Annotated in this window: 40 protein-coding genes; 28 read left to right on the top strand and 12 right to left on the bottom strand. The window is 63.7% G+C overall.

Annotation, left to right across the window (positions count from 1 at the left end; genetic code table 11):
• Positions 1 to 445 precede the first annotated feature (445 nt).
• A complete protein-coding gene (gene ispG, locus BGO16_RS02330) occupies positions 446 to 1,738 on the top strand; it encodes a flavodoxin-dependent (E)-4-hydroxy-3-methylbut-2-enyl-diphosphate synthase (RefSeq protein WP_292616934.1) in 1,293 nt (430 codons plus the stop codon).
• 30 nt (positions 1,739 to 1,768) lie between these two features.
• On the opposite strand, the gene BGO16_RS02325 is transcribed toward ispG, so the two are convergent.
• Positions 1,769 to 3,376, bottom strand: coding sequence for a Na+/H+ antiporter (locus BGO16_RS02325; protein WP_292616932.1), 1,608 nt, complete (start codon positions 3,374 to 3,376; stop codon positions 1,769 to 1,771).
• Between the two features lie 310 nt (positions 3,377 to 3,686).
• Between BGO16_RS02325 and BGO16_RS02320 the strand changes: the two genes are divergently transcribed.
• Positions 3,687 to 5,594, top strand: coding sequence for a caspase family protein (locus tag BGO16_RS02320; RefSeq protein ID WP_292616927.1), 1,908 nt, complete (start codon positions 3,687 to 3,689; stop codon positions 5,592 to 5,594).
• 15 nt (positions 5,595 to 5,609) lie between these two features.
• On the opposite strand, the gene BGO16_RS02315 is transcribed toward BGO16_RS02320, so the two are convergent.
• Entirely contained in the window at positions 5,610 to 6,302 is a 693-nt protein-coding gene (locus BGO16_RS02315; RefSeq protein ID WP_292616925.1) for a DUF1345 domain-containing protein, read from the bottom strand.
• 8 nt (positions 6,303 to 6,310) lie between these two features.
• A complete protein-coding gene (locus BGO16_RS02310) occupies positions 6,311 to 7,237 on the bottom strand; it encodes a polyprenyl synthetase family protein (RefSeq protein WP_292616922.1) in 927 nt (308 codons plus the stop codon).
• Positions 7,238 to 7,636: 399 nt separating this feature from the next.
• Between BGO16_RS02310 and mtgA the strand changes: the two genes are divergently transcribed.
• The 3 genes from mtgA to BGO16_RS02295 all read left to right on the top strand — a co-directional run bounded on the left by mtgA (position 7,637) and on the right by BGO16_RS02295 (position 9,428).
• Positions 7,637 to 8,308 (top strand): monofunctional biosynthetic peptidoglycan transglycosylase, encoded by a 672-nt coding sequence (mtgA, locus tag BGO16_RS02305; protein ID WP_292616919.1) that lies wholly within the window; start codon positions 7,637 to 7,639, stop codon positions 8,306 to 8,308.
• A 124-nt stretch (positions 8,309 to 8,432) separates the two neighbouring features.
• The gene (gene rpmF, locus BGO16_RS02300; RefSeq protein WP_292616917.1) at positions 8,433 to 8,618 is read left to right on the top strand and encodes a 50S ribosomal protein L32; all 186 of its coding nucleotides are present in this window, start codon (positions 8,433 to 8,435) and stop codon (positions 8,616 to 8,618) included.
• Between the two features lie 138 nt (positions 8,619 to 8,756).
• The gene (locus BGO16_RS02295) at positions 8,757 to 9,428 is read left to right on the top strand and encodes a hypothetical protein (RefSeq protein ID WP_292616915.1); all 672 of its coding nucleotides are present in this window, start codon (positions 8,757 to 8,759) and stop codon (positions 9,426 to 9,428) included.
• 64 nt (positions 9,429 to 9,492) lie between these two features.
• Here BGO16_RS02295 and BGO16_RS02290 read toward each other — a convergent pair whose 3' ends face one another.
• A complete protein-coding gene (locus BGO16_RS02290; RefSeq protein ID WP_292616912.1) occupies positions 9,493 to 9,819 on the bottom strand; it encodes a hypothetical protein in 327 nt (108 codons plus the stop codon).
• 272 nt (positions 9,820 to 10,091) lie between these two features.
• Between BGO16_RS02290 and BGO16_RS02285 the strand changes: the two genes are divergently transcribed.
• Positions 10,092 to 11,789, top strand: a complete 1,698-nt coding sequence (locus tag BGO16_RS02285; RefSeq protein WP_292616946.1) for a bifunctional diguanylate cyclase/phosphodiesterase — start codon at positions 10,092 to 10,094, stop codon at positions 11,787 to 11,789.
• A 59-nt stretch (positions 11,790 to 11,848) separates the two neighbouring features.
• Here BGO16_RS02285 and BGO16_RS02280 read toward each other — a convergent pair whose 3' ends face one another.
• Positions 11,849 to 12,907 (bottom strand): polysaccharide deacetylase family protein, encoded by a 1,059-nt coding sequence (locus BGO16_RS02280; protein ID WP_292616910.1) that lies wholly within the window; start codon positions 12,905 to 12,907, stop codon positions 11,849 to 11,851.
• Between the two features lie 270 nt (positions 12,908 to 13,177).
• Here BGO16_RS02280 and BGO16_RS02275 point away from each other — a divergent pair, with 270 nt between their 5' ends.
• The 10 genes from BGO16_RS02275 (at position 13,178) to phoB (ending at position 23,009) form a co-directional block, all read left to right on the top strand.
• Positions 13,178 to 14,569: an OmpA family protein gene (locus BGO16_RS02275; protein WP_292616908.1), complete on the top strand. Its 1,392-nt coding sequence runs from the start codon at positions 13,178 to 13,180 to the stop codon at positions 14,567 to 14,569.
• A gap of 4 nt (positions 14,570 to 14,573) precedes the next feature.
• Positions 14,574 to 14,888 (top strand): hypothetical protein, encoded by a 315-nt coding sequence (locus BGO16_RS02270; RefSeq protein WP_292616906.1) that lies wholly within the window; start codon positions 14,574 to 14,576, stop codon positions 14,886 to 14,888.
• A 253-nt stretch (positions 14,889 to 15,141) separates the two neighbouring features.
• Positions 15,142 to 16,197: a UPF0104 family protein gene (locus BGO16_RS02265; protein ID WP_292616904.1), complete on the top strand. Its 1,056-nt coding sequence runs from the start codon at positions 15,142 to 15,144 to the stop codon at positions 16,195 to 16,197.
• A gap of 37 nt (positions 16,198 to 16,234) precedes the next feature.
• Complete coding sequence (locus BGO16_RS02260) at positions 16,235 to 17,524, top strand: ATP-binding protein (protein WP_292616902.1); 1,290 nt, start codon at positions 16,235 to 16,237, stop codon at positions 17,522 to 17,524.
• A 130-nt stretch (positions 17,525 to 17,654) separates the two neighbouring features.
• Complete coding sequence (pstS, locus tag BGO16_RS02255) at positions 17,655 to 18,680, top strand: phosphate ABC transporter substrate-binding protein PstS (RefSeq protein WP_292616900.1); 1,026 nt, start codon at positions 17,655 to 17,657, stop codon at positions 18,678 to 18,680.
• Between the two features lie 121 nt (positions 18,681 to 18,801).
• Complete coding sequence (gene pstC / locus BGO16_RS02250; RefSeq protein WP_292616943.1) at positions 18,802 to 19,797, top strand: phosphate ABC transporter permease subunit PstC; 996 nt, start codon at positions 18,802 to 18,804, stop codon at positions 19,795 to 19,797.
• Positions 19,798 to 19,873: 76 nt separating this feature from the next.
• The gene (pstA, locus tag BGO16_RS02245; RefSeq protein WP_292616897.1) at positions 19,874 to 20,719 is read left to right on the top strand and encodes a phosphate ABC transporter permease PstA; all 846 of its coding nucleotides are present in this window, start codon (positions 19,874 to 19,876) and stop codon (positions 20,717 to 20,719) included.
• A complete protein-coding gene (gene pstB / locus BGO16_RS02240) occupies positions 20,716 to 21,537 on the top strand; it encodes a phosphate ABC transporter ATP-binding protein PstB (RefSeq protein ID WP_292616894.1) in 822 nt (273 codons plus the stop codon). Before pstA ends, pstB begins: the two co-directional genes overlap by 4 nt.
• Positions 21,538 to 21,568: 31 nt before the next feature.
• Complete coding sequence (phoU, locus tag BGO16_RS02235) at positions 21,569 to 22,282, top strand: phosphate signaling complex protein PhoU (protein ID WP_292616891.1); 714 nt, start codon at positions 21,569 to 21,571, stop codon at positions 22,280 to 22,282.
• A gap of 22 nt (positions 22,283 to 22,304) precedes the next feature.
• Positions 22,305 to 23,009, top strand: a complete 705-nt coding sequence (gene phoB / locus BGO16_RS02230) for a phosphate regulon transcriptional regulator PhoB (RefSeq protein ID WP_292616888.1) — start codon at positions 22,305 to 22,307, stop codon at positions 23,007 to 23,009.
• A 195-nt stretch (positions 23,010 to 23,204) separates the two neighbouring features.
• Here phoB and BGO16_RS02225 read toward each other — a convergent pair whose 3' ends face one another.
• Positions 23,205 to 23,711, bottom strand: a complete 507-nt coding sequence (locus BGO16_RS02225; protein WP_292616885.1) for a GcrA family cell cycle regulator — start codon at positions 23,709 to 23,711, stop codon at positions 23,205 to 23,207.
• A 452-nt stretch (positions 23,712 to 24,163) separates the two neighbouring features.
• Here BGO16_RS02225 and BGO16_RS02220 point away from each other — a divergent pair, with 452 nt between their 5' ends.
• Entirely contained in the window at positions 24,164 to 25,375 is a 1,212-nt protein-coding gene (locus BGO16_RS02220) for an aspartate aminotransferase family protein (RefSeq protein WP_292616883.1), read from the top strand.
• Positions 25,372 to 26,295 carry an ornithine carbamoyltransferase gene (gene argF, locus BGO16_RS02215; RefSeq protein ID WP_292616880.1) on the top strand — a complete coding sequence of 308 codons (924 nt, stop codon included), beginning with the start codon at positions 25,372 to 25,374 and terminating at the stop codon, positions 26,293 to 26,295. Before BGO16_RS02220 ends, argF begins: the two co-directional genes overlap by 4 nt.
• Positions 26,296 to 26,521: 226 nt before the next feature.
• On the opposite strand, the gene typA is transcribed toward argF, so the two are convergent.
• Both typA and BGO16_RS02205 read right to left on the bottom strand, forming a co-directional pair.
• On the bottom strand, positions 26,522 to 28,348 hold the full coding sequence (gene typA / locus BGO16_RS02210; protein ID WP_292616877.1) for a translational GTPase TypA: 1,827 nt from the start codon (positions 28,346 to 28,348) through the stop codon (positions 26,522 to 26,524).
• Between the two features lie 282 nt (positions 28,349 to 28,630).
• Complete coding sequence (locus BGO16_RS02205; RefSeq protein ID WP_292616876.1) at positions 28,631 to 29,413, bottom strand: helix-turn-helix domain-containing protein; 783 nt, start codon at positions 29,411 to 29,413, stop codon at positions 28,631 to 28,633.
• 164 nt (positions 29,414 to 29,577) lie between these two features.
• Here BGO16_RS02205 and BGO16_RS02200 point away from each other — a divergent pair, with 164 nt between their 5' ends.
• Positions 29,578 to 29,994, top strand: a complete 417-nt coding sequence (locus BGO16_RS02200; RefSeq protein ID WP_292616873.1) for a response regulator — start codon at positions 29,578 to 29,580, stop codon at positions 29,992 to 29,994.
• A gap of 207 nt (positions 29,995 to 30,201) precedes the next feature.
• A complete protein-coding gene (locus tag BGO16_RS02195; protein WP_292616868.1) occupies positions 30,202 to 31,419 on the top strand; it encodes an NnrS family protein in 1,218 nt (405 codons plus the stop codon).
• A 22-nt stretch (positions 31,420 to 31,441) separates the two neighbouring features.
• Here BGO16_RS02195 and BGO16_RS02190 read toward each other — a convergent pair whose 3' ends face one another.
• Together BGO16_RS02190 and BGO16_RS02185 are read right to left on the bottom strand one after the other, a co-directional pair.
• A complete protein-coding gene (locus BGO16_RS02190) occupies positions 31,442 to 31,696 on the bottom strand; it encodes a PepSY domain-containing protein (protein WP_292616866.1) in 255 nt (84 codons plus the stop codon).
• A gap of 243 nt (positions 31,697 to 31,939) precedes the next feature.
• Positions 31,940 to 32,911: a sensor histidine kinase gene (locus tag BGO16_RS02185; protein WP_292616864.1), complete on the bottom strand. Its 972-nt coding sequence runs from the start codon at positions 32,909 to 32,911 to the stop codon at positions 31,940 to 31,942.
• A gap of 362 nt (positions 32,912 to 33,273) precedes the next feature.
• On the opposite strand from BGO16_RS02185, the gene BGO16_RS02180 reads away from it, so the two are divergent.
• The 5 genes from BGO16_RS02180 (at position 33,274) to BGO16_RS02160 (ending at position 37,161) form a co-directional block, all read left to right on the top strand.
• A complete protein-coding gene (locus tag BGO16_RS02180) occupies positions 33,274 to 34,197 on the top strand; it encodes a cytochrome c oxidase assembly protein (protein ID WP_292616862.1) in 924 nt (307 codons plus the stop codon).
• Positions 34,198 to 34,402: 205 nt separating this feature from the next.
• Positions 34,403 to 35,077 carry a cyclic nucleotide-binding domain-containing protein gene (locus BGO16_RS02175; protein WP_292616860.1) on the top strand — a complete coding sequence of 225 codons (675 nt, stop codon included), beginning with the start codon at positions 34,403 to 34,405 and terminating at the stop codon, positions 35,075 to 35,077.
• Entirely contained in the window at positions 35,074 to 35,958 is an 885-nt protein-coding gene (locus tag BGO16_RS02170) for a DUF6537 domain-containing protein (protein ID WP_292616857.1), read from the top strand. Before BGO16_RS02175 ends, BGO16_RS02170 begins: the two co-directional genes overlap by 4 nt.
• A 304-nt stretch (positions 35,959 to 36,262) precedes the next feature.
• Positions 36,263 to 36,619: a DUF3307 domain-containing protein gene (locus BGO16_RS02165; protein WP_292616940.1), complete on the top strand. Its 357-nt coding sequence runs from the start codon at positions 36,263 to 36,265 to the stop codon at positions 36,617 to 36,619.
• Between the two features lie 140 nt (positions 36,620 to 36,759).
• The gene (locus BGO16_RS02160; protein ID WP_292616855.1) at positions 36,760 to 37,161 is read left to right on the top strand and encodes a hypothetical protein; all 402 of its coding nucleotides are present in this window, start codon (positions 36,760 to 36,762) and stop codon (positions 37,159 to 37,161) included.
• 61 nt (positions 37,162 to 37,222) lie between these two features.
• On the opposite strand, the gene BGO16_RS02155 is transcribed toward BGO16_RS02160, so the two are convergent.
• On the bottom strand, positions 37,223 to 37,966 hold the full coding sequence (locus tag BGO16_RS02155) for a hypothetical protein (protein WP_292616852.1): 744 nt from the start codon (positions 37,964 to 37,966) through the stop codon (positions 37,223 to 37,225).
• A 67-nt stretch (positions 37,967 to 38,033) separates the two neighbouring features.
• On the opposite strand from BGO16_RS02155, the gene BGO16_RS02150 reads away from it, so the two are divergent.
• Positions 38,034 to 38,621, top strand: coding sequence for a MarR family transcriptional regulator (locus BGO16_RS02150; RefSeq protein WP_292616850.1), 588 nt, complete (start codon positions 38,034 to 38,036; stop codon positions 38,619 to 38,621).
• Between the two features lie 59 nt (positions 38,622 to 38,680).
• Here BGO16_RS02150 and BGO16_RS02145 read toward each other — a convergent pair whose 3' ends face one another.
• On the bottom strand, positions 38,681 to 39,967 hold the full coding sequence (locus BGO16_RS02145) for a DUF4147 domain-containing protein (protein WP_292616847.1): 1,287 nt from the start codon (positions 39,965 to 39,967) through the stop codon (positions 38,681 to 38,683).
• 321 nt (positions 39,968 to 40,288) lie between these two features.
• Between BGO16_RS02145 and BGO16_RS02140 the strand changes: the two genes are divergently transcribed.
• Both BGO16_RS02140 and BGO16_RS02135 read left to right on the top strand, forming a co-directional pair.
• Positions 40,289 to 41,236, top strand: a complete 948-nt coding sequence (locus tag BGO16_RS02140) for a TAXI family TRAP transporter solute-binding subunit (protein ID WP_292616845.1) — start codon at positions 40,289 to 40,291, stop codon at positions 41,234 to 41,236.
• Positions 41,237 to 41,385: 149 nt separating this feature from the next.
• Positions 41,386 to 42,313: TRAP transporter fused permease subunit (locus BGO16_RS02135; protein WP_292616937.1), on the top strand; the 928-nt coding region annotated here is incomplete at its 3' end.

The raw sequence follows: 42,313 nt of genomic DNA, 5'->3' as shown, positions 1-42,313 counted from the left end.
CTTGTCAGGCGAATGTCACATTCAAAACTCCACTAGAAACCTGATAGTTGCTAGTGGTCCTTTGGTTCTAACATTTGCAGGAACTCCCTGCCGCAACGGGATGCAAATGTTAGAATCGGACCACTAGCCTTTTGATTTGACGCGTTTTCTTCACGCGAACCGGATTCCACTTCGCTCGAAAACGCTTTGAGTGGCGTCTGCCATCCGGGTGGAATTTTGATATGGTTTCAATGGTTAAGACGTGTTCCGCCGGCAAATTGCCGGCTTTTACCTCCATGCCCCCTTTGTTTGACGTCGCGGCGGGCTATCTCATCATGAATGACCCGCTGACGCCGGCTTTGACTTGCGTCACCGGTGGTGGTCGCCGGCCTTTGATTTCGATCGGTCTTCCCCGCTCGCCATTGATCCGTTACTGAATGTCACGAAAACCTGATATTTGAGACCCATGAACAAGCTCGAAAATCCGTCGCAAATCGACGTCGCAGGCCCCAGTCCGCGGCACAGAACCACGCAGGTCATGGTCGGCAACGTCGCCGTCGGCGGCGGTGCGCCGATCGTGGTGCAGTCGATGACCAATACCGACACCGCCGATATCGAGGGCACCATCGCGCAAGTCGCCGCCCTGTCGCGCGCCGGCTCGGAAATGGTCCGCATCACGGTGGATCGCGACGAGGCCGCCGCAGCCGTGCCGCGTATCCGTGACGGCCTGCGCAAGCGCGGCATCACCACGCCGCTGATCGGCGATTTCCATTACATCGGCCACAAACTGCTGGCCGATCATCCGGCCTGCGCCGAGGCGCTCGACAAGTACCGCATCAATCCGGGCAATGTCGGTTTCAAGGACAAGCGCGATAAGCAGTTCACCGATATCGTCGAGACCGCGATCAAATACGGCAAGGCGGTACGGATCGGCGCCAACTGGGGCTCGCTCGATCAGGAATTGCTGACGCATCTGATGGAAGAGAACGCCAAATCGGCTGCGCCGCTCGATGCCCGCGCGGTGACGCGCGAGGCGATGGTGCAGTCGGCGCTATTGTCGGCGAAGCGCGCCGAGGAGATCGGCCTGCCGAAAAACAAGATGATCCTGTCGGCGAAGGTCTCGGCGGTGCAGGATCTGATCGCCGTCTACCAGACGCTGACGGAACGCTCCGACTATGCGATCCACCTCGGCCTCACCGAGGCCGGCATGGGATCGAAGGGCATCGTCGCCTCAAGCGCCGCGCTCGGAATCCTGTTGCAGCAGGGCATCGGCGACACCATCCGCATTTCGCTGACGCCTGAGCCCGGCGGCGACCGCACGCTGGAGGTACAGGTCGCGCAGGAACTGCTGCAGACCATGGGCTTCCGCACCTTCGTGCCGTTGGTCGCGGCATGTCCCGGCTGCGGGCGCACCACCTCGACCACGTTTCAGGAACTGGCGCGGTCGATTCAGGACTTCATCCGCGACGAGATGCCGAACTGGAAGGCGCAGTATCCCGGCGTCGAGCAGCTCAACGTCGCGGTCATGGGCTGCATCGTCAACGGCCCCGGCGAATCCAAGCACGCCGATATCGGCATCTCGCTGCCCGGCACCGGCGAGGCCCCGGCGGCGCCGGTCTTCGTCGACGGCAAGAAGTTCAAGACGCTGCGCGGACCGGCGATCGCGCAGGACTTCAAGGCGCTGGTGATCGATTACATCGAGCAGCGTTATGGCTCTGGCGCCAGGGCGCGGGCCGAAGCGGCGACCGCGGCGGAGTAAGATCGAAGCAGCGGGTAGGCGCTTCCCTTCTTACAGCGGCGTGTGCTTTTCCCGGTTGTCAACCACCGCTTCCTCCAGGTCAAGATCGCGCTCGATCCGGCGGCGGGTTTCGTCGGTGATCTTGCCATCGCGCAAGAGCTGGTGGAGATGCGCGCGCTCGATGCCGATGATCTCGCGCACCATGGATGCTCCCTTCGTCGCCGGTGAATGTTCGTCGCCGTTCCGCGGCGGATCTGGCAACGCCCGCATCCGCGTTTCATGTCGCGCTTCGAGAAACTTGGCGAGGCCCTCGGGCAGCTTGCGTTCGGTGATGATGGTGGTGAGCGCGCCGCGCGCAGCCTCGATGATGGTTCGCCGCGCCGCGATCTCGGCCTCACGCTCCTTCAGCGCCTCGCGGCGGCCCTGCTTCGAGACGCCGAGCAGGTCGACGACGAACGGCAGCGTCAGGCCGATGCCGAACAACGTCACGAAGATGACGCCGAAGCTCGTCAACTGGATGAGGTCGCGATAGGGAAACGCCTCGCCGCCCGGCAGCGTCAGCGGCAGCGCCAGTGCCACCGCGAGCGATACCACGCCGCGAATGCCGGTGAAGCCGATCACCACGATATATCGCCATGGCGGTGTCGGATCGCGCCGCCGGACCCGCGCGCTCAGGATACGGGTCAGGTAGCTGCCGGGGAACACCCAGATGAAACGCGCGGCGATCACGATGGCCGACGTCAACGCGATCGCGACCAGCACCTCGCCGATCGGGACCGCTTTGGCCTTCTCCATCAGCACCCGGACCTCGAATCCCATCAGCAGGAACAGCACGCCCTCGATCAGCCAGATCGCGAGATCCCAGAAGAAGATGCCTTGAAGCCGCGTCGCCGCCGGGATCAGCAGCGGTCCGTTCCAGCTCACATAAAGTCCGGCGGCGACGGTCGCGATCACGCCGGAGCCGCCGAGATGTTCGGGCACCCAATAGGCCAGATAGGGCGTGAGCAGCGACAGCAGGATTTCCACCCGCGCATCCTGGGCCCACTGGCGCAGCCGCAGGCTGAGCCAGCCGACAGCGGCGCCGAACGCCATCTCGCCGAACAGGATGAGCATGAACGATCCGGCCGCGGTCGGCAGCGAAAAGGTGCCGGTCGAGACCGCAAGCACCGCGAATCGATAGAGGATCAGCGCGGTGGCATCGTTGGCGAGGCCTTCGCCCTCGAGGATGACTAGAATCCGGTGCGGCAGATGCAGACGCTTGGCGATGGCAAGCGGCGCCACCACGTCGGGCGGCGAGACGATCGCGCCGAGCACGAAGCCGACGCCCCAGGGCAGGCCGAGCAGCCAGTGCGTCGCAGCCGCGACCGCACAGGTCGTGAAGATGACGCAGCCGATGGCGAGCAGGGCGATCGGCCGCAGGTTGGATTTGAATTCGCGCCAGCTCATGGAGACGCCGGCGGAATAGATCAGCGGCGGCAGCACCATCAGCAGCACGCTTTCGGGCGCCATTTCAACGGGAGGAAAGCCCGGCACGAAAGCCAGCACGATGCCGACCACCAGAAACACGATGGCGGGCGCCGTCACCAGTCGCCGGGCCAATGCTGCCGAAGCGGCAAGAACGGTGAGAACAAGCAGGGATGTCAGGAAGGTTTCGGTCATGGCAAGCAGAGGCCGCGCCTCGGGTGGCGTGGAACAACGGTAGGGGTCACGGGCGCTGCGGCGGAGCGATGGCCGCGCCGAGGCAGCTGGTGGGAGCGTATTGGGCGGGCGGATCGATCGCAACGGGGCGCTGCGGCCGGCCCGGCCGGTTGAACGTTTTGCGGGTTGCCGGCGTCTTATTCCGGTGTGGAACGATCCGACATGGAGGAATGTACCCGTTCTGCCGATTGTGAGCTGATTCGCAAAGCCGGGCCTTGATTTCAGGCCAGCCCGCAATCGTGATATAAATGAACGATCAGGACCTGCCGCCATGAGCTTGCGACGATATTTCGGTTTGTTGGGATTTTTGTTTGTCGCGGTCCCGGTGCTGGCCTGGCAGCCGGCCTCGGCGGCAAGCCGCGTGGCGCTGGTGATCGGCAACTCGGAATACCGCAACGTTCCGCAACTCGCCAATCCCGACAACGACGCGGCCGCTTTCGCCCGGATCATGAAACAGGCGGGCTTCGATGTGGTCGAGGCTCGCCATGACCTGACCGGGGCCGATATGCGGCGGGCGCTGCGCGACTTCGGCGACAAGGCGCGCAACGCCGACATGGCCGTGATCTACTATGCCGGCCACGGCATCGAGGTGGAGGGCACCAACTATCTGATTCCGGTCGATGCGGCGCTCCAGCGCGACACCGACGTCTACGACGAGGCGGTGTCGCTCGATCGCGTGCTGGTCGCCGTGGAATCGGCCAAGCAGTTGCGGCTGGTGATTCTCGACGCGTGCCGGGACAATCCGTTCAGCAAGACCATGAAGAAGGTCGGCATGCGCTCGGTCGGCCGCGGCCTCGCCAAGGTGGAGCCGACGTCGCCGAATACGCTGATCGCCTATGCGGCCAAGGCCGGCTCGACCGCCGCCGACGGTGACAGCAAGAATAGCCCGTTCACCGACGCGCTGGTGCGCCATATCGCGACACCCGGTCTCGACGTGCGCAAGGCGTTCGGCTTTGTGCGCGACGACGTGCTCAAGCTCACCAACAACCGGCAGGAGCCCTACGTCTACGGCTCGCTCGGCGGCGAGGACGTGCCGCTGGTGCCGCTCAAGGCCGCGCCGGCAGCTCCCGTTGCCGATGCGCGCGCCGACGTTCGCCGCGATTACGAACTGTCGCTGCAACTGGGGACGCGCGCGGCGTGGGATACGTTCCTGAAGAGCTATCCGACCGGCTTCTATGCCGACCTCGCCAAGGGGCAGCTCGACAAGATCGCCGCGGAAGATGCGCGTCTTGCCGCGACTGCGAAAGCGCGCGAGACCGCGGAGGAAAAAACGCGCCTTGCGGCCGAAGGCGCGAAACAGGGCGAAATGGCCAAGGCGGCCGCCGCCGCCAAGGGTGCGGAAGACGCCAGGATCGCCGCCGAACAGGCGAAGCGGATCAAGCAGGCGAAAGTCGATGCGGCGGAGCAGGCGCGCGAGGCGGCGGAGCGGGCCGCCGGCGCACCCGATTCCAAAGCGACGGCAGACCTGGCCATGCAGGCTCGCAGCCCGGGCCGGGCCGATGCACCTTCATCGGCCTCCGTGCCGACCTCTCCCCGGACGCCTGCGCAGCAGCAGACGGCTTCGCTGTCCCCGGCCGAGCCCGTGGCGCAGCCGGCTTTGTCAGCCATTGCGATCAACAAATCGGTGCAGATCGAATTGCGGCGTGTCGGCTGCTTCAACGGATCGGCCGACGGCGAGTGGGGCAAGGCATCCCGGCTCGCGCTCGAAAATTTCAATCGCCATGCCGATGCGAAGCTGGACGTGAAGGTCGCCAGCCTTGATGCGCTCGGCATCATCAAGGGCAAGACTGCGCGCGTCTGCCCGCTGATCTGCCGTCATGGCTACAAGGCCGATGGCGATGCTTGCGCGAAGATCACCTGTGGCGAGGGCAAGGTGCTCAATGACGACAACGAATGCGTCGCGCGGAAGGAACGCAAGGCGCCTTCCGCATCGCGCGAGCGCGATGATCGCCGCCCCCGCCGCGCCGGCCGCGGCAGGTTCGACGATGAGCTGGCTGCGCCGACGGCCGCTGCGCCCAGTCTTCGGAGTCGCACAAGCGCGAGGCCCGAGCAAGGCGGCATCGTTTGCGACGATCGCACCTGCCGTCAGATCAAGCGCGGCTGCCGGATTGAGTTCCGCACCACCGCGCAGGGCGGCGGCATCCTCGGTGGCGGCAGCAATGTGGAGATCTGCAACTGACGGGCGCGTGTCAGGTCAGAGCGCACTTGCCGCGATGTTGACCATCAGCGCCAGCAGCGCCGTGTTGTAGACGAACGAGATCACGCCATGCGCGGCTGCGGTGCGGCGGATGATCTTGTCGGTGATGCCGACATCGGAGACCTGCGCGGTCATGCCGATCACGAAGGAGAAGTAGACGAAATCCCAGTAGTCCGGGTCTTCGGGCGTATCATCCTTGCCGCTGGGAAAGGCAAGGCCACCGGGTTTGGCCGCGCGATAGTATTCGTACGCGTAGTGCAGTGCGAAGGTGGTGTGGACCGCCGCCCATGACAGCGCGATGGTGAGCGTCGCCAGCGCCAGCTCCGGCGCGCTGTGGTCGTGGTTGCCAAGCTCGAATACGATCGCGGCAATGCTGGCGAATGCGCCGGTCGCGGTCACCAGCAGGATCACGAAGCGGCCGTCGTCCTGAATGCGGGCGTTGCGGCGGATGTGGGCGAGACCGCTGCCGAACGCCACGGTGAAGACCAGGATGAGATAGAGCGCGGCGAAAACGTCCCAGCCGATCAGCAGTCGCGTCCCCGGCCGCAGCGAATGCGGCAGCAGAAAGTACGCGCCGACGCCGACGGCGATGGCGATGAAGGTGCGCAGCCGGGCGTAGACCACGCGCACCGGCCTCGGCATCCTGCTGAAGCGAAGCAAGAATTCCTCGTCGGTATCCTTGCCTGCCATCGCGTCCTTCAGTTCTTGCGGTCGGCGACGAAATGCGCGGCGGCGCGCAGCACGTCGCCACGCGCACCGAAGCCTGCCAGCGCCTCGTCCGCCTTCGCCAGAAGATCGCGGACGCGTTTCTTTGCGCCGTCGATGCCGAGCTGGGTGACGAAGGTTGTCTTGCCGAGCGCGGCGTCGGCGCCGGCGGGCTTGCCGAGCGCCGCCGCATCGCCTTCGACGTCGAGAAGGTCGTCGGCGATCTGGAAGGCTTCGCCGAGCGCGCGGCCATACGTATCGAGCGCCTGATAATCCTTCTGCGATGCCTGGCCGAGCAGCGCGCCGGCGATACAGCCGAAGCGGAGCAATGCGCCGGTTTTCATCTGCTGCAAACGCGCCACGTCCACCGGCTCGCGGTCCCCGAAGCGGCCCTCGCCGGCGAGATCGAGCATCTGTCCGCCGACCATGCCGCCGATGCCGGCGGCGCGCGCCAGTGCGCGCGTCAACGCCAGGCGTACGGCCGGGTCCTTGTGGACCTCGTCGCGGGTGATGATGTCGAAGGCGAGTGTGAGCAGTCCGTCGCCGGCGAGGATCGCGGTGGCGTCGTCGGTGGTCTTGTGCAGGGTGGGGCGGCCGCGGCGAAGATCGCTGTTGTCCATCGCCGGCAGGTCGTCGTGGATCAGCGAATAGCAGTGGATGCATTCGAGCGCGGCGCCGGCCAGCAGCGCGGCGTCGCGCGGTACCGCGAACACCGCCGAGCTTTCGACCACGAGAAACGGCCGCAACCGCTTGCCGCCGCCCAGCGAGGCATAGCGCATGGCATCCATCAGTCGCTTCGGCCGCGCGATCTCGTCGGGCAACACCGTTTCGGCCAGCAACTTGCCCAGCAGGGCCTCGGTTTCGTCCGCCGTCCTGTCGAGGCGTTCGGCGAAATCGGCGGATGAAAGTCCGGACGTCATCAAGAAGGGCTCCAGGAATAGAACAAGATAGAAAAACGATCTGGGTCGCTGCTTTTGCCATTCCGGGCATCGCGACGCGACGAACCCGGAATCCAGTATTCGCGGATTTCCCTCGTGTTACCGGATTCCCGATAGCCGCTGACGAGGCTTGGGAAATAACAACCAGGCGCAACGGCCCGTTTAGGTCGATCGGGCCGGACAATCCTCCATGACACCGGCTTCGTCAATTCCACCCGATCCGGCAATATGCCGGCCGGCTGTGTTATGATCTGCCAAGAAGGAGTTTTCGATGCCCGCTTTCGCGGTTCTCAGAATCGTCCATCGCCATGTGGTGAACGGTCTGCGTTGCGGCTCCGGTGAGCCCGTCTGCCGGCTCATTGTCGAAGGCGCGGCTGCCTGATGCGGCGGGCGATCCGTGTCACGCTGCTGGCCGTCGTCGGCCTGCTGCTTTTGCCCTATGTGCTGACGCCGCTGTACCGGACCGGCCATCCGGTCTCGACGCTGATGATATGGCGCAAGCTCTCCGGCGCGCCGATGTCGCGGCAGTGGATCGATTTCGCGGCGATCTCGCCGGCGCTGCCGCGCGCCGTGATCGCGTCGGAAGATGCAAAGTTCTGCAGCCATCACGGCATCGACTGGGATTCGCTGCGCGAGGTGATCGATGATGCCGAGGACGGCGAGGTGAGGCGCGGCGGGTCGACCATCACCCAGCAGGTCGCAAAAAATCTGTTCCTTTGGCCGGGACGCAGCCTGGTCCGTAAGGCGCTGGAATTTCCGCTGGCGATGTGGATCGACGCCGTCATGCCCAAGCAACGGATCCTCGAAATCTATCTGAATATCGCCGAATGGGGCCCGGGCGGCCAGTTCGGGGCCGAGGCCGGTTCCCGCTATGCTTTCGGGCGTTCCTCCTCTAGCCTGACGGCGCGGGAAGCCGCGCTCATGGCGGCAATCTTGCCCAATCCGGTCAGGCGCAGCGCCCGAAAACCGGGGCCCGGGGTGCGCCGGCTGGCTGGAACCTATATGGTCCGGGCACAGGCCGCCGAACTGCGCATTTGCTGGCGCGAGCCCTAGCTTTGGCGGTTTCCTTCCATTATAAGCCCCGTCTTACAGCATTCAGCTCGTGCATCCGGGCCGGCGCGCCTGCTCCGGGCGGTGCCCGGATAACCCGACAACAACATCCTGCAAGGACACCGATATGGCCGTTCCAAGAAGAAAAACATCGCCTTCGCGGCGTGGCATGCGCCGTTCGGCGGACGCAATCAAAAAGCCGACCTATGCCGAGGACAAGGATTCCGGCGAACTGCGCCGCCCTCATCATCTCGACCTGAAGACCGGCATGTACAAGGGCCGTCAGGTTTTGAAGGCCAGGAGCGACTCCTGATCCGGTCTCATTCCAGGCTTTCGGGGCGGGCATCGCAGGTCCCGAATAACCCGGAATAAGAATTAAGAGGAGCAAGCAAGGTCAGGTTGGATTCGGCGCGAATTCAACCCTCCCGCTTGAATGACCGAGGCCTCGCCGATGTCCGTGATCGGTTTTCCGCTGCTCCTTATTCCTCTCGCGATCTGCAACATCATCGTCTTCCTGATGCCGGGCGTCCTGCTGACGGAGCCTGTTTTCACGTTGACGCTGGTCTCGGGCGCGGCATGGCCGGTGACGCTCGGCGACGTGCTGCTTGCGCTCGGCATCGTCCTGTTGCTGTTCGAGATTATCAAAGGCTCCCGGGCCGGCGGCAAATACCTCACCGACCATGTGCTGGCGCTGGTGGTGTTCGGCGCTGCCGCGGCGGAATTCGTGATGTTGCCGCAATTCGGTTCATCGACCTTTTTCATGCTGACGCTGCTGGCGCTGGTCGACTTCCTGTCCGGCATCGCCTTGCGGTCGCGGCGACCGGCCCGCGCGAAGGTCGCTCCCTCGCAACCAGCGGCCGAAGCCTCAGCGTCCGAACCGCGTTTCGATCCGCCGCCCGTTTCCGCGCCGGCATCTGTTTCGCCGCCTGCGCCTGCGTCCGGCAGTCCAATGGGTGCGCCGATCGCCCAATCGCCTCCCAACAGCGCGCCCGAGCCGGTGGTCGTTCACCTTGAGACCGCTGCGGACGTGCGGCCTCCGGACATTCCGGCCGACATTCAGCCCGCCAGCGCGACACAGACGCCATCGGGCGAGCCCCCTAAATCCAAGCCAAACCTGCCCTGACGAATCGGGCGAGGTGGATCACGTTTATGATCTCGGATCGATCGATCTTAGGATCAGCGTGATCTCAGATGACGCGCAGCAGCCGCGGAGCCGGAGGCGCGTTGTCCAGGTTCTGCTCGTTCGTTGAATGATAGGCGGCGCGCGCGACCGCCGGCTCGGCGCGGCGCAACACCCGCGTCTGGGGACTGTGCTGCGCCGTGGCGATCAGTTGCGTGACGAAAGACGCGTCATGGCGCGCCGTGGCTCGCGAAATCGGCGGGCGCTCGATAGGCGCGATCACGGATACCTCCGCGACGCCGGCGGGTCTTGTGCGGGTGGGTCTTGTCGCGATGTCATTCTGCCGCGCGTTTGCGGCGCTGGCAGCGATCCGGTCGGTTTGCATGATCTTCATCTTTATTCCGCTCCGGCAGCATGTGCTGTTTCGGGACACCGGGTCCGCGTTTGCCATCGGCCTCGCAAGGGCCGTGCCGGGATCATTGAGGCTCCAGCGGTCCGATTCCGGCGGCAAATGACCGGCTCTGCGGGCGTTTATGAGCTTTGCCTTGGGGGCGGAGAGGTCCTATGCTTTGAGGGAATCACCTGTCCGCGTCCCAGAATGAGGCGTTCGTGACGTCCGCTAGCTCACCGGCAGCCAAGTCCTCGTCTGGCGCAAGCACGCCGCAGATTGCTGACGGGCCGCCCGGCCGGCCCGAGGTCTCATCCATTCTCGCCGCGCTCGGTCGGGCGGCCTTCGTCTGGGATGTCGCCAGCGATGTCATGACCTGGACCGACGGGGCGGCATCGATCTTCCAGGACATCGAGCCGACCTCGTTCGCAACCGGCGCCGGGCTGGCCCGGCTGATCGAGCCTTCGGGGTCGATCCGGGCCGACATCCTGCGGGCCGCGACTCATGAGCGGCGTCCGGGGGAGGGCGTGGTCTACCGCATCGAATACGGGGTGCGCGCCAGCGCCTCGGCTCCGGTGCTCTGGATCGAGGAATCCGGTCGCTGGTTCGCCGGCGCCGATGGCAAGGCGATGCGCGTCGAAGGCATCGTGCGGCTTGAGAACGAGCGGCGCGCGCGCGACGAGCAGCTTGTCATGTTGTCACGCAATGATGCCCTGACCGGCGAACTCAACCGCACGCATCTGACCGCCGCGCTCGCGGCTGCGATCGAGGAAGCTGTGCGCTACCGGTCGTCGTTCGCTTTCCTGCTGCTGGGAATCGACCACCTTGCGCGAATCAACGACGCCTTCGGCTTCGATGTCGCAGACGAGGTGATCGGCGACATTGCCAGGCGTATTCGCGCGCGCCTGCGCGGCGGCGACGTGCTCGGCCGTTTCTCCGGCAACAAGTTCGGGCTGATCCTGATGAACTGCGCGAGCGAGGAGGTGAATGTCGCCGCGGAGCGGCTTCTGGCCGGCATTCGCGACGAGATCGTACCGACCCGGTCCGGTCCGGTCTCGGTCACCGCCTCGATCGGCGCGATCCTTGCCCCGCGTTACGCGCGCACAGCCGATGAAGCCATCAATCGCGCCCAGGAAGTTCTCGAAGCTGCCAAAAGCCGCCGCAGCGGGTCGTTCGCGGTGTGGCGGCCGGACGTCGCGCGAGACGCGCAGCGGCGGACCAATATCCGGGTCACCGACGAGATCGTCACCGCGCTGAACGAGCGGCGTATCCTCACCGCCTTCGAGCCGGTGGTCGATGCGCGCACGCGCGAACCGGCGTTCTACGAATGCCTGGTGCGGATGCGCCAGCAGGACGGGCAGTTTCTGCTCGCGCCGGATGTGGTGCCGGTCGCCGAGAAGCTCGGCCTGATCCGCCTGGTCGATCATCGCGTGCTCGAGCTTGTGATCGCCGAACTCGCCGAAGCGCCCGGCGTCCGGCTCAGCATCAACATCTCGCCGGAAACCACGATGGACGACGACTGGTGGGCGGCGATCGAATCCTTGATGCGCGCCCACCCCGGCGTTGCCGAACGCCTGATCGTCGAGATCACCGAAACGGTGGCGATTCAGGATATCGACGACGTCAGGGAATTCGTCACGCGGTTGAAAAACCTGGGCAGCCGGATCGCGATCGACGATTTCGGCGCCGGCTACACCTCGTTCCGCAACCTGCGCAAGCTCGGCGTGGACATCGTCAAGGTCGACGGCGCGTTTGTGGAAAATATCGCGCGCTCTCCCGACGATCGGGCTTTCGTGCAGACGCTGATCGATCTGGCGCGGCGGCTCGATATCAAGACGGTGGCAGAGTGGGTTCAGGATGAGCAATCCGCTGTCATGCTGCGTGACTGGGGCTGCGACTACATCCAGGGGCGGCTGATCGGCCTCGCCTCGCCGGCGCGGCCCTGGAGCGGCTCCGAGGCCATCCCGGCGGCGTGACATCGACATGCGGCGGTGGGACATGCAGCGGGCGGCTCCGCGCGTCTGCTGTGGTGTCGTTAGGTGGCGTTGACGCGGCGGAAGCCGTTCCACATGGCGGTGGCGGCGCCCGATGTCAGCACCGGCAGGACGCGCGCGGTCTGATAATTTCCGTTGAGGGAAATTCGCGGCAGCGCCGTCGCATGCTCCGCATTTTCCGGAAAGATCATGCCCGGCCGCGTGGTGACGGCGGTCTTGAAACTCGCCGCTTTCGCAAGAGCGAACTCGCGCGGCCCCGCAGCGTCGCGGTCGCCGTAGGGATAGGCGAGGTGGACCACGGGGCGCTGCAAGACCGCTTCGATCCGCGCCCGGCTGGCTGCGATCTCATGAAGCGCCTGCTGCTCGCTTTGCTTCGCGAGGTTGCAGTGGCTGATGGTGTGCGCGCCGATCGTAACCAGCGGGTCGGCGGCGAACGGCTTCAGCTCGTCCCAGGACAGGCACAACTCCCGGCTGATAGCGGCCTCATCGACGCCATGGCGTGCGCACAATTCGCTGATCGCGGGCGCGATGTCGCGATCGTCCGGAAGCCCGCGCAGGAGGTCGTGGATTTGAGTGAACGCAGCCTGCTTGTCTTCGACCGTGCGGGTGTCGAGATGTACGGAGGTGTTTCCGATCGTGCTGTCGATGCGATCGGCAACCGCGATGATGCGTTCGAGCGTGACCCACCAGATACGACCCGCCCCGTCCGCGAAGTCGCTCGCGACATAGACCGTGAGTGGCGCGTCGTATTCGCGCATCACCGGTAGCGCGAAGTCGCGATTGTCGCGATAGCCGTCGTCGAAGCTGAAGCAGGCGAACCGTCGCGAGAAGTCGCGTTCGCTCAAGCGACGATGCATCTCGTCGGCGGTCACGATATCGATTCCGCGCGAGCGGACATGGGCGAGCGTCGTGCGCAGGAATTCAGGGGTCACTTCCAGGTGACGATTGGGCTGGAACGGATTGTCTCGGCGCGGCCGCACGTGGTGCAGCATGAAAATCGTTCCGATGCCCGCGAACATTGGTCGCAGCAGGTGATGAGCGCCGCTGAAATACAGCGCCTCAAGCCCGGTGCGGATGACGGCGTTGCGGAGTTGCTTCATCGAGTTAACCGGCCGACCTTGTCGCTGATGACATCTTTAGTCGGAAACGGTTGAAGAAACGGTTATCCGAACCTCCCGGCCGCGGCGACGAGGCTCCCGCCCCATTTCCGGTTTGACAGTCCGGCAAGGGTTTGTTTTCTCTTCATTTCCAGCACGCCGCCGGCCGAATCGGCAGGCGGCCTCGCCGGTGCGCGCTTGGGTTGCTGGGCCGGGATTGCGCGATCCGGTCCGCCGGCGCGGCGGCAGGTTTTGCGCGACACAGGATATCGGATGCGCGGACTCTTCAGGTGGAGCAGCAAATGGTGGCCGGGCGTCATCCCCCTTGTCATTCTTTGGGCGTTGGCCGCCTGGACCACGACAGGTCCGCTGGAAGCCGATCTGAGCGCGCATGCCGACGCCGCGCTCAAGGGCAGCGTTCTCGACAAGACCACGATCAGCGCCGCCGGCCGCGATATCACGTTCTCCGCCGAGGCGTTTTCGGAGCAGGAGCGCAGCAGCGCATTGGCCTCGGTCGAGGCGGTGCCGGGTGTACGGCTGGTCAACGATCATACCGCGCTTGTCGCCGAGGCGAGGCCGTTCGTCTGGACCATCGAGCGCGATGTCGGCAAGGTGACGCTCAGCGGCAATGCGCCGTTGCCGGTGGTCAGGAATAAGCTGCTGGATGCCGCGCGTGCGATATTTTCCGGCATCGACATCGCCGACCACATGAATTTGTCGCGCGGCGCGCCGCCGCGTTTCGAAACGGCGGCCGCATTGCTGATCGGCGAAATCGGCAAGCTCAAGACCGGCAAGGCCACGATGTCAGACATGACGGTGACCCTGTCGGGCATGGCGCGTGAACTCGGCGGCCGCGAGGCGATCGCGGCGGCGCTGAAAAACCTGCCGGAGGGATATTCGGTCACCAACGACATTCATGCTCCGCCATATATCTTCGAGGCCAACAAGGATCCGGTTGCCGCGACGCTGACATTGACCGGATATGTGCCCGACAATGCCGTTCATGCTGCGATCGTCGCATCCGCCGGTCGCAAGTTCGGCGAGAAGGTCGTCGACAAGCTCAAGGCCAGTCTCGGTGCGCCGGCCGGTTTTGATGCCGTCGTCACGCGAGCGCTCGGATCGTTGTCGCGGCTGTCAACGGGGAGACTTGTCGTCTCCGACCGGGACGTCGAGCTTTCCGGCGATGCGCTGTATGATGCGGCGGCAAGGCAGCTCCGCGCCGATCTGCCCAAGGACCTGCCGCGTGGCTGGCAGGCGAAGCTGGAAGTGTCGGTCAAACCGGCGGCGGCTCCGGTCGATCCGGCGGTCTGTCAGCAATTGTTCGCCGATCTGCTGGGCAAGCGCACGATCCAGTTCGAGACTGGCCAGGCCACGCTGGATCCGGATTCCATCGGCCTGCTGGATCGGCTGACGGAAACCGCGCTGCGCTGTCCGACGGCCACGATCGAGATCGTCGGCTACACCGACAGCGACGGCGATCCTTCCTTTAACCAGACGCTATCGGAGCGTCGCGCGCAGGCTGTCGTGGATTACCTCGTGAAGGCCGGAATGCCCGCGGACCGATTCAAGCCGGTGGGTTACGGCAGTGCTCAGCCGATCGCCTCCAACGACACTGACGAGGGCAAGGCGAAGAATCGCCGCATCGACTTCATTGTGAGGCAGTAAGGACATGGTCTACTTGGCGGAGTTTCACTGGGGCTGGCTCGCTGGATCGTTGCTGCTAGGCTTCGCCATGGGCTGGATCGCGGTGGTCCATCGCGGCCGGGGGGTTACGAAGCGGGTCATGCAGGTGCTGTCCATATTTGTCGCGGCGCTCGTTGTCGCGGCGGTGACGCATGTGGTTCCCGGCCGGTTCGGCTACTGGCTCGACCTTGGTTTGGCAATGTTTGGGGCCTATCTTGTGGGGTGCGCTATAGGCTCGTGGTTGCGCGATATGGTTGTATCGCGCCAGGCGGCCTCCGGCGAACCGCCGGGACGCTCTTGATTTGTTGAAACAATATTCTGATTTGTTGAAATAAAAGGCTTTGTTAACGCTGACGGAATTCCATTAGAGCATGATCCCGAAAAGTGGAAACCGGTTTTCGGAAAAGATCATGCTCGAACAAAAAGATAAGCGACGAGTCTGATTCAACGCGATTGAAGCAGGCTCTGGGAACCAATACGCGCTACGGTGTTGTCCACGTGAATGAAATGCGGAGCGGTGGACGTTTTGCCGTGAACTGCAATTCGAGGTCTCGATGCTAGGATCAATACGCAGAGCGATCTCGATTCTGCGCCGGAAGCAAATCCTGCACAAGCTCGGTGTTGCGATCAGCGTCACGATCATCGCGGTCGCGTTTTACGTGCTGGTCCATATCCTCAGGGATATCGATGTCGACGAGGTCATGGAAGCCATCCGGCGGACCGAGACGCGCTCGATCGCGCTGTCGGCCCTGTTTGTCGCCGCCGGCTATTTCACATTGACATTCTACGACCTGTTTGCGGTTCGTGCGATCGGCTTGACGCATATTCCTTACCGCATCACGGCGTTCGCGGCCTTCACCAGCTATTCGGTCGGCCACAATGTCGGCGCCAGCGTCTTTACCGGCGGTGCAGTGCGCTATCGCGTCTATTCCGCCTGGGGGCTGAATGCGATCGACGTCGCAAAGGTCTGCTTTCTGGCTGGTCTCACGTTCTGGCTCGGCAACGCGGCCGTGCTCGGGCTCGGCATCGCCGTTCACCCGGAGGCCGCGACCAGCGTCGATCAACTCCCGGCCTGGTTCAATCGGCTGATCGCGATCGTGATTATTCTTGGCCTGATCGGGTATGTGATCTGGGTCGGAATCCGGCCGCGCCGTGTTGGCAGCGGATCGTGGACCGTGGTGCTGCCGGGCGGGCCGCTGACTCTGTTGCAGATCCTGATCGGAATCGTCGATCTGGGATTTTGCGCGCTTGCGATGTATGTGCTTGTTCCCGATCAGCCCAATGTCGGCTTTGTCTTCGTCGCGGTGATTTTCGTGTCCGCGACCCTGCTCGGTTTCGCGAGCCATTCGCCCGGCGGGCTCGGCGTGTTCGACGCCGCCATGCTGGTCGGCCTCTGGCAGATGGACAAGAAGGATCTGCTGGCAGGCATGCTGTTGTTCCGGCTGCTCTACTATGTCGTGCCCTTCGTTATTTCGATCATCCTGCTGACGTTTCGGGAAGTCGTCATGAGCAAGCGCATGAAACGTGCGCATGATGCGCGACCCGCGGCCAGCGTCGAGCCTGCGGGTAAGGTATCCTGCCTGGGGGAGCATGGCGACTCGGGCGCCTGACAGCAGTCATGCGGCCGCGGAAGGAGCCGCTTCCAGGATGGCTGTGTCGGTCGCGAAATCCGCATCCTGGCCGGATCGGCTGCGCCGGTCGGCGGTCATTCTGCTGGTTGCAGGGCTCGTGCTCGCCGCGCTCACCGTGTTGGGCGGCCTGCAACTCTCCCGCGCCATCGCCGCGTTTGTCTGCATCGCCGCCGCGGCGCTGGTGCCCTGGCAGGTTCACGATCCGGCCGCATCGCGCGAAACCGAACTCGGCGCCAATCCGGTGGAGACCGCGGCAGCGTATGCCATCATTGCCGGCATGCCCGATCCCAACGTCCTACTCGATCGGGCCGGCCGTGTTATCCATCTCAATGCCGCGGCGGCGCAACTCGTGCCGGCGTTGCGCAAGAACGAACTTGCGCAATTCGCGCTGCGCTCGCCTGAGATCGTCACGGCGTTGCGCGAGGCGATCGCAACGCGGGAAACGCGGCGGGCGACCTATCTCAATCATGTTCCGGTCGATCGCTGGATGGAATTGATCATCACGCCGGTTCCGGTGCCAACCGCATTTGGCGGCATCGATCATTGCATTCTGCTGACGTTCCACGATCAGACGCCGCTGCGCCGGGTCGAGGAAATGCGCGCCGACTTCGTCGCCAATGCAAGCCACGAGTTGCGCACGCCGCTGGCGGCGCTGTCAGGCTTCATCGATACGCTGCAGGGCCCGGCACGCGACGACCCCGGCGCCCGCGACCGCTTTCTTGGCATCATGCACGCTCAGGCGACGCGCATGGCGCGGCTGATCGACGATCTGCTGTCGTTGTCGCGGGTCGAACTGTCGGCGCATGTGCGGCCGGACACGCTTGTCGATCTCATTCCAATCGTGCGTCAGGTCGTCGACGGGCTCGAGCCGCTGGCCGTGGAGCGCCAGGTTCACATCGAGGTCGCATTGCCGGCCATGCCGGTGATGATCGCCGGCGATCGTGAGGAGTTGCTGCGACTGTTCGAGAATCTGATCGAGAACGCGTTGAAATACGGCGCGTCCGGCGGCAGGGTCACGGTGTCCTCGATGATGGATGCGGCGCCCGACGGCGTCCCGGAATTCCGGGTGGCGGTGCGGGACTTCGGTCCCGGCATTGCGCCCGAACATTTGCCGCGCCTCACCGAACGTTTCTATCGCGTCGACGTCGGCGACAGCCGCGCTCAGGGCGGCACCGGCCTCGGCCTGTCGCTGGTGAAACATATCCTGAGCCGTCATCACGGCCGCCTGCTGATTGAAAGCGAGCCCGGGCAGGGCGCGACCTTCACGGCGGGTTTTCCACTGGCGCCAGCGGTCTCCCCCGCCTGAAGGCCAATGGTTGCAACGGCTTGCCGCTGTCATCCGGCTGTCGTCAAACCTTCGTAAAAGCAGCATCGACCGCACTTAAACGGGCGTCATGAGCGCATTCGCGCTCCGCTCGATACGAGGGAGACCACACATGAATTTCTTCAAGGCCATCGCCGCCGCCGGCCTCGTTGCCGCCTCGGCGTCTGCCTTTTCGCTTCCGGCGAGGGCGGCTGACATCACCGGCGCGGGCGCGACCTTTCCGTTTCCGGTCTATTCGAAATGGGCCGATGCCTACAAGAAAGAGACCGGCAACGGCCTGAACTACCAGTCGATCGGGTCGGGCGCCGGCATCAAGCAGATCCTCGCCAGGACCGTGACCTTCGGCGCGACCGATGCGCCGCTGAAAGCCGACAAGCTCGACAAGGACGGCCTGTTGCAGTGGCCGATGGTGATGGGCGCGATCGTCCCCGTCGTGAATGTCGAAGGCGTGGGGCCGGGTGAACTTGTGCTTTCGGGCGAATTGCTTGGCGACATCTATCTCGGCAAGGTCACCAGGTGGGACGACCCTGCGATCGCAAAGCTCAATCCGAAGCTCAAGCTGCCCTCGGCTGCGATCGCCGTCGTACATCGCTCGGACGGATCGGGCACCTCGTTCAACTTCACCAACTACCTGTCCAAGGTGAATGCCGAATGGAAATCCAAGGTCGGCGAGGGCACCGCTGTCGAGTGGCCGGCGGGTGTCGGCGCCAAGGGCAATGAGGGCGTCTCCGGCAATGTCGGCCAGACGCGGAATTCGATCGGCTATGTCGAATATGCCTACGCCAAGCAGAACAAGCTGACCTACGCCGCACTCATCAACAAGGCCGGCAAGACGGTGCAGCCGACCGTCGCCTCTTTCCAGGCCGCGGCCGCCAACGCCGACTGGGCCCATGCGCCGGGCTACTACGTGATCCTGACCGATCAGCCGGGCGAGGCTTCCTGGCCGATCACCGCGGCGACGTTCATCCTGATGCAGAAGGAGCCGGCCGACAAGGCGGCCTCCACTGAGGCCATCAAGTTCTTCAAGTGGTCGTTCGAGAAGGGCGGCAAGATGGCCGAGGAACTGGACTACATCCCGATGCCGGAGTCGGTCGTCAAGCAGATCGAGACAACCTGGACCTCCGAGATCAAGAGCTGATCGCGGCCGTGGAGGAGCGCTGTGGCGCTCCTCCGTTTTCCTTGGCCTTTGCGAGAAAGCGTTTCCAGCAAGTCTGCCCGACATCATGCGTAGCGGGAAACAGGGGACGAGCGTGGCGGAAATGGCCTTTCATGGCAGCGCGATGGAGCAGGCGGGCTCTCATGACCGCGCTCGCGCGCTGAACGCCTTCAGGCTCGGCGACAGGGCGTTCTACTGGATCACGCGGATCAGCGCGATTCTGGTCCTGTTGCTGCTCGGCGGCATCATCGTTTCGCTGATCGTCGGGTCATGGCCCGCAATCGTGGAGTTCGGAAGCGCCTTCCTGACGACGCAACGCTGGGCGCCGTCCGCCGAGCCGCCGGTGCTGGGCGCGCTGAGCCCGCTCTACGGTACGATCCTCACCTCGGCCATCGCCATGGCGATCGCCATCCCGGTCGGCATCGGCATCGCGGTTTTCCTCACCGAATTGTGCCCGCTGTGGGCGCGCAGGCCGATCGGCATGGCGATCGAACTGCTCGCTGGTATTCCCTCCATCATCTACGGCATGTGGGGCTTCTTCATCCTCGGCCCGTTTCTCGCCAATACGGTGCAGCCCTTCTTCATCGACCTGTTCGCAGGCGTGCCCGTCCTCGGCTCGATCTTTGGCGGTCCGCCGTCCTATTTGAGCCTGTTCAATGCCTCGCTGATCCTCGCGATCATGGTGCTGCCTTTCATCACCGCGATCTCGCGCGACGTGTTCGCAACCGTACCGCCGGTCCTGAAAGAGGCGGCCTATGGCGTCGGCTGCACCACCTGGGAAGTCGTGCGCCATGTCGTGCTGCCCTATACGCGCGTCGGCGTTATCGGCGGCGTCATGCTGGCGCTCGGCCGCGCGCTCGGCGAGACGATGGCGGTGACGTTCATCATCGGCAACTCGTTCCGCATTACGCCGTCGATCTTCGCGCCGGGCACCACGATCTCCGCAGCGATCGCCAGCGAATTCGCCGAGAGCGACGGCTTGCATCAGTCGAGCCTGATGCTGCTCGGTCTTTTGTTGTTCGTGCTGACGTTTTTCGTGCTCGCGGCAGCGCGCTTGATGCTGCTGCGGCTGGAGAAGAAGGCGGGGAAACAGGCATGATCCGAAGAAGCGGAAAACGGATTTTCCGGACAAACGACTTCGCTTGTTCAGAGATCGTGCCTGTACGGGTGAAATCATGAATCCGATTTATGCGTCCCGCCGCCGCCGGGACATCGTCGTCCGCGCCTTATGCTTTGCCGCCGCCGCTTTCGGCGTCACCTGGCTCGCGCTCATCCTGTTTACGCTGTTCTACAATGGCCTGGCCGGCATGAGCTGGCAGATATTCACGCAGAACACGCCGCCGCCCGGCGCGTCCGAAGGGGGTCTCTCGAACGCCATCGTCGGCTCCCTCATCATGACCGTGATCGGCGTCGGCGTCGGCGCGCCGGTCGGCATGTTTGCGGGCACCTATCTTGCCGAATACGGCAGGCACGATCGCCTCTCGCCGGTGATCCGCTTCATCAACGACATCCTTCTCAGCGCGCCTTCGATCATCATCGGCCTGTTCATCTATGGCGCGGTCGTGGTGCCGATGGGAGGTTTCTCGGCGCTCGCGGGTTCGCTCGCGCTCGCGGTGATCGTCATTCCGGTCGTGGTTCGCACCACGGAAGACATGCTGATGCTGGTGCCGAATCCGTTGCGCGAGGCGGCCTCCGCGCTCGGTCTGCCGCGCTCGCTCGTCATCAGGCGCATCGCCTATCGCGCGGCGCGGGCGGGACTGATCACCGGCGTGCTGCTCGCGACCGCGCGCGTCGCCGGCGAGACCGCGCCTCTGCTCTTCACCGCGCTGAGCAACCAGTTTTTCAGCGTGGACCTGACTCACACGATCGCGAACCTTCCTGTCACCATCAACAACTTCGTGCAGAGTCCCTACGCCTACTGGAAGCAGTTGGCGTGGAGCGGCGCGCTGCTGATCACGCTGGCCGTGCTGGCGCTGAATATCGGTGCGAGGTTGATCGGCTCTGAGAGGACCGCAAAATGACCGACGTTTCCGCTGCCATCTCCACGCGCGCGACCGCTCCGGCGTCGTTGATCGATCTCGACGCTCCGGCCAAGATCGCCGTCCGCAACCTCAATTTCTATTACGGCCAGCACCATGCGCTGAAGAACATCAACCTGTCGATCGCCGCCAACCGCGTGACTGCCTTCATCGGTCCTTCGGGTTGCGGCAAATCGACTCTGCTTCGCATCTTCAACCGCATGTACGATCTCTATCCCGGCCAGCGCGTCGAAGGTCAGGTGCTTCTGGACAACGCTAACATTCTCGACTCCAGGCTCGATCTCAATCTCCTGCGTGCGCGGGTCGGCATGGTGTTTCAGAAGCCGACGCCGTTCCCCATGACGATCTATGAAAACATCGCGTTCGGCATCCGCCTGTATGAGAAACTGCCGAAATCGGAGATGGATGGCCGGGTCGAAAGGGCGCTGCGCAACAGCGCTCTGTGGAACGAGGTCAAGGACAAGCTCAACGCCAGCGGGCTCAGCCTTTCCGGCGGTCAGCAGCAGCGATTGTGCATCGCGCGGACGGTTGCGGTGCGGCCTGAGGTGATCCTGTTCGACGAGCCGTGCTCGGCGCTTGATCCGATCTCCACCGCCAAGGTCGAGGAGCTGATCGACGAACTCAAGGATCACTACACCATCGCGATCGTCACCCATAACATGCAGCAGGCGGCGCGCGTCTCCGATTCCACCGCCTTCATGTATCTCGGCGAGATGGTCGAATTCGGACCGACCAACAAGCTTTTCACCTCGCCCGCTGACCGCCGCACCCAGGATTACATCACAGGCCGCTTCGGCTGACGTTACGCGCGCATGCGCGGGGAGAATTGAAATGGCTTTCGAGCACACCGCCAGGGCTTTCGATGACGATCTGCAGGAGCTGACGCGGCTGGTTTCCGAGATGGGCGGTTTGGCCGAGCGGCAGATCGTCGAGTCCGTCGATGCGCTGATCCGCCGCGATGCCGCGCTCGGCGCGCGCGTCGTCGACACCGACGTCGAGATTGATCAATTGCAGCGCATGATCGAGGAGCGTGCCGTGCGCACCATCGCGCGGCGGCAACCGATGGCGGTGGACCTGCGCGCGATCGTCGGCGCCATGCGGGTCGCCATCGATCTTGAGCGGATCGGCGATCTCGCCAAGAACATCGGCAAGCGCGTGGTCGCGCTCGACAGCGATTTCCATCCCCTGAAGCTGATCCGCGGTCTGGAGCACATGACCGACCTCGTGCAGTCCCAGGTCAAGTCGGTGCTCGACGCCTATGCGGCGCACGACCTGCCGTCGGCGATGGCGGTCTGGAAGGGGGACGAGGAGGTGGATGCCATCTGCACCTCTTTGTTCCGCGAACTCCTGACCTACATGATGGAAGACCCGCGCAATATCGGGTTCTGCATCCATCTGATGTTCTGCGCCAAGAACATCGAGCGGATCGGGGATCACGCCACCAATATCGCGGAGACCGTTTTCTACATGATCGAGGGCCAGCAGATGCTCGACAAGCGTCCCAAAGGCGATATGACGGGATTTGCGTCGGTTCCTGGAAACTGAAACGACGGCAGGCGGGACACCAATGGCTGCACGCATTCTGGTTGTCGAGGACGAGGAGGCGCTGACGACGCTGTTGCGCTACAACCTCGAGGCCGAGGGCTACGAGGTCGAAGCGGTGGCGCGCGGCGACGAAGCCGATACGTGGCTGAAGGAGCGCATCCCCGACCTCGTGGTGCTGGACTGGATGCTGCCGGGGTTGTCCGGCATCGAACTGTGCCGCCGCCTGCGGGCGCGCCCCGAGACCAGGCAGCTTCCGATCATCATGCTGACCGCCCGCGGCGAGGAGAGCGAGCGTGTGCGGGGACTTGCGACGGGCGCCGACGACTATGTCGTCAAGCCGTTCTCGGTGCCGGAGTTTTTGGCGCGGCTCAAAAGCCTGCTGAGGCGTGCAAGTCCGGAGCGGGTTGCAACGATCCTGAGCTTCGGCGACATCGAACTCGATCGCGACAAGCACCGCGTCCGGCGTTCCGGCCGGCAGGTCGATCTCGGTCCGACCGAGTATCGTCTGCTGGAATTTTTCCTTGAGCATCCCGGTCGGGTGTTCAGTCGCGAGCAACTGCTCGACAGTGTCTGGGGCCGCGACATCTACATCGACGAGCGCACCGTGGACGTTCACATCGGCCGGCTGCGCAAGCTGCTCAATCCCGATGGCGAGCCGGATCCGATCCGCACGGTGCGCGGCGCTGGCTACGCGCTGGACGAGCAGTTCGCGAAGGCGGCTGAATAGAGCGTTTTCGAGCGAAGTGGGTACCGGTTCGCGTGACGAAAACGCGTCAGATCAAGAAGCCAGAGTCCTTTATCGTTTCTATGAAACGGTGAAGGACTTAAACAACCGCTGTCGCTCCTGCGAACGCGGGGGACGCGCGCCTTGAAGTTGCAAGGTGTCCCTGGGTTCGCAAGGACGTCATCATGCAAGCCGCGTTTATCGGGCTTTCGTCGAGGGTCGGCGGCGATCTGCGGCGGGCTGATAGGCGATGCGCGAGTGGTGCGCGCAGTAGGGCAGGCCGGAGAGCGCCTTGCCGCCGCAGAAGAAGAACTCCGGACTGGAGGGATCACCGACCGGCCAGTGGCAGGTGGCTTCGCTGAGTTCGAGCAGCGACAGCCGCTGGCTCATCGGCACCACGTTGTCGTAGGCGACCGGATCCGGTTCGAGTTCGACCTCAAAAGCGTGCGCGAGCGCAGTGTTGCCGCGGGACACCGGGCGCGACACCCGCATCATGTGCTGGGCCGGGCGGGCCTTGCGCGGCCGTGGAACCGTTGACGAAGGGCTTTTGGCGCGGCCCGACAGGCCAAGCCGGTGCACCTTGCCGATCACCGCATTGCGCGTCACGTTGCCGAGTTCGGCGGCGATCTGACTCGCGGAGAGACCTGCCTCCCAAAGCTTCTTCAACTGTTCGACGCGGTCGTCGGTCCAGGTTATCACCGTCATCGCACGTTTCCCCTGTGTCACGCGTGCCTGCGCTAAGCGGCACCTGAAAGCGTCCCCGTGAAAACCCGTGTGGGCAGAATCCCTTAGCCCTCGCCGGGCGGAAAAATCGCCCGGGCGCTTACGCTGAGAACAGGGACCTTACGAGGATCAAAAACGCCGCACGAGATGTCGTATCCGACGGCTCTAACGCTACAATATGGCGTGACTCACGCGCAAGAGTCCGGCCCGGCAGCGTCCACATGTTCTGCAAGAAAATCGGAAAATCGGCTCTTTATGCGACTTTCACGCATCACCGCCGCGCAAGGGAAATATTGACAGTGACCGCTGCGCACCTAGAATAACCCTCACGTGCCGCCCGGAAAGGCGGCACGTTTCGTTTCCGGGGCCGACAGTTGATCGATCGCACAGCGCGATCGGATCAATCCGCTCCCATCATCAACCGGCAAACCGTCATGACCACAGCCGCTGCGTCTCATCTGTTGCCCGTTTTCGCAAGGGCCGATCTCTCATTCGAGAGCGGCGAGGGCGCGTGGCTGCTCGGTTCCGACGGCGGACGCTATCTCGATTTCACCAGCGGTGTTGCGGTGAACGCGCTCGGCCATTGTCACCCGCATCTGGTCGCCGCGCTTCAGGCGCAGGCGGCAAAGCTCTGGCACGTCTCGAACCTGTTCAAGTCGCCGGATGGCGAGCGGTTGGCGGCGCGGCTGTGTGAACAGAGCTTCGCCGATTTCGTCTTCTTCGCTAATTCCGGCGCCGAGGCGGTGGAGTGCGCCATCAAGGTGGTGCGTCGCTATCATGCCTCCAGGGAGCATCCGGAACGTTATCGCATGGTCACGTTCGAGGGCGCCTTCCATGGCCGCACGCTGGCGGCGCTGGCCGCCACCGGATCGGCGAAATATCTTGAGGGATACGGTCCTCCGGCGGACGGCTTCGACCAGGTGCCGCTCGACGATATCGATGCGGTGAAAAAGGCGATCGGTCCCGCGACCGCCGGCATCCTGATCGAGCCGCTGCAGGGCGAAGGCGGCGTGCGCGAGCCGTCCCATGCGTTTTTCCGGGGCTTGCGTCAGCTTTGCGACGAGCACGGCCTGCTGCTCGTGTTCGACGAGGTGCAGACCGGCATGGGCCGCACCGGCGAGCTTTTCGCTTACAAGCGCATCGGCGTCACGCCGGACGTGATGTCGCTGGCGAAGGCGCTCGGCGGCGGCTTTCCGATCGGCGCCTGTCTGGCGACTGCGGAAGCTGCCTCCGGTATGACGCCGGGCTCGCATGGCTCGACCTTCGGCGGCAATCCGCTGGCGGTCGCGGCCGCCAACGCCGTGCTCGACGTGATGCTCGAGCCCGGATTCCTCGAGCGGACGCGGAAGATGTCGCTGCTCTTGAAACAGAAGCTGGCCTCGGTCGTCGACCGCCATCCTGATGTGCTGAGCGAGGTGCGTGGCGAGGGACTTCTCATCGGCCTCAAGGCGGTGGTGCCGTCGGGCGATCTGGTCGGCGCGCTGCGCGAGGAAAAACTTTTGACGGTCGGCGCCGGGGACAACGTCGTGCGTTTGCTGCCGCCGCTGATCGTCGGTGAAACCGAGATTGATGAGGCGGTGCTGCGGCTGGAGCGGGCCTGCGCCCGGCTTTCCGGCGCACGCGCAAAGAAGGAAGCGGCGCAATGAGCAAGACGCCGCGTCATTTTCTCGACTTGTTCGACGTGCCGACGTCGGAACTGCGCGCGATCCTCGACGCCAGCGTGGCGATGAAGAAGCAGCGCAAGGAAGGCCGGACCGCCGACAAGCCGCTCGACGGCAAGACGCTGGCGATGATCTTCGACAAGCCATCGACGCGCACCCGCGTGTCGTTCGACGTCGGCATGCGCCAGCTCGGCGGCGAGGCGATCATGCTGACCGGGGCCGAAATGCAACTCGGGCGCGGCGAGACCATCGCCGATACCGCGCGGGTGCTGTCGCGCTTCGTCGACATCATCATGATCCGCATCCTCAGCCACGATGCGCTGACGGAACTGGCCGCGCACGCCACCGTGCCCGTCATCAACGGACTGACCCGGCGCTCGCATCCCTGTCAGGTGATGGCCGACGTGATGACGTTCGAGGAGCATCGCGGGCCGATCGAGGGCCGCACCGTGGCGTGGACCGGTGACGACAATAACGTGCTGGCGTCGTGGGCGCACGCAGCGGAGCGCTTCAGCTTCAACCTCAACATCGCCACCCCGCCGGAGCTTGCGCCGAACAAGCTGCTGAAGGACTGGATCCGGTCGAGCGGGGCGTCGATCAGGCTCGGCACCGATCCCGAAGCGGCGGTGCGCGGCGCGGATTGCATCGTCACCGATACCTGGGTGTCGATGGGCGATAAGGACGGCGAGCACCGCCACAACCTGCTTCGGCCCTATCAGGTGAATTCAAAGCTGATGGGGCTCGCCAGCCCGGACGCGCTGTTCATGCATTGCCTGCCGGCGCATCGCGGCGACGAGGTCACCGACGAGGTGATCGACGGACCGCAGTCTGTGGTGTTCGACGAGGCGGAAAATCGCATGCATGCCCAGAAGGGCATTCTGGCCTGGTGTCTCGCGAGGGGATAATCGCGCTTCGGCTCTCGCGGCGTTTTTTAAAGTGTCGTTGCGAGCCAACGGGCCGGCGCAAGGCGCCGCCCGATGATGAACTCCGCGAGAGCTGCAGGCCGCTCGCGAAGCGATGATCGCCCGCACGCCAGAGCCACAGCTTCTGATGGAATCAGAAGCGGGCTCTGTGATTTTGATTTTGACGCGTTTTCTTGACGCGAACCGGTATCCACTTCGCTCGAAATGCTTACGCCACCAGGTCCCGGGTCTTCTCGGCGCGCTTGCGCTCATTGGGGTCGAGGTGCTTCTTGCGCAGGCGGATCGACTTCGGCGTCACTTCCACCAGTTCGTCATCCTCGATATAGGCCAGCGCCTTTTCCAGCGTCATCCGGATCGGCGGCGTCAGCCGCACCGCCTCATCTTTCGACGTGGTGCGGATGTTTGTGAGCTGCTTGCCCTTGAGCACATTGATCTCAAGGTCGTTGTCGCGGGTGTGCTCGCCGACGATCATGCCGCGATAGACCTTCCATCCCGGCTCGATCATCATCGGGCCGCGATCTTCCAGCTTGAACATCGCGTAGGCCACTGCCTCGCCCTGGTCGTTGGAAATCAGCACGCCGTTGCGGCGGCCCTGGATATCGCCCTTGTATGGAGCGTAGCCGTGGAACAACCGGTTCATGATGGCGGTGCCGCGGGTATCGGTGAGCAGTTCGCCCTGATAGCCGATCAGGCCGCGGGTCGGCGCGTAGAACACCAGCCGCAGCCGGTTGCCGCCGGACGGCTTCATTTCCGTCATCTCGGCCTTGCGCTCGCTCATCTTCTGCACGACGATGCCGGAATGCTCCTCGTCGACGTCGATCACGACTTCCTCGACCGGCTCCAGCCATTCGCCGGTCGCCTCGTCCTTGCGCAGCACGACGCGCGGACGTGAGACCGAGAGTTCGAAGCCTTCGCGGCGCATGGTCTCGATCAGGATCGCGAGCTGCAATTCACCGCGGCCGGAGACTTCCATCGAGTCCTTGTCGGCGGCCTCGCTCACGCGTAGCGCGACATTGCCCTCCGCCTCGCGCAGCAGCCGGTCGCGGATCATGCGGCTCGTCACCTTGGTCCCCTCGGTGCCGGCGAGGGGCGAATTGTTGACCATGAAGGTCATGGAAACGGTCGGCGGATCGATCGGCTGCGCCGGCATCGGCGTCTCGACAACGGGATCGCAGAAGGTGTCGGCGACGGTCCCCTTGGTCAATCCTGCGATGGCGACGATGTCCCCGGCTTCCGCCTCGTCGAGCGGCGTGCGTTCCAGGCCGCGAAAGGCAAGGATTTTCGAGATGCGCCCCTGTTCGATCAGCTTGCCGTCCCGCGCCAGCACCTTGATGCTCTGGTTCGGCTTGATCGCGCCCGAGGTGATGCGGCCGGTGATGATGCGGCCAAGATAGGGGTTGGCCTCGATGATCGTTCCGATCATGCGGAACGGTCCATCCTCCACCTGCGGCGGCGGGACGTGTCGCACGATCAGGTCGAACAGCGGCTGCATGCCGGCGTCCTGCGGTCCTTCTGCGCTTGCTGCCATCCAGCCCTGCTTGGCCGAACCGTACAGGATCGGAAAGTCGAGCTGTTCGTCGCTGGCGTCGAGTGCGGCGAACAGGTCGAACACCTCGTTGATGACCTCAGTCGGACGCGCGTCCGGGCGATCCACCTTGTTGATGACGACGATCGGCTTCAGGCCAACCTTCAGCGCTTTCGACACCACGAATTTGGTCTGCGGCAACGGGCCTTCTGCTGCATCCACCAGCACCAGCGCGCCGTCCACCATGTTGAGGATGCGCTCGACCTCGCCGCCGAAGTCGGCGTGGCCCGGCGTATCGACGATATTGATGCGGATGTCCTTCCATTGCACCGAGGCCGCCTTGGCCAGGATGGTGATGCCGCGCTCGCGTTCGAGGTCATTGGAATCCATGGCGCGCTCGGCGACTTTCTGGTTTTCGCGAAAGGTGCCGGACTGCTGCAGCAGGCGGTCGACGAGAGTGGTCTTGCCGTGGTCGACGTGGGCGATAATGGCGACGTTGCGGAGATTCATCGGAAATGGTTCTTCTCGTTGATCGGGGAAAACCGCGCTTCGCCCGGGTTTCGGGCGGCGGTCTCATCCTGGGAAGGGTCATGGGAAAAGGGCGCGGCGTGATCGGTTCACGCGGCAAAAGCGGTCAGGATTTGGTCGCTTCCGGCCAGGTCATTGGCGCCACTTGCTGTCGGGAACGCCGGATGGATGCGAACCGCGCAGATTGCGGCTCCGGCTTTTTCGCTGCGACGCTATATAGCCGGAAATCGTCAAAAAACAATGCGCCTGTGCCGGTTTTGGCGCTCATTTTGCCGGTGCCACGGCTTCCTGAGCAGGTGGGGCGTCTTCAGTCGGGTAAACTCCGCGCAAAACCTCCTCGAAATGGCTTTTGACCGCGTCGTTGCAGAGGCAGGCGCGGGCAGTCAGCGCCTCCCGGTTCCGCACCAGGATAGCGCCGCGCCGTGTCTCCAGAACGCCCTCGGCCTTGAAAGTCTGGATCACGCGGCTGGCATAGCTGCGGCCGACGCCCAGCATGGTCGAGAGTTGCTCGTGGGTGAGCGGCACGAGGTCGCTGTCGGTCCGCTCTCTCGCCGCCAGAATCCACTTGGCCGTGCGCTGCTCGATCGAGTGGATGGCGTTGCAGGCGGTGGACTGAAAAACCTGCGCCAGCATGCAGTCGGCATAGCGCGAGAACAGATTGCGCAGCGACTGTGATTTTGCCTGCGCGGCCTCCAGAGCGGCGATGCGCAACCGCACGAAGGGGCCGCCGACCTTCACCGTGATCCGCGTATAAGCCGGCAGAAAGCCGTGGCTGACGATGCCGCCGACGGCGCCTTCCCGTCCGACCAGAATGGTTTCGGCATCGCGGCCGTCTTCGTTGGGAACAAGAAAGGACGTGAGACTCGCTGCGCAGGGAAAGTGGACGGTTTCGACGTTGTCGCCGGGATTGTAGAGCAGATCGTCGCTTTCCGCGGTGATGGCGATGAGACAGGGCTCGATCAGCCTGTAATCGGCCTCGCTGAGCCTGCGCAGGAGGTTATTGAACGGGCGATCCTCGTTCGCCTGCGAATGCTGCGGCGCGGCCATGCTGAGTCTCCCTGTTCTCCGACCCTAACCAAAGTGGCTGTCGAGTTGTGTTCAAAAGTGAACAGACAAGTCGAGAGCGGTATGGTCGGTTCCCGGCGTGAAACCGAGATGGGATGTCCTCATCGGAGTTCAGGAAAATTTTCAGCCATTATCGGATCAGATTCATGAAGCCCAGCGTTCCTGGCGCTTTGGCGGCGGCGGCAGCCGGTCTCCCCGACGACGTCCTGATCGTCGAGGATGACGCCATCATCGCGCTCGACCTTGAGCAGACGGTCGAGGAATTCGGCGTGACGCAGGTCCGGGTTGCCTCCAGCGTTGCGCAGGCGCTGGCGATGATTGCCGAATGTTCCCCCGACTTCGCCCTTCTCGACGTCGGGCTGTCCCAGGAAAAAAGCTTTGCGGTCGCCAAGCTGCTGGCCGCCCGAAAAATCCCGTTTGCCTTCGTGACCGGCTATAGCGGTGACAAAGCCTTTCCGCCGGAATATTCCCGTCGGCCCAGGCTCTCAAAACCGTGCGTCCGCGACGAATTGTTCGCGGTTTTGTCAAACTGGCAAACAGCGGCGCAAGACGATACGCATTGAGTCGGGTCCGGCGGCCTGCAAGGTTATGACCTTGCGAGGTCGCGCAAGTTCGATGCGGTCTTGCCTTGCCACATGTCCGGACCGCTCCCTGGGATTTTTGCGCCCGTGCAATCTTATGCAGCGGTAGCGAGGGTGCCATTCCCCGCGGTCACCGATCCGACGCGCCGAGAAACTGGTATGATCGAGCGCAACGATGAGGAGGTGCTCATGGCCATGCCAGCGGTGGAGAATGTCAGAAGCAGGCCGTTGGCGCTCTGGACGATGGCCTTCAGACCGTTTTTCCTGCTGGCCGGCGTGTGGTCGGCGGCTGCGCTTGCCGGATGGATCGTCATGCTCACGATGGGCATCGCGCTGCCCAGCCGCTTCGATCCGCTGACGTGGCATATTCACGAAATGCTGTTCGGCTTCGTCATGGCGGCGATCGCCGGCTTTCTGTTGACCGCGATTCCGAACTGGACCGGCCGCGCGCCGGTCAGCGGCAGGCCGCTTGCCGCGCTGGCGGCGTTATGGCTCGCGGGTCGCCTCGCTTGTCTGGTTTCGGCATCGATGCCGTTCTGGCTGGCGGCGGCAACGGATGTTGCCTTTCCATTCGTGCTCTGCGCGGTCTGCGCCCGCGAGATCATCGCCGGCCGCAACTGGCGCAACATGCCCATGCCGCTTCCGGTCGCATTTCTTGGGATCGCCGATCTTCTGATGTATCTGGAACTTGCAGGTTTCTCCGTGCCCGCGGGCCTTGGATGGCGCCTCGCCTTGACGGCGGTGGTCGTTCTGATTTCCATTGTCGGCGGGCGGATCATCCCGGTATTCACGCGCAACTGGCTGACGAAGCGCGGGGCGGCGGTTCTTCCGGCCAAGCATGGCCCGGTCGATGTCGTCGCGCTCGCGGCGCTGCATGCGGGAATGATTGGCTGGGCCTTTTTTCCGGAGCTGTCGCCTGTCGGCGGGCTTCTGGTTGTCGCCGCGGCGCTCAATCTGTGGCGGCTTGCGCGCTGGCGTGGCAACGCCACCTTGCCTGAACCACTGTTGAGCATTCTTCATGCCGGATATCTCTGGGTCGTCATCGGCGCGGCTCTCTTGGGCGCTTCCATGCTGGGCACGTCGATGTCGGTCTTTCATGTGCCGGAGGCCGCGGCGACACACGCATTGACCGCCGGCGCCATCGGCGCCATGACCCTCGGCGTGATGACGCGCGTGACGCTCGGCCATACCGGCCGCGCGCTCACTGCGGACAGGACCACCGCGCTGATCTATCTGCTTGTGATCCTTGCCGCAGCCGCGCGCGTTGCGGCCGCCGCGATTGGATCGCTGCCCGTGCTGATCGAGATTTCAGCAGGGCTATGGATCGGCGCCTTCGGCCTGTTCACCCTGCGATATGGACCGATGCTGCTGGCGCCCCGTGTGGACGCCGACCGAAATGGCGGATGACGTCGCCGACTTCGCTGCCTGATCACCGGTCGACGTTCAACACCTCGCCGGTGGCGGCATCGACGTCGACTTCCATATAACGGCCGGACAGATCGCGTCCTTCGATCTGCCACTCGTAGCCGGCGAACTCGACGTCGGAGACGGTGACAACCCCGATGTCCGTCGCGACGGCGAGAGCATCCTGCATCGACAGAAGGCTGCCGGAATCATAGGCCGCCGCGGGAGCCGTCACGCCGAGTGCGGCAGCGGCAGCAAGGGACAGAATGTAATTTCGCATGGGATAAGTCCTCGTCGAGGTCGTCGATCCGTCGCGCCATCATGCGCGCAACACCGATAGAACCGGCGGCCTTGCGTTGCGTTCCGCGACAAACTTATGACTGCGGGGCTCTGCGGCGTTTTCCAGGCGTTTTCCCGGCGGACGGAAGGCATCCGTGGCAGACGCATGCCATGCACGCGATCACGCACGGGCGGATCATTCCGGCAGTTGTCGCGGACAGTCGTTGAACGAACGCGGACGCTGTTATCGGTCGGCGGCAGGTTCAATCCGGCACTGCATCATGCAATGCAGCCCGGTGCCGAGAAGCGCGATCTCCGATTTTCCGTCAAACGCGCGCAGGCCGGCATCTAGAAGATGCGTTCCGAATCCGGGCTTGCCCGGTGCAGTGATGATCGGCCCGCCCGATTCGTCCCAGACAATCGACAGGATGTTATTGGTGACCGTCCACGACACATGGAGCAGGCCATGGGGTGTGGAGAATGCGCCGTATTTGGCGGCGTTGGTGGCGAGCTCGTGAAACACCAGCGCCAGGCTGACCGCAAGTTTGGCCGGCAGGAACAGGGGATCGCCGTTCAGGGTAAAGCGGACGTTGCCGTAGGGGCCAAGCTCCAGCCGCAGCAGGTCGATGATGTCACAGCCGCGACCGTCCGTGTTTGCGATCAGGTCATCGGTCGCCGACAGCGCGCGCATGCGGCTGTCGACCCTGTTCCAGGCGGCTGGATAGTCGTGAAGTGCCTGCCTGATGACCGAATGGATGGTGGCGAGTTTGTTCCTGAGCCGGTGTTGAAGCTCCTCCACCACGAGTTCGCGGTAGCGCTGTTCCTTGCCGAGGCGGCTTGTGAGTTCGCGATGGTGGGCCACCAGCGAACGGTGGCGTCGTACGCCAAGGATGACGAGCGCCGCGACGATGGAATAGACCACGATGAGAACCGCCGCTGCCAGCCCCTGCGCCGCTCCGCCGAAATCCAACATGAGACCGAGAACCGCGCCGCCGATCGCGGCGGCAATTCCGGCCCGTTCTCCGCCGAACGCCGCGGCGACGAACACTGCGGGAAGATAGGGGCTGTAAGGCACGTCGGGACGTAGCAGCGAAATTCCGAACCGGAACGCGGTTGAGAGCGTCAGGCAGACCGCCGCGAGTCCGAAGCCCAGAATCGCCGGAGGCTCGGAGACGCCCTGCCATCCGTGCCGGAATTCCTCGATCCACTTCGCCATCAGGCTCCCGATTGCATGTCGCCACGGTGCTAAAGATATCAGTGACGCGAGAACGCATCTGCTCCGTCAGTCGGGACCTTGTTCCGAAGCGAACGTCGCATCATGCAGTTTAGCTCAAAGCCGGTCGTGGAATGCACTTTTCTGTCGCGGGTTTAATCGTACCGAACCTGCGTTGGTTCGTGCTCTCGATATGAGCGACATGATCGTCTAATTCGAATGAGATCACAAGTTTGTCAATCCACGGGCGAATGCGCCGACGATATCTCGTTTTGCATTAATGTGCCCGCATTCCGCGGGGGAGGCTTGGGTTGCGTCAATCCCTGCCGGGGACCTCGCGGAGACGCCGACGTGGAGAGATCGACATGAAACCGAGCTACCGGAAGCATCTGAACGTCCTCCTGCCCGCGTTCGCGGCGCTCGGCGTTATGATCGGACTCGTCGCCTACTCGCCGAAAATATATCGCGTGTTCTGCAGCGCGACGGGATATGGAGGAACGACGCATCGGGCCTATGCGGATCCGGCCGTCACCTCCAAAAAGACCGTTACCGTTGTGTTCGATACCAACGTCGCGTCGGACTTGCCGTGGCGGTTCGAGCCGGAGCAACGTGCCGTGACGGTTCATCTCGGCGAGCAGAAGATGGTTTTCTTCACGGCCGAGAATCTGGGCAGCGAATCGATCGTCAGCCACGCGACCTACAATGTCACGCCGAATACCAGCGGGCCCTATTTCAATAAAATTCAGTGCTTCTGCTTCAACGAAGAGCGCCTCGATCCACATCAGAAGATCGAGATGCCGGTTGTCTTTTTCGTCGATCCGGCCTTCGCCGATGATCCGGACAACCACGCTGTCAATACGATCACACTCAGCTACACGCTTCTTCGGTCGGTGAATCCGTCGCAAAGCAAGAACCTCGCGCGCTTCTTGCCCAATGCGCCGCCCGATCCGGTTCACGGCAAGCAGCTTTTCAGCGAACGATGCACGGCATGTCACGAGCTGGATGCCAACAAGACAGGTCCCCTGCTGGGCGGCGTGGTGGGCCGCAGGGCTGGCACTGTCCCCGGCTATCATTACTCGCCGGCGCTTCAGAACGCCCGCCTGGTCTGGTCCGGGGATAATCTGGATCGTTGGCTGGCCGATCCGAAGAAATTCGTGCCTGGAGCACGCATGCCCGTGCGCGTGCTCGATGCGCCCTCACGTCATGATCTGGTCGCCTATCTGCAGTCCGTTGGCCAAAAAAGCGATCGAACTGGCTCGAACAAGGCCGCGCCGGGCGGAGAATTCTAGGTCGGTTTCGAACGGAAGCGCACCCAACGCGCCGATTATGCTCCGCCCCGTCCATGGGGAGGGATGGCGGCTGCGCGCCGGCAGGACGCCGCTTTTACCGGAAAGCTGAACATGATTCGGTGTATATCACGACGACGCCCCGACGGCGGGGCCGACTGAAGATCGCCGCGAACGTCATCACCATCAGGAAATCGGCTGGATCGCCATGGACATATCACATTTAGCCGAACACGTCGGAACCGTCGGCAGTCTGGCCGCCTCGGTTTTCGTGGTCGCCACCTACACCATGAAGACCATGATCCCGCTGCGTGTCTTCGGCATGCTGACGAATCTCGTGCTGATGATCACCGCGATCCCTTTTCACAGCGTCCTGCAATTCGGGCTTCACGCCGTGCTGTTCTGTCTTAACGGCTACCGGTTGCACCAGATGTTGCAGCTCGTACGCAATGTGAAGAAATCCGTGAACAGCGACCTGTCCATGGATTGGCTGAAACCCTTCATGACCGAACGCAAATGCAAGGCCGGCGAAATGCTGTTCTACAAGAACGAGAAAGCCGAGACGATGCTCTACATCGTCAGCGGCCGCTATCGCCTGGTGGAGTCGGGCATCGAGCTTCCGCTCGGCGCCATCGTCGGTGAACTCGGCATGCTTTCGCCCACCAATGAGCGTACCCAGTCGCTCGAATGCGTCGAAAGCGGCACGGTGCTCAGCGTCAGCTATCGCCAGGTGGAGGAGCTTTACGTCCAGAATCCCGAATTCGGTTTCTACTTCCTGCGGTTGGCCAGCGCGCGGCTGTTTCAGAACATCGGCAAGCTCGAGGAGCGGCTTGCGGAACGTGCGGCTACAGCGCCGGCGTCCGCGATTCCCGGGCTGGCATGAACCTTGGCGTTCCCAAAGCCGCCGGCCTTCGTCCCGCTATCCGTTCGATTTTTGCGTATGTCCTCGGCGACGACGACGATGCGATTCCGATGCTGCCTGCGGGCCTGCCCGACCCGGTGAGACAGGTCGCGGCCGAAGCCGTGAACCGGTTGATCGATTATCAGGGACCGGGCTACGCGCAGCTCTACGTCGCCCGGCTGAGGCGCTTTATCGGTCGGCGCGATATCGATGACGCGATGTTCGCCGAGATCGCGCGGCTGATGGTCGTGCGCATGGCATATGATGACGCGATCCGGATGGCGCAGCTTAAATTGGCCGAGGCCGAAGCGGGCCGGGGCGTTGCACCGGACGATGTCCGCAAGCTGCGTCTCGATGAGTTGGTGTCGTTGCTGCCGAAAAAGGTAGCTGATCACGCGCTGCGGATACTGAAGTATTTGGGATGGCTGCATCTGCCGGTGACCATGCGGTTCAGCGCGGCAAGCCGCTTGCGGCGGCGTCGCCTGCGGATCGAAGCCTCGTTCAAGCGATGGCGGTTGTCCTCTGTCCGCTATGCCACGGAGCGCGTCTGGGTCGAGCGCTGGCTGCACATGATCGATCGCAGCCTGACGAAGCAGCCTGCCGCGGTCGCCACGGTGGTCGCGACGGCCGAGATGGTGCGGGGGGACGGCGATGGTTACGCGCGGAGTCTGCGGGACTGGAATTTGATCGTCGATCATCTCATCAAGCCGACGCTCGACGGCGCATTGTCCTGTCCGGATCTGGCGGGCGCCATAACAGAGGCCCGCGCAGCCGTGAGTTCGGACCCGCGGCAGGAAACCTTGGAGCGCGTCATCGCGCGTATCAGGGAGCGGGCTTCAGCCGGCGCGGCGCGTGAGCCGTGATTCTTCAGGGTCCGACATTTGCCAAGATGCTCGCAAGAGACAGATGCGAATGCTAGTGGTCCGATTCTAACATTTGCATCCCGTTGCGGCAGGGAGTTCCTGCAAATGTTAGAATCAAAGGACCACTAGCAACTATCAGGTTTCTAGTGGAGTTTTGAATTTGACATTCGCCTGACAAGTTCGCTGCAAAGTGGGTAGCGAATGTCAAATTCACTCCACTAGAACCGTGTCACTAACAAGGGGCGTTCGGGTGCTGCTTCCCTCATTGTCGTCGACGATTGCGGTCGGTCCGCTGACTGGCTGGATGGCCGTGCTGACCGTCAAGCACGTGATCGCCGATTTCGTGCTGCAAAATTCGTGGATGGCGATCGGCAAGGATCAGAAGACCGGCTGGGCACTGCCGTTGCTCGCGCACTGTCTCGTGCATCTGGCGCTGGCGCTGGCGCTGATCCTCGTCATCGCACCGCGATTCTGGTTCATCGCCTTTATTGATTTCGCGATCCATATCGTCGTGGATCGTGCCAAGGGTCTGATCTCCTCGACGTTCGATGTGACGCAGGACCGTCAGCACCCGTGGTTCTGGACGCTGATCGGCGTCGATCAGGCGCTGCATCATCTCACCGGCTTCGGGCTGTCGATCGTCATGGCGTTCAACGCGTGATCGGCGGCTCCGCGAATCGCGCCACGCCCGCCGTCCGATTCGGAACCGGATTGCAAGGCCGCCCGGTCGCTCTTTGCCCGCGTGGTTAACCTCTCGTTAGGAAATTGCGTTGCATCCTCATGATCTGAGGAGAGTATCGCATGTTGTCCAGCCGTGACGCTTTCGAGAACGACATATGTCCAGTCACGGATGATCTGTTGGGCGCCATGTATCGTGCCAACGAACATGGCTTGCCGCAGCTCATCGCCAGCGTTGCTCCGGATGTACGAGCGATGCTGGCACTGTTCTGCTACCGGCGGAGTCACCTTCACGGACTGGCGCTGTCGATCGCTTCGAGCTGCTCCGAGCGTGATCTGATCCAGCTTGGCGGCCGTGTCGGTTCCACGCTGTTCGCGCTGTCGCGTGAGGCCCGGCAACCCCATGCGGTGCCGGCCGCGCACGGCCAACGCAAGCCGATCACGCTATCGACCAGGCCGCTCAGCACGTTCGCTCCGCTTGACGACCAGATCGATGACGATGAGGCGGTGCTGATCCCCGCATAGCTCGCGCCGCCGCATCGATGATCAATCTGGCATTGCTTCGCAATCGGCCTGGTTGCGAAGCCTATTTCTTTTCCTTCGCGATAACGCCCGGCAGCGTGAGGGTGCCCGATGCAACCTTGTAGGTGCCGGTGACGCACAAAAGCGGCGCCTTGCCGGTCTCGTTGACCTGCAGATGCGCGGCGACGGCATCGAAGTTGACGTTTTCCGCGCCCTTGACCGGCACGGTGATGCGTACCGTCTTGCCTTTGATGATGGGGCTCATGCCGGGGCTGTCCAGCGCCAGCGGGAGGCCGGGGGCGGTGGCCGGCATAAGGTCCTGGCCCGGCGAGATGTCCAGCACCTTGAGGCCGCCAGCACAGGCCTTGTCGCTGGCCAGCACCACCCAGTGCGAATGCCAGCCGGCGCCGTCATTGGTCGGGTCGCCGTCGCCGTTTTCGTCGAACAGCGGCGTATCGTCGAAATCCGGGTGCGCGGTAATGGCCAGCGCCAGGATGCCCGAGCCCTTCGCAAATCCGACCGCCGCGGGATCGAGCTTGGTCGGCCAGACATAGGCGTCCACCTTCGCGCCGGCGAGCTTGCCGACCTTTTGCGGCTTCAGCGAACCGGCGTCGCCGCTGACTTCCATGGCAAAGGTGGCGAGCCGGCCATCGGTTGAGGCGGAGGCGCTGGTGACGTCGAAGGCTGGCGGCACGGCTGCGTCGGGCTTGGCGTGGATGTCGTGGGCAAGGGACGATGTTGCCAGTGCGCCTTGCATAAGCGCAGCGGCGAACGTTCCCGCGGAAAACCTGATGACCGATGAAGGCATGGAATACTCCGATTGATAATATCGAGTCGATACCATATCTGTGTGACTGACAATCTGGATCGAGTCAATGAAAAATAGCGAGTCGCTATCATCTGCATCGCATGAGGCGGCCTATCTGATCGGCCGGCTCGACCGGCTGAGCCGCAGCGGCGTCAACATTGCCGGCCTTAATCCCGCGCAGTGGGAGGCGTTGCGCTACCTGTCGCGCGCCAACCGCTTTTCGCGCACGCCGGCGGCGCTGGCCGATTATGCCGGCTCGACACGCGGCACCATTTCCCAAACCCTGATCGCGCTGGAGCAGAAGGGACTGGCGTCCCGGCAGGCCAGCCGACGCGACGGCCGCTCCGTCGAATTGGCGCTGACCCGGCGCGGCGAGGCCGTGTTGGGAGACGATCCGCTGAGGCGACTGGCAGACGACATCTCGGTCGCAACCGGCGGCGATGCCGGCGAACTGCTGGCGACGTTGCAGGCCATCCTCTCGGCGCTGATCGCGCGCAACAACGGTCGCGCCTTTGGCATCTGCCGCACCTGCCGGCATTTTCGCTGCAATGCCGTGCCGGGTCGCGCCGCGCCGCATCATTGCGCCGTGCTCGACGAGCCGCTCTCTGATGCCGATAGCGGCGCGATCTGTCAGGAGCACGAAACCGCGGCCTGAACCGGCGCTTCGCGCGCCGCCCGCATGAGGACCAAAGACGCCAACGGCCCCCTCGCCAATCAGGCGGCATCAACCAGAATGACGCGGAGGTCGTTGACGTTGGTGAGCGTCGGACCGGTCAGCAGCAGGTCGCCGGTGGCGGTGAAAAACGCGGTGGCGTCGTTGTTGGCGAGATAGGCGACGGGATCGAGTTGTTGCGCGCGCATCGTTGCAAAGGTGCGGGCATCGATCACGGCGCCCGCCGGATCGTTCGCGCTGCCCGCGCCGCCGTCGGCGCCGTCGGTGTCGGCCGCCAAGGCCGAGATGCCGGGGGTGTCCTTGAGCCATGATACCAGTGACAGCGCGTATTCCTGGTTGGGACCGCCGCGTCCATCGCCGCGCACCGTCACCGTAAGCTCGCCGCCTGACAGGATCGCAAGTTTCCGTCCGTCGGCGCGCGCCTTCAGCGCCACTCTCGCATGATCCGCGGCGATATCGCGGGCCTCGCCCTCGAGATCGGCGCCGAGGTCGAGCACCTCAAAGCCGGCATCGCGCGCGAGCCTGACGGCTGCGGCGAGCGACGCGCCGGGGCGTGCGATGATATCGAAGCGGGCGCGCGCAAAGGCGGTGTCGCCCGGCTTGCAACTCTCATTGGCTGGATCGTTGAGGGCGCGGATGACGGCGGCGTCGAGCGCGAGATTGTACTTTGCGACCAGCGCGCGGGCGTCGGCCAGCGTGGTCGGGTCGGGCACGGTCGGGCCGGAGGCAATGTCGGCCGGTTCGTCGCGCGGCACGTCCGATATCGCCAGCGTCACGATGTCCGCGCATCGTCCTGCCCGCGCCAGCCGCCCGCCCTTGATGCGCGACAGATGCCTGCGCACCGTGTTGACGTCGCCGATCGGCGCGCCGGAGCGGAGCAAGGCGCGGTTGACCTGCTGCTTCTGCGCGAGCGACACGCCGTCGACGGGCGCGATCCAGTTGGCCGACCCGCCTCCCGACAGCAGCACCAGCAGCAGATCGTCGGCGGTGGCGCTGCTCGCGAGCGTCAAGCTGAGATCGGCGCCGCGCAGGCTCGCCTCGTCGGGCACGGGATGGCCGGCCTCGATCACTGCGATGCGGCGTGTCGGCACGCCGTGGCCGTGACGTGTCGTGGCCACGCCAACCAGACGTTCGGGGTCGAGCCCCGCGGCATCGAGGTAATGCCGTTCCACGACCGCGGCCATGGCGGCCGCGGCTTTTCCCGCAGCAAGGCAGATCACGCGGCCTTTCGGGGCGCGCGGCAGGTGCGCATCGAGAATGTTGTCGGGATGAGCGGCGGCCACGGCCGCGTCGAAGATCGCGCGCAACAGGTTGCGTTGTTCGGACATGGCTCGGATCTGGCGCTTGGTTGGCTCAAAAGGACGACAGGTCGAACAGGGCGTCCGTTATCCGCCGGATTTGGCCGCGAGGAAACCCGTCTGGGCGTCGGAACAATATTGGACTGCCCCGCACGTGTAACGCTGACACGCAAGGACAGGCCGAAGTTTATGGAGGCGGATGTATATACGCGCGCGATCCACATACGCCTTCGCCGGCGCCTTCACTCATACCAATGTCTAAAGCGGTTTTCGCCGTACCTTCGGCTGTTCCACGTTGACCGCGTCGCGACACCCGGTCACTTTCTTCCGGGCAAGCGGGAGAACAATCTGATGAGTTCGAAATTCATCGTTGCCGTTGCCTTGTCTGTCGCCTTCCTTTCGGCCCCAGCCGCCCACGCGCAGCAGTTCATCAATGTGCTGACCGGGGGAACCTCCGGCGTTTACTATCCGCTCGGCGTCGCCATCGGCAAAATATACAGCGACAAGATCCCGAACGTGAAAACCCAGGTCCAGGCGACCAAGGCCTCGGTCGAGAATCTCAATCTGCTGGAGCAGGGGCGTGGCGAGATCGCCTTCACGCTCGGCGACTCGCTGAAGGCGGCGTGGGAAGGCGATGCCGAGGCCGGTTTCAAGACCAAGCTGACCAAGCTGCGGACCATCGGCGCGATCTATCCGAACTACATCCAGATCGTTGCGACTGCTGACAGCGGCATCAAGACGCTGGCCGATCTCAAGGGCAAGACTCTCTCGGTCGGCGCGCCGAAATCAGGAACTGAGCTGAACTCGCGGGCGATCCTGAAAGCGGCCGGCATGGATTACAACGATCTCGGCAAGGTGGAGTATCTGCCGTTCGCCGAGTCCGTGGACCTGATGAAGAACAGGCAGCTCACCGCGACGCTGCAATCGGCCGGTCTTGGCGTCGCTTCGCTGAAGGATCTCAGTAATTCGAACGACATCGTCGTGGTCTCGGTGCCGAAGGAGGTCGTCGACAAGATCGGGCCGCCATTTGTCGCGGCGATCATTCCGGCCAACACCTACAAGGGGCAGGACAAGGACGTCCCCACCGCGGCCGTCGTCAATTACCTCGTCACCAGTTCGGCGGTGTCCGATGATCTCGCCTACCAGATGACGAAGCTGGTTTACGAATCGCTTCCCGACCTGATTTCAGCGCACTCGGCCGCGCGCGGCATCAAGCTGGAAAACGCCGCGATGAATAGCCCGGTTCCGCTGCATCCCGGCGCGATCCGCTACTTCAAGGAAAAAGGACTCATCAAGTAGCGTCGCTGAGCGATGGGCCGGCATTATTCCGGATACGGCGCGGCGAGCGTGATCGATAGATCTGCCGCCGGCGGAGTTCGTCGAAACGTTTGGATTCGGTCGGAGGATTGAAACAGGGACCGGACACGATGTCCGCCGAGAGATTCGAGATGTCGCAGCCGCAAGCCGCCGCGGCGCCCGTCACGCAGTTCGATAATTTCGAACACGGATTCCCCGCGGGGTTCGGTCCCGGCGGCTGGGGACACCTTGCTTATGCCATCGGCATTGCATTTGCCGCCTTCCAGATCGTGATCGCGGCGTGGAATGTGCTCCCGAGCCAGGTGGTGCGTGGCGTCCATGTCGGCTTCCTGATCCTGATGACGTTCGGGCTGGTGGCCAACTTCACCGCGAAGAGCAATGCGGGCCGCGCGGCCGGCTGGTTCATCGGCGGCATCGGATTTCTGTGCGGCCTTTACCAGTGGATCTTCTACGCCGACCTGATCCTGCGTGACGGCGATCCCACCACGCTCGATCTGGTGGTCGGAACCGTGCTCGCCGTGCTGATCTTTGAAGGTACGCGGAGGCTGATGGGTCTCGCGCTGCCGCTGATGTGCGGCGCCTGCATCGTCTACTGGTTCTTCGGGCAATATCTTCCGGCGCCCTTCAATCATCGCGGCTATGCCTTCGATCAGATCATCACGCATCTGTCCTACGGCACTGAAGGGTTCTACGGCGTTCCGATCTATGTGTCCGCGACCTACATCTTCCTGTTCATCATGTTCGGCTCGTTCCTCGAACGCGCCGGCATGATCCAGCTCTTCACCGACGTCTCGCTCGGGCTGTTCGGCCGCACCCGCGGCGGCCCCGCAAAGGTCGCGGTGATCGCGTCGGGCCTGATGGGAACGATCTCGGGCTCCGGCGTGGCGAACGTGGTCACGGTCGGCCAGTTCACGATTCCGCTGATGATCAGGTTCGGCTATCGCCGCGCGTTCGCCGCGGGCGTCGAAGCCACCGCCTCGATGGGCGGGCAGATCATGCCGCCGGTGATGGGCGCGGTCGCCTTCATCATGGCGGAAACGCTCGGCGTCGATTACTCCG

It is taken from the genome of Nitrobacter sp. 62-23, assembly GCF_001897285.1.
Classification (GTDB): domain Bacteria; phylum Pseudomonadota; class Alphaproteobacteria; order Rhizobiales; family Xanthobacteraceae; genus Nitrobacter.
This window is presented reverse-complemented; position numbering and strand designations above follow the sequence as displayed.

What these genes read in the sequence shown, in the direction of transcription:
- BGO16_RS02155 (WP_292616852.1), bottom strand. Translation starts at nt 37,966, where the DNA reads ATGCCTTCATCGGTCATCAGGTTTTCCGCGGGAACGTTCGCCGCTGCG.
- BGO16_RS02260 (WP_292616902.1), top strand. Translation starts at nt 16,235, where the DNA reads ATGGCTGTGTCGGTCGCGAAATCCGCATCCTGGCCGGATCGGCTGCGC.
- BGO16_RS02320 (WP_292616927.1), top strand. Translation starts at nt 3,687, where the DNA reads ATGAGCTTGCGACGATATTTCGGTTTGTTGGGATTTTTGTTTGTCGCG.
- BGO16_RS02220 (WP_292616883.1), top strand. Translation starts at nt 24,164, where the DNA reads ATGACCACAGCCGCTGCGTCTCATCTGTTGCCCGTTTTCGCAAGGGCC.
- pstC (WP_292616943.1), top strand. Translation starts at nt 18,802, where the DNA reads ATGGCCTTTCATGGCAGCGCGATGGAGCAGGCGGGCTCTCATGACCGC.
- typA (WP_292616877.1), bottom strand. Translation starts at nt 28,348, where the DNA reads ATGAATCTCCGCAACGTCGCCATTATCGCCCACGTCGACCACGGCAAG.
- BGO16_RS02185 (WP_292616864.1), bottom strand. Translation starts at nt 32,911, where the DNA reads ATGGCGAAGTGGATCGAGGAATTCCGGCACGGATGGCAGGGCGTCTCC.
- BGO16_RS02200 (WP_292616873.1), top strand. Translation starts at nt 29,578, where the DNA reads ATGAAGCCCAGCGTTCCTGGCGCTTTGGCGGCGGCGGCAGCCGGTCTC.
- BGO16_RS02325 (WP_292616932.1), bottom strand. Translation starts at nt 3,376, where the DNA reads ATGACCGAAACCTTCCTGACATCCCTGCTTGTTCTCACCGTTCTTGCC.
- pstB (WP_292616894.1), top strand. Translation starts at nt 20,716, where the DNA reads ATGACCGACGTTTCCGCTGCCATCTCCACGCGCGCGACCGCTCCGGCG.
- BGO16_RS02205 (WP_292616876.1), bottom strand. Translation starts at nt 29,413, where the DNA reads ATGGCCGCGCCGCAGCATTCGCAGGCGAACGAGGATCGCCCGTTCAAT.
- BGO16_RS02270 (WP_292616906.1), top strand. Translation starts at nt 14,574, where the DNA reads ATGGTCTACTTGGCGGAGTTTCACTGGGGCTGGCTCGCTGGATCGTTG.
- pstA (WP_292616897.1), top strand. Translation starts at nt 19,874, where the DNA reads ATGAATCCGATTTATGCGTCCCGCCGCCGCCGGGACATCGTCGTCCGC.
- phoB (WP_292616888.1), top strand. Translation starts at nt 22,305, where the DNA reads ATGGCTGCACGCATTCTGGTTGTCGAGGACGAGGAGGCGCTGACGACG.
- BGO16_RS02195 (WP_292616868.1), top strand. Translation starts at nt 30,202, where the DNA reads ATGGCCATGCCAGCGGTGGAGAATGTCAGAAGCAGGCCGTTGGCGCTC.
- phoU (WP_292616891.1), top strand. Translation starts at nt 21,569, where the DNA reads ATGGCTTTCGAGCACACCGCCAGGGCTTTCGATGACGATCTGCAGGAG.
- BGO16_RS02160 (WP_292616855.1), top strand. Translation starts at nt 36,760, where the DNA reads ATGTTGTCCAGCCGTGACGCTTTCGAGAACGACATATGTCCAGTCACG.
- rpmF (WP_292616917.1), top strand. Translation starts at nt 8,433, where the DNA reads ATGGCCGTTCCAAGAAGAAAAACATCGCCTTCGCGGCGTGGCATGCGC.
- BGO16_RS02290 (WP_292616912.1), bottom strand. Translation starts at nt 9,819, where the DNA reads ATGAAGATCATGCAAACCGACCGGATCGCTGCCAGCGCCGCAAACGCG.
- BGO16_RS02180 (WP_292616862.1), top strand. Translation starts at nt 33,274, where the DNA reads ATGAAACCGAGCTACCGGAAGCATCTGAACGTCCTCCTGCCCGCGTTC.
- pstS (WP_292616900.1), top strand. Translation starts at nt 17,655, where the DNA reads ATGAATTTCTTCAAGGCCATCGCCGCCGCCGGCCTCGTTGCCGCCTCG.
- BGO16_RS02315 (WP_292616925.1), bottom strand. Translation starts at nt 6,302, where the DNA reads ATGGCAGGCAAGGATACCGACGAGGAATTCTTGCTTCGCTTCAGCAGG.
- BGO16_RS02175 (WP_292616860.1), top strand. Translation starts at nt 34,403, where the DNA reads ATGGACATATCACATTTAGCCGAACACGTCGGAACCGTCGGCAGTCTG.
- BGO16_RS02145 (WP_292616847.1), bottom strand. Translation starts at nt 39,967, where the DNA reads ATGTCCGAACAACGCAACCTGTTGCGCGCGATCTTCGACGCGGCCGTG.
- argF (WP_292616880.1), top strand. Translation starts at nt 25,372, where the DNA reads ATGAGCAAGACGCCGCGTCATTTTCTCGACTTGTTCGACGTGCCGACG.
- BGO16_RS02190 (WP_292616866.1), bottom strand. Translation starts at nt 31,696, where the DNA reads ATGCGAAATTACATTCTGTCCCTTGCTGCCGCTGCCGCACTCGGCGTG.
- BGO16_RS02165 (WP_292616940.1), top strand. Translation starts at nt 36,263, where the DNA reads ATGGCCGTGCTGACCGTCAAGCACGTGATCGCCGATTTCGTGCTGCAA.
- BGO16_RS02310 (WP_292616922.1), bottom strand. Translation starts at nt 7,237, where the DNA reads ATGACGTCCGGACTTTCATCCGCCGATTTCGCCGAACGCCTCGACAGG.
- BGO16_RS02170 (WP_292616857.1), top strand. Translation starts at nt 35,074, where the DNA reads ATGAACCTTGGCGTTCCCAAAGCCGCCGGCCTTCGTCCCGCTATCCGT.
- mtgA (WP_292616919.1), top strand. Translation starts at nt 7,637, where the DNA reads ATGCGGCGGGCGATCCGTGTCACGCTGCTGGCCGTCGTCGGCCTGCTG.
- BGO16_RS02275 (WP_292616908.1), top strand. Translation starts at nt 13,178, where the DNA reads ATGCGCGGACTCTTCAGGTGGAGCAGCAAATGGTGGCCGGGCGTCATC.
- BGO16_RS02150 (WP_292616850.1), top strand. Translation starts at nt 38,034, where the DNA reads ATGAAAAATAGCGAGTCGCTATCATCTGCATCGCATGAGGCGGCCTAT.
- ispG (WP_292616934.1), top strand. Translation starts at nt 446, where the DNA reads ATGAACAAGCTCGAAAATCCGTCGCAAATCGACGTCGCAGGCCCCAGT.
- BGO16_RS02265 (WP_292616904.1), top strand. Translation starts at nt 15,142, where the DNA reads ATGCTAGGATCAATACGCAGAGCGATCTCGATTCTGCGCCGGAAGCAA.
- BGO16_RS02295 (WP_292616915.1), top strand. Translation starts at nt 8,757, where the DNA reads ATGTCCGTGATCGGTTTTCCGCTGCTCCTTATTCCTCTCGCGATCTGC.
- BGO16_RS02225 (WP_292616885.1), bottom strand. Translation starts at nt 23,711, where the DNA reads ATGACGGTGATAACCTGGACCGACGACCGCGTCGAACAGTTGAAGAAG.
- BGO16_RS02140 (WP_292616845.1), top strand. Translation starts at nt 40,289, where the DNA reads ATGAGTTCGAAATTCATCGTTGCCGTTGCCTTGTCTGTCGCCTTCCTT.
- BGO16_RS02280 (WP_292616910.1), bottom strand. Translation starts at nt 12,907, where the DNA reads ATGAAGCAACTCCGCAACGCCGTCATCCGCACCGGGCTTGAGGCGCTG.